Raw genomic sequence first — 55,734 nt, forward strand, 5'->3', positions numbered from 1 at the left:
AAACGGCGGTCACCAGTGATCCCAACACCACATAGATCAATACGATGGAGATACCATAAAAAACAGCGTTTTTGACCCCCTGCGCACGGTTCTTGCTCTGTTTGGTAAAGAAACTGACCGTCATGGGTATCATCGGGAACACACAGGGCGTCAGCAAGGCCGCAAAGCCGGAAATAAAGGCTATAAAAAAAATGGACCACAGCCCTTTCAGGTCTTCAGTCCCTTTATTGACCACCGTCTCGTCATCGGTATCGGGTAAAGCGTTGCCCGGCACTTGATCACTGGCCGTGGTTCCGCTGGTCTGCTGTCCATTCAAATCAAATACCAATTCCTCCTCCGCAGGTGGCAGACAACGCGTATCATCACATACCATATATTCAACAATGGCGTTGATGGTAGACAGATCCCCTTCAGTGGTCACCTGCTGCCTGAACACGGCCTTATCCTCGAAGAACTTGATTTCCATTTCAAATACGGGGTCATACACCGTATGGCCATCATCTTCGGAGGTATCTCCAATAATGTTGAAAGATTCATCCGTGGTATCAAATGCAAAGGATGTGGCAACGGGCCCCTCCTTGGGGACAGTCTGTGAGTATAAATGCCAGCCAGCATCGATGCTCGCCTTGGCGACCAGTTCATATTCGGTCTCCGATATTTTGTTTACGGAGGTTGTCCATTTGACAGGTTCAAGAATTTGCGCATTCCCCATCCATGCACAAAACAGGAACAATGCAAGGCCAATGTATTTTTTCATTATAGCATACGTTTATTGTAGGACAATGGTCCAAAAAGGGTTGTTTGGGTAAAACAACCCCTTTTGCCATTTTCCAATTGTAGTTTTTGGCTAATTCAAATAACTAGTAAATAGGAAGGTGTGGGCAAATATTAACAAGAGGTCATTGGTATTTGCCCATGCTTTTTATGGTTCAATTCAGCAGCTCGGCCAATTTTTCATCAAGCGCACTGCCCCGAAGGTTCTCTGCGATAACGACACCATTTTCGTCCACCAAAAATGTGGCCGGAATTGTTTTGACATTGAATTCCTTGCTCAGGTCCCCGTTGTCCAAAAGGTTGGGCCAACTCATATTTTCTTGGTCCAAAGCCTTGATCCAAGCATCATGTTTCTTGTCAATGGAGACGCTCAAGATTTCAAAGCCCTTGCCTGAGAATTCAGTATAAGCCTTTTTTAGATTGGGGATTTCCTTTCGACAAGGTGCGCACCAAGATGCCCAAAAATCAATCAGGACATACTTTTTACCGGAAATAATGTTCTTGGTTTCATAGGATTGTCCGTCCTTGTCCTCAAGACTGTGGTTGGATACCTTTTCCCCGATGAATCCTTTGGGATATACGGATTCATGGACCAATTTCCCATAGTAACTATTTTTGGCCTCTTCGGAGAACGCATCATAGGTGGGTGCTTCCTCGGGGGTCAAAAAAGTGTACTGGTGCATCATAAAAAAGGGGCCCCACCACGAATCTTTATGGTCGGAAATAAGTTTCTTGTTGGTTGATTTCACTTTATCGAAAAAAGCATTTTCAGTCTTTTCCATCTCCTTATATGCTGACGTCCCCATCAGCGAGTCCAGGACTTTCTTATCACCATTTTTCCTAGCGTTCCCCAGTAAGTTGCTCATGTTTTCCGTGGCTTTTCTCATGGCAGTATACTCAACATCCAGTTCCTCTCTGAAAGCCGTTCTTTCTTTATAGTAATCATGGGCCTCTGAGCCTTCGATATGTTCATTGGAGAAAGTGATTGTTTTATTCTCGGTATCTCCCATTTTTGCAGAGGCTGTCATCAAAATCTCTGAATTTTCCAGCATCACCGGGACAAATCCTTGGTTATCTCCGAACACCACGTAAAAAAACCGGGGTTGCTCCAAGCTCCCTGTAAAATGGAATTTGCCATCCTCAACTGTGGTCTCCGCAATTGGATCTTCGTTGGAATGGGTTGCCCCGGGCACCAACTTCACAGCTGTTCCATTGGTTAGTCCGGATATTTCCCCTTCCAACTCAAAGGAATCTTCAAGCTTTGCCCCTTCCTGCTTACAGGAAACAAGCAGGAATATCAGACACAATCCCAGTATTCTATGTATATTATGAATCATTTTTAACATGTTTTAAATTATTTTTCAACGTTTTGGGTTATGGTCCCATTACCAGGATTGTCGACTGCACCTTGTGGAAAGGGCATGGTCCACAAATGGGAATCCGGGGCCAAGCTATAGGTTTGCCCATTGTACTCTTTTGAGAATCCAATCGTATAGGTGCCTTCAGCATTCAACCGTCGGGCATCACAAAAAGGAACCAAAGTCAAAATAAGTTCGTTCATTTTGGTTTTAATGATGGCTTCCATGGCCTGAGCTTCGTTGCTTGCGGTCAGCTCCATATAGGACTCGGGCAATATCCTAGTCTGTCTGACTTGGTTCAGGATATCCATGGCCGCTCCCCATTGATTGTCACGGGCCAGACATTCCGCCTTGATCAGATAAACTTCCACTGTGGTGATGCCTCCATAATTGAAATAACCGGACAGTGTGGCGTTGTAAAAGGTCTCCGCCCCAACTGTCCTTATCTTCCAACGGGAAAGAAAACGGGCATCCCCTGCTTCAAACCTTTCAGCACGGTGAACCGGAATGTTGTTTTCCGTTGTAATGCGTGAAAGGGCACCGTGTCTAAAATTATAATTCTCGACATAATCAAAACCCATGGGTGAAGGTTTGCCCACGTAGGATTCGGAATCCTCGATGACCATTGCATTGGCTTGATAATAGGCTGTCCAGTCGTATAAGCTGTTATTCTCTTCCAAAGCTCGATTGGCATTGGCGAGCGCTTCATCATAATTCCCCATTTGAAGGTGGAGCCGTGCCAAAAACGCATAGCCCGTCCCCAAATTGGGGTGTAGTACGGTCACAGATTCAATTGGCAAATAAGGCAGGGCCTCTTCCATATCGGACAACATAAAATCGTACATTTCTTGTATGCTCACCTGTTCACTGGGTGCATTGATATCAGCACTTGTAATCAGGGGGACGGATAATTTCTCGGATGCGTTGGACGCTTCATAGGTGTCCGCATAGAAATTGACCAGATTAAAATAGCTCATGGCCCGCAACACTTTGGCCTGTGACCAAAGCACACGTTGCTCCCCTTCTGAGGCTTCGGTAGTGGTCAGCGCATTTTCAATAATCAAGTTGAAGGTCGAAATACTCGCATAACTATTATAATAGGTGGATTCGTCCGAACGGTTCAGAGCAATGCGGTCTGCGGATTCGTCCCATAGGTAATTGGCCTTGTCCAAAGGGCTGAAAGACAGGGTGGACTCACTTATAAACCTATCGTTCAACAAGTTCAGCGCTTGGTCGACATTAACCCTATGATTGCCATATTCATTACGGACAAAAGCTTCATAATCGGCCAATGTCAAGGGGGTCTTGGATCCTTTTGGAATATCGTCCAAATACTCTTCACAGGAAGAGAGCCCAACAAGTATAGCCAAAGAACATATGATGTATGTATATATATTTTTCATGATCTTACTTTTTGATTAAAGGTTTACATTGAATCCAAGTACAAAATTGGGGGTCTGGTATCCGCCCAGTAGATACTTGGCATCCCTACTTTTTGCCAGGGTAAACACATTCTCTACATTAAAGTTCATCCGTAGACCCTTCATCCCAAGTTTGGAAACGAGCTCGGATGGCATTCTGTAGGCCAGAGACACATTGCTTAACCTCACATGGGAGGCATCCAAAATGTTGATGTCCGCATAGGAATAAATAGATCTTAGGTCGTAGCTATACTCTGGATCATATTCATACACCACCCTGGGCACATCGGTACGGGCCTCATCACCTGGATTCCTCCAACTATCCTCAATACGATTGTTCACCGGTCTTATATTGGTAATATATCCACCGGCTGCACCCGAATAACTGTTGTCAAACATGGGCAGGAATGTATTTCGGATCTTATGTCCCATCCCATAAATGAAGAGTGCGGAAAGTGAAAAATCCTTATAATTTATGGAGGTATTGAAGGATCCACTCTGGATTGGAACCGTGGTGCCATAATCCTCAATGGCTTCAAGATCTCCCGGATTGTAGGATACAGGGGTCTGTTCCGCATCATACACTTGGGGCAAACCGGTACTGCTCAACCCTGCCCATTTATAGGCATATATGGAGTTATAGTTTGTTCCGACCCTAGGAAACTCGGACGGATAGTCCAATTGGAGAAAGTACACTGGCGCTTCTACATTGACATAGGTCACCTCATTTTTATTATGGGCGAACATGACCCCTATGTCCCAGGAAAAATCTTCGGTCCTTAAAATACTTCCGTTTAAGGTAATCTCCACTCCTCGGTTGATCATTTCTCCATTGTTCAGGGTATACGTGGAATAGCCCCAACCTTCCGTTGGCACACCATTGCTGTTGGCCAAAAGATCTTCACCTTTCTTATGGTAATAATCCACGGTTCCGTTCAACCTGTTTTTAAAGAAGGAAAAATCGACACCCACATTGGTCGTGGTGGTCTTCTCCCACGATAACTGGGGATTGGGCCTAGAACTCACATACCCTTGTATTCCACCAACATTATTGTTAGAGGAGTAACCCGCCGTTAGATAGGGAGCGGAATTTTTGGCTACATTACCTCCAATCCCATAAGAAAATCGCAATTTTAACCTGTTGATCCAATCCTTGTCCAAAAACGATTCATTGTGAAGGTTCCATCCTGCTCCGGCCGACCAGGTCGGTTTGTTCTGGTATTTATTATCGGTACCCCATAAGTTGGAACGGTCCCAACGCAGGCTTCCGGTCACCGAATACCTTGAATCATAGGTATAACCAGCGTTGCCGTATACAGAAACATAGCGGTTGAGCAGTTCCCTTTCCGCTGAAAAATCATTTTGGCTCAGATATCCTCCAAACACGGAACCATAAACTTGCAGCAAATCTGCTTGATTGATGGGCGTATAGGACAATGTTTGGGAATCGTACCCATAACGGATATGCTCACTGTATTCCAATTTGGAGTGCCTTACTTCCGTACCGGCAATGGCACTCACATGATGGCCGCCATTGAACAGTTTGTCAAAGTTCAGTTGTTGGCGGAAATTGTATGCGTTGGAATATTGGTTACTCCTATCGGAAATATCACCATAAGGCAAATTAAATATAGCTTGGTTTGTCGGTGAGATGGTCACCAAACCATTGACCAAAGACCGTACTGCATAGGAATCGGAACTTCTCAATTGTTCCGAACGGTCAACCCCGTATTCATATTGGAACATGGCGTTATAGGAAAACGCATCACTGATTTGAACGTCCAATTTGGCAAAACTTCTGTTCAAAAAGTTTTTTCGTTCCCTGATGTTCCTCCCCAATTCTTCCATGGGCGTTATATCCATACTGTAAAGACCATAGGTATCCATGGACTGCAAGGTAAAGGCACTGTAACGAGATTCTGCTGTTGACACAAAGGGCGAGCCATCGGCATTGACCAATCCATTGTATGGCTGATAAACGAATTGTGGATTCAAAGCGTTGTACGTTTGTTCTTTCCCATTGTTAAAGAACATATACGTGCCCACATCCAATGTTAACCAATCGGTAATCTGTGCAGTGTTGTTCAGATTGATACCCAATGACTGTTCATCCGAGTAAATATCTTCGAACTTATTGTCCTTATAGGTAGCTGAAGCATTGAAGCTGTTCTTTTCAGAGGCCTTTCCGAACCGGATATTGAATTGTTGGAAGTATTGATCCCGCTTGGCGTATTTATCGAGGTCATCATAATATCGGAAACCAGATGCCGCTAAACGATTGAGCGTATTGTTCATTTGAGATTCCGAACTATTGCCTGCGTAAAAATTCAACAGGGTTTGCATTCCCTGGCTGGTATATACGGCATTGTCCAATAAGGATGAAGCGTAAGATGCCGCGCCCCCACCTTCAAGATTGGGGTTGCCATTGGCCCAATCCCTTTCGAAACCCACAATGGCCTCGGAACCGGTCAGGTTCCCGGTATAATATTTGTAAGGGGAAAGGGTCAAATTACTTGAGAACGATACGTTTGTTTCACCGGCATGGGCCTTTTTGGTCAGTATGACCACAACCCCGTTGGCGGCACGGGCGCCATATATGGATGTGGCCGCGGCATCCTTAAGAACGGTGATACTTTCTATATCTTCAATGTTGATGTTGGGTAGGTTCTCTTCCAAACCGTAGTTGGCATTATACCTGGTCTGTTCCACAGGGAAACCATCAATAACGAACAAAGGGGTCGTTAAACCGTTCATGGAAGTCACACCCCGTACAACGCCGTCACGAAGCCCGACGACCCTACCCTCCAGCACGGCGTCAAGACTGTTCAACCGTTGTGTCTGAAAATCTTCCGAGTCCAAGGTAGAATAGGAGCCCGTGACCCGTTCGCTTGAAATGGCCTGATAACCGGATTGGATGACCACCTCTCCAAGTTCTGTGGCACTTTCCTCCAAGGTCACGTTGATCTCATTTTCAACACCCACCGCAATCTCTTTGGTCTTGAATCCAATGTAGCTGAAGACCAAAACATCGCCTTGGTCTGCTCCTATCCGGTATTCTCCATTCTCATCGGTGGTGGTACCCTTTCGGGTTCCTTGGACAATTATGGTCACCCCCAACAAAGGAATACCGTTCTTATCGGACACCGTTCCCGAAATTTGGGTTTCCTGGTCTTCCTTTTCTTTATCCTGATGGGTTGGAAGGGGATTATTTTTCCTTTGTGTGAGCACGATGTGCCTGTCTATGATCTTAAAGTTGGTATTGGAGCCGGTAAAAACTTTTTGAAGCACACTTTCAATCCGTTCTTTGTCAACCTGAATGTCGACCTTTCTGTCCACATTGAGTTCTTCACTGCGGTAAAAGAACCTAAACTCCGTGGTTGCCTCTATCTCTTCAATAATCTCAAAAACGCTGGCAGATTTCATGTCCAGACTGATCTTGGTGGTCTGGGCATAACCGGTTTCCGCCTGCATCTGAAAAAATACGATCAGAAAAAATGTGAGTGTCAGTTTCATCTTTAAATCGAACAATGGGGCAAGGGTGCACCAATGATTCGACACGGATTTAATTTTTTTCATAATTTTAATTTGGTTTTTGTTATTCAGACTTAAATCATTTTTTCATCGGGGGGTGTTGCCGCACCCTCCGATTCTTTTATGCCCTTCCCATTACTATATTTCATCAAGAAATGGTCGGACACTGATCAAACCTAATGGTGTCCCTAGGTTCAATGTCATTTTTTTTGGTTCATAGGCTATTGATTTTTTGTTAGTTAGTTGTTTGTTATGGTTATGGTATCCCCGTTTCTGGTATAGGCGAACGGGGTATGTTCCCTACAGATTCTCAAAATTTTCTCTAAAGGTTCGCCATAGGCAAAGCTTCCCGTAAACTCCATGTCGTTCAAGGCCTCGTATTGATTTTCAAAGCGAACATCAAAATTTCGTTCCAGCTCCTTCAGAATAAGTTCAAAACGATCATCCACAAACACCAGCTTGCCTTGTTTCCACCCAATATACTTGTCGATGTTGGCCATCTCCACATCTATGGCGCCATTTTCGTAAACCGCCCTTTGTCCGGGAACAATGGCAATGGGTTTGGAGCCCTGGACATTATTGGAGTGGTAAACACCGACACTTCCTTCTACCAGTACCGTAAAGGTGTTTTTTTCATTTTTGTAGCTCGACACATTGAACTCGGTGCCGTACACTTGGGTGTTCATATCATCGGTCACGACCGTAAAGGGCCTTGCTTGATCCTTGGAAACCGAAAAATAGGCCTCACCATCCAAGAAAACATCCCTGGCCTGGTCTTTCAAAAATGTGACGGGGTAGCGAAGTTTTGATCCCGAATTCAAAAAGATATGGGAACCATCGGACAGAATCAGCTCAAACTTTTTTCCATAGGGCACGGTAAGTTGGTTATACTCCAAGGTTTTCCCATCATCATCATCGCCTTCATCACTATTATTATAGACCAGTACATTGTATTGTTGGTTTACGACCTTGTCGCCTTCCGATGTGTGGATGGCCCCCGATTGGTTTTCATTTATCGTTTTTATTGTTCCATCCTGCAGTTCCAATGTGATTTGAGATCCGGCTGGAAGGGAAACATCGTTGACCGAAGTGAAAGAACCATATTGATAAATGGCAATGGACAATGCCATCAATCCCACAAAAACGGCAGCTATCCTTAAGATTGCCCTTGGTCCAAACTTCGTCGTTTTGCTTTCGTGGGAATCGTAGGTACTTGATTTCGTCCGTTGCTCAACAATATTTTGCCACATAGAGTCAAAATCTTCCTTGGCAAGCCTATCCTCATCACTGGCCAATAGGCGTACCATCTCTTTGGCCTTTTCGACAACATCCTTCTTATCGGGATTTCGGGCCAACCAATTGTCCCAAAAATTATCGGTCATGGTATCGCTGTGCAGCACCCATTTTTGGAAATATTCATCTTGGATAAAATCATCCACTTTAAAATTGTTGTACTTCATCTTGCCGATAATTTGAACTTGGGACAGCCCTAGTTTATTAACAAGAGAGAAAAAATGACTTTTTACTTCAATTTTATTTAAGTTTTTTCAAAAAAAATAAAAGACCCCAGTATTAATGGGCTTTTAGAGAATAAAAATATTGTGGGCAATTTAAAGCGAGGACAATAATATCCCCATAAAAAGAAAGGTAACGAGTATGGAACGAAGCTGATGGATTGCTCTTGCCATAAGGTTATATACCGCTTTTTTGTCCAAGTCCAGTGTCTCGGCAATCTCCTGATAGCTCAGACCCCCGTTATATTTTAAATGGACGATTTCTTGTTGGTTCTTGTTCAGGGATGAAAGGGCTTTCTTTATTTTTTTTCGTTGCAAATCGAAATGTTGCTTTTCAATAAGGCTACGCTCTGGAGAAGGCTCACCTTCGGGGTAAAAATCCCCATCGATAAATTCTGCCGTAACGGCCCTCAATTTAACGGCCTTGGCTATCAACTTTCTCCGAAGGGATTTATAGAGGTAGGATTTGATGGACCTTACTTTCCCAAGGCGCTCCTTGGTATCCCATAATTCCACAAAAAGGTCCTGGATGGCATCCATGACCAGTTCCTTATCCCTGACCAATTTGAGCCCATAAGCATATAACCGATCGACATTGTTCTTATAAATGGTCGCAAAGGCTGCTTCACTCCCAGATTGAAATTCGCTCCAAAGCTGTACATCGGATGGACCTGGCACATTACCTGTCCCTGCCTTAGATGCCTTACCTGTATCACTGGCATCTGGATTCCGATTATTTGCAAATTTCAATATCAATTAACAATAAGGTTTGTTGAATTCCAACCGATTATATGTTGTTAAAGGTAAAATAAAAATTACAAAACCTTAATCATACCTTAATGTCGGAATCAAAAAAAATGAAGGTTAAAAGATTTTCATAACACCCAGCCGAAGGTGGAACGGTTGCCATTGTTATGTGGATGATCTCAATAGCGTTGTGGGATAAGGTTAACTGATGTTTATCTCCATCTTCCATATGTTATCAAATCTTTAAATGCAAATATTCGCTTACGTGTGGATGGAATTTATGGTGTCAAGTTAATAGAAACTATAAATGTCATTCTATTGAAAACTGAAGCGTTCATAAAAATACTGGAGCGGTACTCCAAAAATGAGGCCTCAAGGGAAGAAATCGTCCTGATCGACACATATTTGGAGGGGAAGGCAGGAAAAAATAAAGGGAAAGCATCCAATATTGAGAAAGTCCATGATAGGCTCTATGGCCAAATAGAAGCTTCACTCAACAAAAATCAAAAAGTTGTTCCGTTTAAAACCGTGTATCGAAAATGGGCCATAGCTGCCAGTATTTTGGTGGTTTTCGGCACCTTCTTTTTCGCTTTTATGGATTTTTCAGTTAAGGTAGTGGAAGTGACCACAGCGTATGGTGAAAGAAAGGAGATCCAACTTCCCGATGGAACCATGGTGACCCTCAATGCAGGGAGCAGGCTGAGATATCCAGAAAAATTTAAGGGAGACCGACGGGAAGTGGCCTTGAATGGTGAGGCATTTTTTGATGTTTTTCGAGATACCCTAAAGCCATTTACCATTGAGACGGGAAAGTTAAGGACGCAGGTTTTGGGAACCTCTTTTAATATCAATGCTTTTCAAGAAAGTGATAGTATAAGGGTAAGTGTTGTTGAGGGAAAGGTCGTGGTCTATGACTCCATGGCAGTAAAGGAAATCTTGCTTCCCAATGAACAGCTCAAGTACAATAAAGTGGACAAAGGGTACCGTACTTCCAAATATGATTCATCCATCGATAGGGCATGGTCTAGCAATATCATTTATTTCAACGGTACCTCTTTGGAAGAAGCGACCCATATACTGGAAAGGTGGTATAACGTTACCATTGAGATTACAGATGCCGATCTGGGCGATAAAGTGATTACCGGAAAATACAACGACCCAAAATTGAAAGAAACCATGGAAAGCTTGGGCTTTTTGATGAATATCGAGTTCAAACAGCTCTCCCCAACCCTATATGAAGTAACCCCAATAAAAAAAGCGCCTATGTAACAACCAAAAAAATGGCCTCCTCTACGGTAATAGAAAAGGCCTGTGATTTCACTAAAAGTCTAGAATACTAATAGAAAACCATAAAATGAAGACAAAAATACTAAAAATAAGTACGAAGGTAAAAGTACTGGGACTTTTGCTTTTATTGACCTCTTTCAAGGCATTGGCCTTGAACAGTGATAGTTCATTTTCAGATGACATCAAGATTACCCTTTCCCAAAAGAACAGTAAACTCATTGAATTGTTCGCGTATATTGAATCAGTTTCCGAGGTTTCTTTTGTATATAGCGAGGATATTGAGAACCTGGAAAGTAGGGCCACTGTTTCGTTCAGCAACGCCACTTTACCTACTGTCATGCACCGTTTGGCAGAAACCTTTCCCATCAATTACAAGATCATTTCATCCACGGTCACCGTAAAGTTGGCTCCACGAACGCAAGAGGAGATAAAGGTTTTGGGAAAAGTACTTGACGATGAGGGAAATCCAATGATGGGTGCAAATGTTATGGAAGCAGGTACCTCAAATGGTACCATAACCGATTTTGACGGTAATTTTTCCATCACCATAAAGGCCGGGGCAACCCTGGAATTTTCCTATTTGGGAATGGTCACCAAGTCCATCCAAGTCGATCAAAACCAATCCAGTTTGAATGTCACGCTTCAGCCCAACCAACAAATGTTGGATGAAGTGGTGGTAGTTGGATATGGTGAAAAAAGCAGGGAGAAGTTGATCGATGCGGTAAGTACCGTGGATGTGGCCTCCATAGAGAACCGGCCCGTGCCCAATGCGGTGAATGCCCTACAGGGCGTGAGTCCCGGTTTGAACATTACCCAAAGCAGTGGGAGTCCCAGTGACCCCCCTAGGATCAATATCCGTGGTTTTACCTCCATTAATGGTGGCTCTCCTTTGATTATAGTCGATGGAGTGGAAGGCGATATCAACAACTTGAACCCTAGTGATATTGAGTCCATAAGTGTGTTGAAAGATGCCGGTGCCTCGGCCATTTATGGGGCCAGAGGCGCCTTTGGAGTTGTCTTGGTGCAGACCAAGCGGGCCAAGGAGGGTAATATTGTTGTTGATGTAAACCATACCACGGCATTCAGTTCACCTACAATGAACACCGATTTTGTGACCGACCCTTACCTATCGACCATGTTGGTCGATGAGGCTTTCAGGACGGCTGTGGGCAGGTCCTATACTGGCTATACAGAGCAGGATTATGCAGCCTTGTTGGAAGTATCCCAAGACCCATCAAAGGCCAGGGTAGTAATCGACAACCGCAACGGTAGGGACCAGTATATCCACTATGGGGCCACGGACTGGTGGAACACCTTTTTTAGAAAAAGTTCCCCCTCCCATATCACCAATGTCTCCCTTTCAGGGGGATCTGAAAAAGTCAGGACTTTCTTCTCCTATAGAAATTATCAATCCACAGGGATATTGAAGGTCCAGGATGATATTTATAAGCAGTACAACCTTAGGGGCAAACTGGAAGTGGATGTCAATGACATGTTGACCTTTACCAATAATATGCAATATAACAGGTCCAGTGACCTTCAACATGGCGGTAGCCAATATGGTGACTATGCCAGTCCCTGGGGCAGTTTGATCTGGGTGCACGCCTTGCCGGCCTATATGCCCACAAACCCGGATGGTAATGCTTTATGGAGAACGGAACTGAACAACTATACCGTTGGGGATGGGGTCTATGCCGCCCTGTTGCATGGAAAGTCCAAGCAGGGAACGGACAATCAAGAGTTTTCCAATATCGCCAGTGCCGTGTTCTCACCCTTGGAAGGATTGGATGTGACGGCCAGTTACTCGCTTCGAAAAAGGACGTTTAACCGGTATCAAAGGTCCACCCGGATCCCGTATTCCATTTTTGTCGGGGAAGTTGGAACGATGGGCAGTGATAGACTTCGGGAGTACAACACCCAATCCAGTTACAATGCCTTCAACCTGTACGGGGAATACAAAAAGCAATTGGGGAACCACTTTTTCAGTGCCATGGCCGGTTTTAATCAAGAGTCCTTTGATACAAAAAGTATTGAGGCCAGTAAGCTGAACAGTATATCGGATGACTTGAATTCCTTGGGCTTGGCAACCTCCAATGCCGAGGCGACCGGGAGTGCGTCCGCATGGGCCCTGCAAGGGGTGTTTTACCGATTATCTTATGACTTTAAGCAAAAGTACTTGTTGGAACTCAATGGCAGATATGATGGGTCTTCAAGGTTTCCCGCGGACTATAGATGGGGTTTCTTCCCATCGGTTTCCGCCGGGTGGGCCGTTTCCAACGAAGATTTTTTAAAGGAATCCAATACGATCAGCCAGTTAAAGCTTAGGGCATCCTATGGGTCATTGGGTAACCAGAACATTGCGGATTATGCCTATATCCCCACTTTGAACAAGGACATAGATGAAGGTTATGCCCTTGATGGAGGTACTTTGGATTATATAGAATCACCCAACCTCAATCCAAGGTCCATAACCTGGGAAGAAGTAAAGACCCTGAATATGGGGACGGACATTTCTTTGTTCAAGAATCGACTGAATGCCAGCTTTGATTGGTACCAGCGCAATACCGAAGGGATGCTCACCCAAGGTGCCACATTGCCCAGTGTATTGGGTGCGCCCTCTCCACAGGAAAATGCCGCGGACCTGAGAACACGGGGCTTTGAACTGTCCTTGGGGTACAATGATTCATTTGGTCAGGGCAAAGATCGTTTCGATTTCTCTATTGTGGGAACCCTATCGAATTCCATTACCAAGATCACCAGGTTCAACAACCCGAGCAATAGTTTGCTGGATTATTATGAAGGAATGACCATCGGTGAGCTATGGGGTTACCATGTGGAAGGATTGTTCCAGTCCGAGGCCGAGGTGGCGGCCCATGCCGATCAGACACGGGTGTCCAATAGGATTGTTGCCGCTGGAGGTCTCCAGCCCGGGGATGTCAAATATATAGATCTCAATAATGATGGGGTGATCAGTGAGGGGGAGAACACAGCAGATAATCCGGGTGACCGAAGGATAATCGGAAATACAGCGCCACAATATTTATATAGCTTCCGAATCAATGCGGCCTATAAAGGATTTGATTTTTCAGCGTTTTTCCAAGGTGTTGGTAAGCAAGACTGGTATCCGCACAGGGACTCAAGGATTTTCTGGGCCATGTACAACCGTCCCTATGATTCCTTTATCAGAAAGGATATGGTCGATAATATTTGGTCACCGGAGAACCCGGATGCCTATTTCCCAAGATTGTTCGGGTACATTGCCCTTTCGGATAGTGATGCCTTGGGGGCCGTCAACAATAGGTACCTCCAAGATGTTTCGTATTTAAGGCTCAAAAACCTCACGTTCGGTTACACCTTGCCACAAAAGGTGACCCAACGATTGCCGTTCCAGAAGCTGAGGTTCTATTTCAGTGGTGAAAACCTTTTGACCTTTAGTAAGTTGACCGATTATATCGATCCGGAGGCGGCGAGCAACTCAGTGAACCTTAACGCACCGTCCACCTCGACCAACAGAAGTACCGCACAGACAACTCCATTTTCCAAAATATATTCATTAGGTGTTTCATTGCAATTCTAAAATATCAAGTATCATGAAATTCAAATATTCAATAATGATCTGCATTCTGCTAATGGTCGGATGTAGCGATGACTTTCTGGACAAGCAGCCCTTGTCCGATGTGACAGCGGATAATTTTTTCCTTAAGGCAAGTGATCTGCAACTCTATACCAACGGGTTTTATAGAATGTTCCCCAGTACCGCCATCTACGATGGTGATGCCAGGGCGGACAATATTGTATCCACGACCCTCAGTGAGGAAATGCGTGGGGCAAGAACCATCCCAACCACTGGTGGTGGTTGGGACTGGGAAGATTTGAGGGATATCAACTATTTCCTTGAAAATTATGAAAAGTGCGAGGATGAGGCGGCCAAGAGGCATTATGGAGGCGTTGCTTACTTTTTTAGGGCCTACTTCTATTTTCAGAAGTTGAAGCGCTTTGGCGGTGTACCCTATTATGATGAAACCATAGACCCGGATGATATGGAGAAACTTCAGGCACCCAGAGAGAGCAGACAATTCATTGTTGACAGGATCCTTGAGGATCTGGACAGGGCCATCGATGGGCTGAACGAGGAGGTACAGGCCTATCGTATCACCAAGTACAGTGCATTGGCCCTGAAATCAAGGGTTGGGCTCTATGAGGGGACTTATGAAAAATATAGGGGTATCAGTGGATATGAAACCTATTTGAACGCTTCGGTTGATGCTGCTATGGAGCTTATGGACAAATCACCTTATGAAGTATATGCAACGGGCAATCCTGACACAGACTATATGGAACTCTTCAATTCCCATGATGCACAGACCAGTGAGATGATATTGAGCCGTCAATTTTCACAGACCGTGGCAGTTGATCACAATGTGAACTATTATACCACAACCTCCTCTTATGGTAGACCGGGAATGCCCAAGGATTTGGTGAACAGTTATTTGATGCAGGACGGAACACGGTTTACGGACAATCCCAATTATGACCAATTGTTCTTTACCGCGGAAGTTGCCAATAGGGATCCCAGACTTTCCCAGACCATTCGGACCCCGGGCTATACCCGAAAAGGGGAATCCATGGAACTTGCTCCCAATCTTGGTGCGACCATGACCGGATACCAATTGACCAAATATGTTACCGAACCCGTCTATGATACCAATGATGAGTCTATCACAGATCTTCCCATTTTACGGTTTGGAGAGGTATTGTTGAACTATGCGGAGGCCAAAGCCGAGTTGGGTACCTTGACACAATCCGATTTGGATATCTCAATCCAATTGTTGAGAGACCGTGTGGGCATGCCGGCAATGGATATGGCACAGGCCAATGCAAACCCAGATCCATTTATGCAAGATCAATATCCAACAGTTAGTGGCGCCAATAGTGGGATCATTTTGGAGATACGGAGAGAGCGCAGGATCGAGCTCTATATGGAGAACCACAGATGGGACGATATTGTGAGATGGAAGTCAGGACAAACACTGACGCAGCCCTTGAGGGGACTTTATTTTCCAGGGGTAGGGGATTACGATATGGACAATGATGGTGAATTTGACGTGGTTTTGTACGAAGGGGAGGAACCTTCCGGACAGGTACAAGGTGTTCAATATATCCGTATTGATTCCGACATATTTTTTGATGGCAATGGCTTGGTTGATCCCCAACCTGATTTCAATACCAGGACTTTTAATGAAGAGCGAGATTACCTGTATCCAATCCCACGTGTCGAGTTACAATTAAATCCAAATCTAACCCAAAATCCCGGCTGGGAATAGAACTTAAAATGATCATCGAATGAAACTAAGAATAATAAGCACGATAGTTTTGGCCCTGTGCCAATTTTCCTTTGCCCAAAAAGCCGGTTCCTTGAATGTGGCAACCTTCAACATCAGGTATGCCAATCCAAATGATGGGATCAATATTTGGGAAAACAGAAAGGACTGGGTATGCCAAAGTATGGACTTTTTTGATGTGGATGTTTTCGGGGCACAAGAAGTCATTGCGTCCTAATTGGCAGATATGGTCCAAAGACTTCCGGGATACGATCATATTGGGATAGGTAGAAATGGAGGGAACGAAGGTGAATATTGCCCGGTGTTCTTCAAAAAAGATGTATTCGAACTATTGGATAATGATACCTTTTGGTTATCGGAAACCCCTGAAGTAGCAAATTCCAAGGGATGGGATGCTGCACTGCCGAGGATTGTGACCTGGGTCAAGCTCAAGGTCAAAAGTTCCGGTAAAGAATTCTATTTTTTCAATACCCATTTTGACCACAAGGGCAGAACGGCGCAATTGGAGAGCGCAAAGCTCCTGAAGGAACGGGTCAATCAAATTGTAGGCGACCTTCCATTTGTGATTACAGGGGATTTTAATTTTTCACCGTCGTTCGAGGCGTATTCCATTCTTACAAAAACTGGATTGGACAGCGATTTTTATATAACGGATGCCAAGGAAAGCGCCGAGCGAAAGTACGGTCCAATTTATACGTTTAATGGCTTTGCCTTGGAGCCCGAACAAAGCCGGGAACGAATCGATTATATCTTTTGTGATCCTAAAGTGTCCGTGCACAAACACCATACGTTGGATGGCCAACGTGGTAAAAATTACGTGTCGGACCATTTTCCAATAATAGTTTGTTTGAGTTTTTAATAGTTAGTTTGTTGAAAAAGGCTCGTGCCCGTATAGGGTTCGGGCCTTTTGTTTTAAACCGTTTAACCGTTTTTTAACCTATTTATAAAGCTTAGGTCTCCTAAATATTTGTTGGGGACCTGTAATTTAGGAGTACAAACCCCACATCTAAATGTATTACGAATCAAGTGATCAGGAATTGTTGGAAAATTTGAAAAAGGAATGTCGGGATTCCTTTCAGATTCTTTACAGCCGTTATTTTCGAAAATTATTTACCTACACCATGGCACTCGTGAAGGATCAACAGATAGCGGAGGACCTTCTTCAGGAATTGTTTGTCGGTCTTTGGGAAAAAAGAGAGGTTCTCGTAATAGAAAATTTGGGTGCTTACCTTAAAACAGCACTTAAGAACAAAATCATCAATATTTACAAAAGGAACAAATATGTGGATTTGGATGAGGATATCATCGCTTCTTTTTCAAGTCTTGACAGTATTGAGGACAAATTGCAAGAGAATGACTTGGAAAAGGAATTCCAGTCCACTTTGAACAGATTGCCCCAGCGCTGTCGCAATGTATTCTACCTGAGTCGGATCAAAATGTACCAGAACAAGGAGATTGCTGAAGAACTCAATATATCCGTTAGAACGGTGGAAACCCACATCAGTAATGCATTGCAGCACTTTAAAACCATATAAATGGCAAACTTGTTTATCATTGTTTGTAAGGTGCTGAATTTCTAAAGGCACTGCTGAACTTTTGATGCAATGTGTGCTTGAGCTAATAAACCTTATTTCTTAGTCGTGAACATGTCTTAAATATGTAGGGGTCCGTTAATCATCTCCACAACATGGTCAAATTTTCCTTACGGGAAAGAATGGGGGTCATCATCATTTTTGGGAAATGGAAATACCCAAAAACTAGAATAATTTCCATAAAATTAAATTAAAAGGATTCAGGTAGACTTCCCAGGTTCTAGTAACGCAGGTTCTTTTTTTATCTTTTCATTTCATCAATTGTTTTGGTGCTCAACTCTTAGTTTGTAGCCTTCCAAAGATTTTCAGGTGGTCGGCAGTGTTGTCTTTGAGATGTATTTGATTGCTTATTGACCGATTTATAGTGCATCTTATGAGTGTAATAGGGTCACGTTTCAAAAAACAATTATACATTTTACTGAATGCTTATCAATATTACGGTTCGGTGTTCATCGGTGCCGATATTGCCCTAACTTTGAGTAATCAAAAAGCGAAAAATACCATGGAAGAGATAATAAAGTTCAACAGTATTTGCGAATATAACGAGTACTATGGTATCAATACCGAGCATCCCTTGGTAACGGTCATCGATTTTTCAAAGGCACAGCCTGCAATACCGGGCAAAATGAATTATGGGTTTTATTTGGTCGTGCTCAAGGATGTGAAATGTGGTGATATGCATTATGGCAAACACTACTATGACTATCAAGAAGGTACTTTGGTATTCCTGGGACCTGGACAGGTGGCCGGAAGGGCGCTGACCAAAGAGGAAAAAGCGAATTGCGAAGCGGAGAACGGCAAGAGAAAACCAAAGGGGTATGCCCTGGCTTTTCATCCAGACCTTATCAAGGGTACGGCATTGGGCAGTAAAATCAGTAATTATACGTTTTTCTCCTACCAGGTGAACGAGGCCTTGCATATTTCGGATCAGGAGCGGGAAATCGTCCTGGACAGTTTCTCCAAAATTGCTTTTGAGCTGAAGCAGGCCATTGATAAGCATAGCAAAACACTCATCGTGTCAACTATAGAATTGTTCCTCAACTATTGTCTGCGGTTCTACGACCGACAGTTCATCACAAGGGACAATCAGAACCAAGGGATTTTGAACCGATTTGAAAGTTTGCTCAATGATTATTTTGTGTCTGGGGACCCAAAGACCAACGGATTGCCCTCGGTGGGGTATTTTGCCACTGAATTCAATCTTTCTTCCAATTATTTTGGGGATTTGGTCAAAAAGGAAACCGGAAAGACAGCTCAAGAGTACATTCAGACCAAAGTGATTGATGTGGCCAAGGAACGGATCTATGATACCACCAAGTCAGTGAGCCAAGTTGCCTATGAGCTGGGGTTCAAATACCCATCACACTTTACACGCTTGTTCAAACAGCATGTGGGCCATTCGCCCAATGACTATCGCATGCTCAATTAATGGATTGCCACTGTTGGGGAAAACAGTGTTTTGAACTATGATTCCGTGGTCGATTCTTAACCGCGGAAATGAGATTTTTTTCAAAATTTTAGGGATGTATGGAAGACTAACCCGTTATCGGGCTTGGGTTTCTGACCCATTATTACAATTAATCAAAAACAACAACACCATGAAAAAAGAAAATTTGCAAACAATGACGGCCATTATTTTGATGGCAATACTTGGAACAGGTTTGGTTTCTTGTCTGGATTCCAATGCTGCAGAGCAGACCACAGCAGCCCTGCCAACACCCTACATACTTCCTTCCGAGGAAAATATCACGGATTGGGACGAGTATATTGGACGTTTTGAGGCTTCCGAACGGGTGGAGGTCAGATCCAGGGTGAATGGATATATCGAATCCGTGAACTTTCAGGATGGCGATTTTGTGGAAAAGGGTCAAGTACTTTTTGTAATCGATCAGCGTCCTTTCCATGCAGCACTGAAACAGGCAGAAGCTGAGAAGCTTCAAGCGGAAGCCGATTTGCAGCGGACCAAGAGCGATTATGAGCGTGTGGCTGCGGTGCAGGATTCCAGAGCGGTATCCATGGAAGAAGTGGAGCAGCGTAAACAATTGGCCCGTTCCTCGGAAGCCAGATTGATGGCGGCCAATGCCCGATTGACACAGGCTCGTTTGGATTTGGGCTATACCAAGATCAAAGCACCCATTAGTGGGAAGGTCAGTGAGAAATTTGTCGACCCCGGTAATTATATTTCGGGTGGGGCTGCCAATGCTACCTTGTTGACTACGGTACTTCAGGTAAATCCCATGCATTTTTATTTTGATGCCAGTGAATCCGATTTTTTCAATGATGGATCAGGTTCAGGGGAAAACCTCTCCAATGCCCAAAAAAAGGTTTTGGTGAAATTGACCAATGAGAACTCGTTCAGTCGTGAGGGCCAAATGGATTTTGTGGACAATGAAATCCAACAGACCACTGGGACCATCCGAGGAAGGGCCGTTTTCAACAATGATGACATGGAACTTGAATCGGGGATGTTTGGAAGGGCCAGGCTCTTGGGCAATAAATTCAAGGTTATATTGATTCCCGAGGAAGTTGTCACCACAAACCAGTCCCAAAAAATTGTGTACACCATTGGTGATGACAATACGGTGCAGATCAGGCCCATTCAAGTCGGGAAGCTCTACAACCATAAGTATAGGATTGTTTTGAACGGCTTGTATCCTGAAGATAAGGTCATCAGTGGCAATTTGCTCAAGGTTCGTCCCGGTATTCCGGTCCATCCAAAACAAACTGCATTTAAAGTGGAACGTGACACAGCGGTCACCTCATTGGCATCCTTATGAGAATACCCCGATTATAATTTGAAGTGTTAGGCCAGGCCCACTGCGGAATCGGTCAGTGGGCCCGGCATTTCATCAATAGGCTTTTCCATGCATGCGCACGGACTGGCCAGGGAACTTAATTTTAAAATTGAAGTAAAAACGAACGTGGTTCGTAACACATTAACCCATAGTAAATCATGAAATTCACACATAATTTTATCAAGAGGCCCATACTCTCCATTGTGATTTCCATCATTTTGATGATCCTGGGAGGACTGGCCTATTTTACGCTACCGGTATCCCAGTATCCCGAAGTGGCGCCGCCAACGGTTGTAGTGACGGCCTCCTATCCCGGAGCAAGCGCCGAGACCATTTCAAAGACCGTGGCAACCCCCTTGGAACAAGAAATCAACGGGGTGGAAGGGATGATATATATGCTGTCCCAAGCTACCAACGACGGTCTGTTGAACTTGACCATCTCCTTTAAACAGGGCGTGGATGTCGACCAGGCCCAGGTCTTGGTACAAAACCGGGTGGCCATTGCAGAGGCAAGGCTGCCGGAACAGGTAAGACGATTGGGGATAACCACCCAAAAAAGTTCTCCCGATCTTATGATGGTCATCCATATGATCTCTCCAGATGAAACCTATGATCAGACCTATTTGGCCAATTATGCCAATTTTCAGATTATAGATAAGATTTCAAGGATAGAGGGAATCGGGGACGTCCAAATGTTTGGGGGCGATCAATACTCCATGCGCATTTGGCTCAATCCCGATAGAATGGCCAGCATGGATATGACCCCAAACGAAGTGCTCAACGCATTACGGGCCCAAAATGTACAGGTGGCTGGGGGTACCCTCAACCAACAGCCCCTTATGGATCAAAATGCCTTTGAGGTCAATATCCAGACCCAGGGAAGACTCCACACCAAGGAAGAGTTTGAGGATATTATCGTCAGAAATGGCGATAGGGGGCAGTTGGTGCGTGTCCGTGACATTGGTCGCGTCGAGCTTGGCTCGGCCAGTTATGCGACCAAAGGTTATTTGGACGAGTACCCAGCGGTGGCCCTGCCCGTTTTTCAACGGCCCGGGAGCAACGCCTTGGAAACTGCGGACTCCGTTATGAAGACCATGGAGGAGGTGTCCAAGGATTTTCCCAAAGGGGTGGAATACCGCATCGTGTACAACCCAACGGAATTTATAGCCCAATCCATTGATGAGGTGGGCGTTACTATTTATGAGGCAATCATTCTTGTGGTTTTGGTGATCATATTGTTTTTACAGACCTGGAGGGCGGCCATCATACCTATTTTGGCAATTCCGGTATCACTGATCGGAACTTTTGCCGTAATGCAGGCCCTTGGGTATTCCCTCAATAATTTGACACTTTTCGGGTTGGTCCTGGCCATTGGTATTGTGGTGGACGATGCCATTGTGGTGGTGGAAAATATGGAACGGAACTTAAGAACTGGCATGGGCGTTAAAAAGGCGGCCCAGAAGACCATGGATGAGGTCGGCGGGGCCTTGATCGCTATGGGGCTGGTCCTGGTGGCCGTATTTCTGCCCACCATTTTCCTAAAGGGGATCAGTGGTGCCTTTTACAGCCAGTTTGGTGTCACAGTGGCCGTGGCCACGATGATATCCGTGTTCGTTTCCCTTACCCTGAGTCCGGCCATGGCAGCCATTGTAATGAAAAAACATAAAGAAGAGCCTACTAACACAGCGGTAACGACAAAATTCGGCTTTGTGCCCAAGTTTTTTGACCGGTTCAATACCCTTATGGATTGGGTATCCATGAAGTACGGCAAAATAACGGAAAGGTTCATTGGAAAAAGAAAATGGGTCCTGTTGGCCTACTTAGGACTTATTTTGCTCACTGTGGTTGCCTTCTATCGGGTGCCCACCGGTTTTATTCCCGAACAAGATCAGGGCTATTTCATCAACATTATCCAATTGCCCCCAGGGTCTTCCTTGGAGCGGACGGATAAAGTGATCCAAAAGGCCATTGATAGTGTTTTGACCATAGATGGGGTGAAAAATGCTGTGGCCTTTACCGGATTTGATGCCGCAACCTTTACCAACTCCTCCAATGCGGGCGTGATCTTTACGGCCTTGGAAGATTTTGAGGTACGAAATAGAAAGGATATCACCTTTAAGGGACTCCAACAACAGTTGACCCAAAAGTTGGCCCCATTTGAGGATGCCTTTACTGTGGTCGTGGCCCCACCCCCGGTTCGGGGGATTGGTAATGCCGGCGGTTTTAAAATGATGTTGCAAGATCGGACCGGATTGGGTACGGAACAGTTATTACAGGCAGGTCAGCAATTGATGGGGGCGGCGAACCAAGACCCGGCGCTCAACAGTGTCTTTACCTTTTTCAATACCAGCTCGCCCCAGTTGTTCTTCGATTTGGACAAGGAAAAGGCACAGACCTTGGGCATACCCATCCAGGAAATCTCAAGTGCCATGGAAGTCTATATGGGCTCTGCCTTTGTGAATGATTTCAACATGCAGGGGAAAACTTTCCGGGTGACCGCACAGGCGGACGGAGCGTATCGATACACCCCGCAGGACCTTACCCGGATCAGGGTGCGCAATAAAAATGGCGAGATGGTTCCCTTGAGCGCCGTGGGAAAACTGAAGGATGTTTCGGGGCCTGCCCGTGTACCGAGGTACAATCTGTATCCAGCTTTGGCACTCAGTGGAAACGTTAATCCAGGGTATAGCTCAGGAGAGGCTTTGGAGGCCATGGAACGTTTGGCGGACCAAATACTACCAGAAGGTATCGACTATGAGTGGACGGAATTGGCCTATCAACAAAAGGCCACTGGAAATACCGCTGGAATCGCCTTTGGATTGGCTGTTCTGTTTGTATTCCTGTTATTGGCCGCCCAGTATGAAAGTTGGGTGTTGCCCTTGGCCGTGATTCTGATCGTACCGATGTGTTTGTTGTCTTCAATGACAGGAATTGGCATCATGGGCATGGACAACAACATCCTTACCCAGATAGGGTTGGTGGTTCTGGTGGGACTGGCCAGTAAGAATGCCATCCTGATTGTTGAATTTGCCAAGCAATTGGAAGATCAGGGGTACAGTTTGGAGGAGGCTGCCAAAGAAGCCGCTAGATTGAGACTTCGGCCCATTTTAATGACCGCGTTTGCCTTCATCTTAGGGGTGGTGCCCTTGGTGTTGGCCACGGGTGCAGGAGCTGAAATGAGACGTTCCTTGGGTACTGCGGTCTTCAGTGGCATGTTAGGGGTAACCCTCTTTGGTTTACTGTTCACCCCGGTTTTCTATGTACTGTGCAGAAACTTGGGAAAAAAACAAAAGCAATTGAACTAAAATATTATTGAAAATGAATTATATCATCAAAACAATATGCTATTCTTTGGCCTTTATAGGTTTTTTGACCGTTTATGGACAAGAGGATGGGCTTGATTCGGGTTGGCGATGGCACGTCGCTCCCCAAGAACATGTGGAACTTTATATTGGCAATGATACCATCACCCGAACGGCATTGCCCATAACGGACGAAAAGCATTGGTGGGAGGCCTTTGGCTATCAAACCTTGGACACCTTGGTGGAAAAGGCCATGGCGAGCAATGTGGATATCAAAATAGCGGTCGCCCAATTGGAACAGGCCAAGGCTCGAAAAAATGTGGCCATGGCCAAATTGTTCCCTACTTTGCGTTTGGAGCCTTCCTTTTCAAGGCAGGAATTCTCCGCCAATCGGCCCAACCCGTTTGGTGGGCAACTGGGACCGGTAACCTTGAGTACCTATGAAGCACCGGTGACCCTGTCCTATGAGTTGGACATATTTGGTAAGAACATCAATGATCTCGAAGCCACCAATCTAATTTCTAAGGCAAATGATGAAAATAGGAAACAAGTTATGTTGGAAGTGATCACCGAGGTGGCCAACAACTTTTTTTTGATGCTGCGCTTGGATGCTGAAATAGATTTATTGAAACATACCGAGAAAACCCGATTGGACAATCTGGATATTGCATCGACACGATATAATGCCGGTTTGGTCAGCCAAATTGATGTGCTCAGGGCCAAGACGGAACTGGCTTCCGTACAGGTGCAAATGAAAAACACCCAAAAATTGCGCTCCGAAATCGAGTTGGTATTAGCGGAACTCATTGGGGAGGACGCGTCCACTTTTGAGGTGTCGCACACCCAGATCAAATATTTGCCTCCGGATGTCGCATTTTTGAGAAAAGACTCCATTTTGGTTACAAGACCGGATCTTAGAGCTTCAAAATTGATGATTGCATCCGCAGAAAAAAAGTTGGCCCATCAGCGGAAACAATTACTGCCCGCACTTCATCTTAGCGGTGCCTATGGATATTTGTCCGGAGATTCAGACAATCTCATAGAAAGGAACAGTAGGACTTGGTTTGCCGGGGTCTCTGCCTCGCTGCCGCTCTTTGAAGGAGGAAAAAAACGAGCGGAGATCAAATTGCGTAAAAGCGAATTGGAAGAGCAACAACGGAATTATGACCGGGCAGTGCTCCAATCCTTTCGACAAGTCGAGAATACCTTTTCCAATTTGAATTGGATCCACGAACAGCTTTTGGCCCAGCAAGAGTTTGTAATGGCTGCCAGGGATGCATCGGAGCTGACCAATGAACGATATCGAAAGGGACTCGTGAATTATATTGATGTGGTGGATGCGCAGCGCCAAGTGCTGGAGGCCGAACGTCTCAGTGTACAGCTTTTTGGTCAAGAACTTTCCGAGCGGGTCCGTCTGATCAGGGAGCTGGCCCTTGCTCCAGAATGGGAAGGGAATTAAATACAATGTTTAAGGCAGGGGGTATTGACGATTCATTTTATGTAAAGTGGATTTGGGAACATTATTTTCTTGGGAAATAATTTTTGTCCAAGAACAGTTTAGGATAACTATGTCCCAAGTAGCCCCTGCCTAACTATTGTTGGGTTTCGCTGAGAACGCCCTTGTTTTTTTTTAAGAATGGTGAACCGGCATACATCACCAAACGTTTTGATATTGGCGAGGACGGTTGTAAACTCGCCCAGGAGGATTTTGCGACCTTGGCGGGAAAAACACCCCAAACGGATGGTGAGGACTATAAGTGCCAAGGCAGCTATCTTGATCTTTTCGAGTTGATGCAACACTTTTTACCAGCCTATAAATTGGAAATGCCCAAAATGTTCAAGCTGTTGGTTTTCAACTATCTGTTTTTCCAATGGTGATGCTCATTTAAAGAACTTCTCCATACTGCAAACCCTCTTTGGAGACCATCGATTGAGTCCCGCATATGACCTTTTTAATACTGCTATCCACGTCAATGATGACACCTTTGCCCTAGATGAAGGTCTTTTGCCTAGAAGCATGGCACAGACGAATATTCCATCCCAGTTCAAGATATTCTCAGATACCATAGAATTGCATAAAAAGCAATTTGAGACCATTATGGAAGATATGTTGACCCAATCCAAAAAGGTTCAATGGTTCACAGATGCTTCTTTTCTGGATAAAAGGACCAAAAGAAGTTTCTTTCAAGCGTATCAGACACGCTTGGCACAGTTCAGGAAATTAGATCAATAGTTATTGCTATTTGCTCTCTCTACGGTCAATATATTTTTTCAAGCAATACGTTTCCATACATCTTCAAATGGGTTAAATCTCTCCAGACCTTCACCGGATATGAAGGGGAATCCTTACGTGGCCTTCCTCCGTTGATTGCCGATTCATTGTAGGATATGTTCGGTAACATTATTTTCAAGGAATGGCTGGAATCCACCAATAGAGAACTTCAAATCATACTGTAATCGAAAGGATTGGACTCGTGGATATCGCTTCTTTGGTCAGTAATCTTCTGTCTGGTCATACTGGATCAGCTGGATGGTTGATACCACTAAAAACGGTAAATTGAGCCACCCAATAAACGACTTTAGTGATCTAAAATCAGCTTTTTGCCTTATATCCAAAGGTGTTCAATGCTATCCAGCGAGTGTGGTATACGATGTCCAGCGTTTCCAGGATGATTGCAAAAGAACATGTAGAGACATTTAAATGATATGAAAGTCGTTAAAATTTAGTAAACGTTGTTAAACCCTTACTTCTTGGCATTTTTTTGATATTCTTGAAAGCATATTGAAATTAACATATCAAGAAATCATGTCATTATCACCGTCCGCTAATTTTTTAACTTCTATTAAAAGATTAAACCTTAAAACCGACAACATCCATTATCAATTGTCCCCGGAGGAGCTCCAGGACATCACTACCGGCAAGGGCATGGGCCGTGAGGCCTCCTCCGGAGCCTTGGCGGTCAATACCGGGGAGTTCACGGGCCGTTCGCCGAAGGACCGCTTCATCGTGAAGGACGAGATCACCAGGGACAAGGTCTGGTGGGGGGCCATCAATATCCCCTTTGATGGTGAAAAGTTCGATGCGCTCTACGACAAGGTGATCGCCTACCTGAACACCAAAGAACTTTATGTTCGGGATGCCTACGCCTGTGCCGATACGGACTACCGTTTGAACATCCGTGTGATCAACCAGTACCCATGGTCCAATATGTTCGCCTACAATATGTTCCTTAGGCCGACTGAGGAGGAACTGGGGGACTTTGACCCGGAGTGGACGGTGGTCAACGCGCCCGGTTTTATGGCCGACCCAAAGGTTGACGGTACCAGACAGCACAATTTTGCGATACTGAACTTTGGCAGGAAGATCGCCCTTATCGGCGGCACGGGCTATACGGGGGAGATCAAGAAAGGGATATTCTCCGCGCTGAACTTCATCCTTCCCGTGTACAAGGAGACATTGCCCATGCACTGCTCGGCCAATGTGGGGGGATCGGGGGACACGGCGATATTCTTTGGTCTATCGGGAACGGGGAAGACGACCCTTTCCACGGACCCAGACAGAAAACTGATAGGGGACGACGAGCACGGATGGACACCGGACAATACGGTGTTCAATTTTGAGGGCGGATGTTATGCCAAGGTGATCGATTTATCAAAGGAGAAGGAACCGGAGATCTATGGAGCCATCAAAAAGGGCGCTATTTTGGAGAACGTGGTGATGGACGACAAAGGCGAGGTCGATTTCACCGATACCTCGATCACCCAGAACACCAGGGTAAGCTATCCCATCCACCACATCGATAACATACAATGGCCATCGATAGGGAAGAATGTAAGGAACATCTTTTTCCTTACGGCCGACGCCTTCGGGGTACTGCCCCCCATCTCCAAACTGACCCCAGCCCAGGCGGCCTATCACTTTATATCGGGCTATACGGCCAAGGTGGCGGGCACGGAAGCTGGCGTTGTGGAACCACAGCCATCGTTCTCGGCCTGTTTCGGGGCGCCCTTCATGCCCTTGCACCCTGCGAAATATGCCGAGATGTTGAGCAAAAAGATGAAGGAATCGGGCGTGGACGTTTGGTTGGTGAACACCGGATGGACTGGGGGGCCTTATGGAGTAGGCACTAGGATGAAGCTGAAATACACACGGGCCATGATCAGTGCTGCACTCAGTGGTGAACTTGGACTGTACAATTATGAGAAGTACCACATCCATTCCGTATTCGGAGTGGCACAACCGAGGGAATGCCCAGGAGTGCCCACCAAAGTATTGAGCCCAAGGGCCACATGGAACGATGACGAGGCCTATTACAAAACGGCCTTCAAACTTACGAACGCCTTTAGGGAGAACTTCAAGAAGTTCGAGGGATATGCCAGCGAGGAAATCCGAAGGGGAGGTCCGCAGCGGTACGCATTCTAAACCATTGGTTTATCTACAGAAGGTACTGATGTATTGATCGGTGAAAATGTAGGATTTGTTATAGTCAACAAGAAATCTCCCAGTGCTGAACTGGCAGTCAAAACTTAGGACATCCCCCTCTTTGATTTGGTTAAAATCCACATTGGGCGCCATCGTCGGATTACACGTAATGGGCTTTGAAAAGTCATCCAATAGATTTTTGGCTATGGAATTGGTCTCGCTTTTTAGTTCGTTCAATAACTTTGTTGATACGGCCTCTTTTTCCAGAACTTCTTGGGGAACAAACTCAATGTCGCGCCCAATGGCCTTACCTGAACGCTGTATCTGTTCACCATCAATACTGAACTCCGTTTTGAAAAAGGTATGCACATAGGCAATTTTTACATAATTGGGGTCATCTTCAAAGTTAGAGTTCAGATAGGATGAAATCAACTTGGGATTGGCGTCCTTGGTTAGAAATGAATCGATGGGAACCTCACGTTTATCATACCAAATCTCATGTTTTTGGTATTCGTATCCTTCGAAAGATTCTCCGCGATCATCCCGTTCATCCATGCACCTGGCATACATGACCACTTCTTTTGCTACGTAGTGAAATCCGTTTCTTTCCCTAAAAAAAGGAATTTTATATTCCTCTTTGAGTCTCCATTTACCTTGGTATTTGTAACAGGGGTAATAACAATCTTCAGGCAGTTCCTTCAGTCGAACATAGGGTTTTACGTAGTTATTTTCAAAACCCCACCGTAACATTTCGTATCGGGTCTCCTCGGATAGTTCATCGGTTTGGTCAATTGTTTCGTTGGAGCGTGCTATCATGTAGGTGGTCAGGATACAGCCTAATAGTAAAAGCCCGGTGCCCAAGAGATACTTTTTATTGCTGAAGAAGGAAACGTTAGGCTTTTCACCTAACTTCTTCACCTTACCGCGAAGCTCATTTACGTCCAAGAGACGCTGAACATTTCGTAGGGCCCGGGTAAGCTCACCTTCCGATGCTGTATTGTTTATTAATCTAGAGAATTGTGAATCACTATAAAATAGGTCACGTGCAATCTTTGAATTGCTTGTGGATTCGAATTTGTTCGTGTTCGGATCGTATTTGCCATAATGGCGTTCTAGTTTTGAGATAAATTCCGCATGAATTTTATTTATCTCGTCTTCTGTATGCATGTAAGTCGGTTAAAAATTGATAAAAATTGATAAAAGTTATTAAAGTGACAATATAAATGATGATTATTTATATAATTGTCAATCACATAAGCACAATAATATCAAAACAACAACTTTTGTTTTTTTGGTAGTTTTTACTCTAAACTAATCAAACTTAAAACATTTAAAATGAAATTCAGACTTAAGCATGCATTTTTGCTTCTTGGGGTCCTTTCCTTTCAAATTGTATCTTCTCAAAAACAAATTTCCGGAAAAGTAACTGACGAAAATGGGCAGCCATTGCCCGGGGTTTCCATACTTGAGCGAGAGACAACCAATGGAACCACTTCAGACTTTGATGGTAATTACGCCATTACGGTACGCGATGAATCCTCACAAGTTCTATTCAGTTATATTGGGTTTACCACGGTAACCAAAACGGTGGGGAGCGGTGCTACCTTAAATATTGTAATGGAAGAGAGTGCAGAGGCCCTTGATGAGGTTGTCGTAACTTCTTTGGGATTTAAGGAACAGAAAGACGATTTGGGTTATGCCAGTTCCACGGTTTCTGGGAACAAGGTGGCCGAGGCAGGGGAGACCAATGTACTCAATAGTTTATCGGGTAAATCCTCCGGGGTACGTATTTCACGGAACTCGAGCGATCCGGGGGCAGGTTCCTACATTCAGATCAGGGGTGTGTCTTCCATCACCCGAAACAGTCAACCGCTTATTATTGTGGACGGCGTTCCCATTAGTAACGATGTGCGAGGAAACAGCGATAGCGGTGGAGTGAACCAAGAATCAAGGCTGAACGATATCAATCCGAACGATATCGAGAGCATTACCGTACTCAAAGGAGCATCGGCAGCGGCTCTATGGGGTACCCAGGCCTTAGGCGGTGTCATCAATATTACGACCAAAACCGGTAAATTCAACAGCCGACTTTCCGTAAGCTTAAAGAGTACCTATTCCTACGATGAAATTAACCGTAGATATCCGCAACAGGATGAATACGGCCAGGGCGATAATGGGGTATATGATCAAAGGGCCAGGGATTCCTGGGGCGATAAGCTGTCCGAAAGGTCCGGTGGCCTGGATGAACTGGATACCTCGGGCGAATTTTATTTAGATCAAAACGGAAATGTCTATTACCCTATTTTGAACAAAAACTCAAGGCAGACCTTCCATGATTCCAATTTTGATAAGATTTTCAATAATGGGCATTTTTTGGAAAACAACTTGAGCGTTAGTGGAGGTAATCAAAAAGGTTCCATGTTCTTTAGTTTGGGAAACCTGGACCAACAAGGCATCATCAGGAACAATTCCGATTATAATAGAACGACCATGCGCTTTAATGCCAGACAAAACTTTACCGATGCAATTAGTTTGAAGATAAGCTCATCCTATTCACGGACCAAGTCCAATAGAATTTTAAAAGGGGCGAACAGTTCAGGATTATATCTTGGATTGCTGAGGAACCCAGTGGATTTTGATATATCGGGTTATCGGGGTGACTATTATGCAAATGGTAATGCGACTCCGGTATCTGACAGACATCGATCATACAGGGAACCCTTGGGGGCGGACGGTACACCTACATACAATAACCCGCTTTGGACCATAAACGAGCAAGAAAATTTGGCCAAGGTAGATCGTTTTATCACCAATGTGGAGTTGACCGCTACGCCCAACTCTTGGTTGACCTTGATTGGTAGAGTGGGGCTTGATCATTATAGTGAGAAAAGAAATCAATTTTTTACACCAGGATCAGCGTCAGGATCCTACAGATCTGGTTTTATAAGTCAGGAGTTGGCGACCAATACCATTTTTAATATGGATTACATCGCCAAGACCAATTTTGACCTAACGGACGATGTCAGTGGTGATTTTTTGTTGGGATTCAATTATAACGATAAATCAAGAGCGGTAAATGGATATGTCGGGACCAACTTTGTTCAGTTCCTCGATGTGGATAGTGGCATAAGGGATTCGGATAATATCCTGCCCGAAAATATAGTGACCAATAGTTTCCAAGGACAGGAACGTACCGTGGGGGTATATTCATCGGCATCTTTTGCATTGTATGAGATGTTGTATGTAAATGCTACGGTTAGGGGCGAGACCGCATCAACTTTTGGGGATATGGACAACAAGGCCTTTATTTTCCCATCTACTTCCGTGGCTTGGCAGTTTTCCGAGTTGGAACCTTTTAAGGAAAGTACCTTCTTTTCTTTTGGGAAATTGAGGGCTTCCTATGGTGAAGTTGGTGTGCAGCCCGCACGATACAACACCTCAAATGTATATGTTTCTCCCACATTCGGGGATTCCTATGGAGGAGGACTGAATCTTGGGTTGTTCGGTAATGGAGCTTTTGTACCGAGTGCCAGTCGTGGAAATACCAATTTGAAACCGGAAAGGAAAAAGGAAATGGAGTTAGGTTTGGACCTACGCTTTTTTAGAAACAAGCTTTCCATCAGCGGTACTTACTTTTCCAATGTTACGGAAGATGTGTTGTTGGAGTTTCCACAGGCCAATTCAACGGGCTACACATCCGTATATACCAATGGTGCGGAAATCGAAAATAAAGGGTACGAACTGGATTTGGGCTATCGTATCATAGATACGGGAGATTTTAGCTGGTCGATGGATGCGAATTTCACACAGGTTCGTAATAAAGTGACCGATTTGGCAGGAATCGAATCCTTGAACCTAGGAGGCCTTTCAGCGGTTAGCTCCCGTGCGGTAGAAGGAGAGCCTTTGGGTGTTCTGTGGGGCTCTAGGACCCTCCGGAATGAGGATGGTTCCATTGTTTATGATGAATACGGATTCCCCGAGCAAGACCAAGTGGAAGGTGTGATCGGTGACCCCAACCCAGATTGGCAAGGGTCATTGGCCACCAGTATTTCCTATAAAAATTTTAGATTGACGGCCCTGTTAGAGACCTATCAAGGTGCCGATATTTATGCTGGAACCAAATCCGTGATGCGGGATTTGGGAACCTGGTACGATACGGCCAACGAGGTTACGGCTACACGAAATTACTTTACTTCGGACGGTAACATTATCAATATCGGAGAAACCTTTAGGGGCAATGTGCAGGATTTTGGCGCAGGTCCGGTCGCTCTTACCGAAGCATGGTACAATGGCGACGGAGGTTTTTTCAGTAATGGAAACGACGAGCTGTATATTGAAGATGGTTCATGGACCCGTTTAAGGGAACTGAGCCTTTCCTATCGTTTAAAAAATGCATGGATGGCGGATTCCATGGGGATTCAATCCGCTGAATTTTCAGTGACCGGAAGAAACCTGTTCTTATGGGCCCCATTTGAAGGAAACGACCCCGATACCAATCTTTCGGGGGTAAGTGCAGCTAGGGGGATAGATTATTTCAACAACCCAAGCACTAAATCCTACTTGTTTAGCCTAACACTTAACTTCTAATCAAAAAAACTATTATAATGAAACGCTATATATCAATCGTAATACTTTGCGCACTACTGATATCCTGTAGTGACCTGGTCGATGATTTGAACAACGACCCCAATAATCTTACGGAGAGTTCTTTTGGTTCGGTTCTTACAGGTGCCGAAGTCGGAAACCTATTGTTCCAGAGCGGGGAATCCGCCCGTAGGGCCGCTATTTTTGCAGGCCAGTATAGAGGAATTGATAGACAGCATGAAGGCTTCTATAATTATTCGGTGACCACCAGTGATTTTGATGCCCTTTGGAATGATGCCTTTGTGAATGGTTATAGAAACGCTTTGATTGCAGAAGAGACCGCTCTCAATGATGAAATTGGCCCAATCGCTCAGGGAATAGCCCTGGTTTTACAGGCACAGGTTGCAGGTTCTATTGCATCCTTGTATGGTGACATCCCTTTTGATGAAGCCGGGAATGTTGGTATCACAGACCCTGTGTTTGAAAGCCAAACCTCGGTTTATGGAAAAATACAGAACAGCTTGGATGCCGCAATTTCATTGTTGGGCCAAGGAACGGGAAGACCAAGTGCCGGTTCCGATATTTATTTTGATGGAGACGCCAATGCATGGATAGAGGCAGCTTATACGCTTAAGGCACGTTTTTACATGCATACCAAGAACTATCAAGCTGCATTGAATGCCGCGGGCAACGGAATTAGCTCCATGGCGAACAGTATGTACGGACCGCATGGAACTGCGGCGGAAAACTCCAATCTCAATTATCAGTTTTTTGCCATAGAAGTACGCCAGTCCGATCTCATAGTATCCGATTTTATGGCAAGCCTTGTGGATCCAAGCGCAGGCAATCCGATACCTTCCAATTATAGGGGAAGTGCCAAGACGGATGAAACAGGACGATTTGGTTTTCTTTTTACCATAAATAGTACAGGGATACAACCCAATATAGAGGACGGTTTTGCTGCACAAGATGCTCCCGCACCTTTGGTGACTTATGAGGAAAACCTACTTATTTTGGCTGAGGCAGGCTTACGAGTCAATGGTTTTGGGACAGGTCTATCCAACCTGAACGAGTATAGGGCATTTATGGATACCGGAGGGTACCTGAGAAATGTAGACCCATCCCAAGTAAATTATGAACCTTATGTGCCTGCTGACTTTGAAGCGGGAGGTATGGAAAACACGGATGGTATCAGTCCAGAAAATGCGCTACTTCGCGAAATCCTGGAAGAACGTTACATTACCTTGTTCGGACAAATAGAGACATTCAACGATACCCGAAGAACTGAGGGAGAAACAGTGGTCAGGGTGCCTATTACCCCGAACACGGGCAATCAGTTACCGCAACGTTTTTTGTATCCACAATCCGAAATAGACAGGAACGATAATGTTCCCAACCCTATCCCCGACTTCTTTGATGAAACCAAGGTCAATCAATAAATAATAAAGAATTGCATTATCAAATTATGAGAAATAAGCATATCAAGAATCTGAGTATATGGATTGTTGCACTGGTGCTGACCATTCCGGTTCAGTTAAGTGCCCAAGAAAAGGAGGATCCTATCAAAATATTGTTTGTCGGAAATAGCTTCACCTATTTTTGGAACATGCCCCAATTGGTGGACGCCATGGCCGAAACACAGGGAGTTGATATTTCTGCACATCAATCCACTGTGGGAGGCAGTAATTTGGAACAGCATTGGAAAAGTGAAAAAGGAACGGTTACCCGCCATCTTCTTGAAGAAAAGCAATGGGATTATGTGGTGTTTGGTGACCATAGTCTTAGTACCATAGATACCCCGGCACGATTTAAGGAATACGGGACCAAGTTCGCCGAACTGGTCCGTTCCAAAGGGGCGGAGCCCATTTTTTATATGACTTGGGCCTATAAATCCAATCCATTGATGCAAGAGACCATTACCAAAGGGTACATGGATCTGGCCACATCGCTAAATGCAAAGGTGTTGCCCGTAGGCCCAGTATATATGAAGGCTAGAACTGCGAGGCCTGATTTGGAATTCTATTTTGATGACAAACATCCTTCTTCAGATGGGACGTATTTGATTGCTTTGACCATTACCAAATTGCTTACGGGTAAATCCATCATTGAAGTTCCCAACCGTTTGATCACCAAGGATGCGAACGACGAAAAATTATATCTATCGTTTGTTTTGCCTACCACAGGTGACTTTTTGAGACAATTGGTGGAAGAAATGAATTTTGAACCTTACAAGACCCAAAAATGAGTTTGGTAAAAAGAAATATATTTTTGGTACTGGGGCCATTGGTCTTTTTGATACTACAAACCTTTGACCCTCCTTCCGGTATGCCAGAGAGTGCTTTTAGCATGTTGGGAATTACCCTCTGGATGGCCATATGGTGGGTAACCGAGGCTATCCCAATTGGGGTGACCGCACTTTTGCCCATTATTTTATTTCCATTGACGGGAGCTGTAGACCTTTCTAGCACCACTGCATCATACGGACACAAATACATTTTTTTGTACATGGGCGGCTTTATGTTGGCCATTGCCATTGAAAAATGGAATTTGCACAAGCGAATCGCCTTGCATGTTATTCGCATCATAGGAACCAATGTGTCCAAGATCATTTTGGGGTTTATGGTGGCAACGGCTTTTCTGTCGATGTGGATTTCAAACACGGCCACTTCTGTAATGATGTTGCCCATAGCCATGTCCATTGTAACACAACTAAAAGACAATCCAGCAACCAGGGAAGACGAAAACTTGATTTTTGGAAAGGCGCTTATGCTCGGAATAGCCTACAGTGCTTCCATTGGAGGGGTGGCTACCTTGATCGGGACTCCTCCCAACTTGGTCTTTGCTGGTTATGTGGAAGAGGTTTACGGAATCGAGATTACTTTTTGGCAATGGGCCAAGTGGGGCTTGCCCATTGCCATTCCGCTTTTAGTCATAGCTTGGATTTACCTGACCAGATTTGCCTTTACCTTCAAACAAAAGGAATTTCCAGGGGGTAGGCAGGAAATCAATCAATTGATACGACAGTTGGGGCCCATGAAGAAGGAAGAAAAAATAATCCTTGGCATTTTTATTTTTACGGCCTTTGCTTGGATTACACGGTCTTTCGTACTTCAGCCCTTGCTGCCCGCCATTGACGATACCATCATAGCCATGTGCGCTGGTATTTTGTTGTTCACCATTAAAAGCGATAACAAAAAGGAACCCTTGATTAATTGGGAAGATGCTGTAAAGCTTCCTTGGGGAATCATATTGCTGTTTGGAGGGGGAATGGCCTTGGCCTCTGGTTTTGAAACGACCGGATTGGCAGAATGGCTGGGCAGTCAAATGAGTCTGTTGCAAGGATTGGCACTTATGGTATTGGTTGTAGTAATCGTTGCCTCCGTAAACTTTATTACCGAGGTAACCTCAAACTTGGCTACAACCGCCATGTTACTTCCCATTTTGGCACCAATCGCCGTTGGGCTCAATATTAATCCCTACATATTGATGGTGGCAACCACCGTGGCAGCGTCCTGTGCTTTTATGCTTCCCGTGGCAACACCGCCCAATGCCGTTGTTTTTGGGTCGGGATATTTAAAAATATCCGATATGGCAAAGAGTGGGATATGGATGAACATTGTTTCCATAGTGTTCCTTTCACTTATGGTGTACTACTTACTGCCTCTTATTTGGGATTTTCATCCAAGGGAGTTCAGTGCATTTATTTCAGAAAAGATTACCAAATGACAAACTAAAAATTAACTAAACATGAAAACGTATAAAAACCCAATATTGCACATAGCCTTTTTTATGGTGTTTTTATTTATTGGTTGTAACGATGACGATGAAGGAACTATTTTAGATGACGGCTCGTTGCGAGTATTGACCACCAATATAACCGAAACAAATTTTGGGACCAGTGTCGAAAATGTTCCGGTGAACACCTCGGTCGATTTGATTTTTTCCCATAGTTTAAATACCGAAGCTATAGTATCGGCCCTGGAATTTACTTCAGGTTCCGCAAACGTAGATTACGAAATTGAATTTTCAAACACCGACTCAAATGTTAGTTTGATTCCAAGTGAATTGGACTATGAAACGAGTTATACGGTGACATTGCCAGAGGGAACGTATGGTGTTGAAGGTGAATCTTTGGACAAGCCTTTTGCCATTAATTTCACTACGGCAGCTTTTGTACCACCAATACTGTCTTTGTCGAGCGATGTTTCCGAATTAAAGGAAGATGGCGAAACGGCAACAATCACGGCAACCTTGAATAAAATGGCGAACGATGATGTAACCGCTACCATCATTTTTGATGGAAGTGCCACCAAGGATGTGGACTATACTGTTTCCGGGGAGGAAACCATTACTATTCCTCAAGGTTCCCTATCCGTTTCTTTTGAGATTACCACAGTATTGGATGGCGAAAATGAAGGCAATGAGGTAATTGATATTTCATTGGGAGAAGTAACCAATGCCTCAAGTAGCTCAGAAGGGATAACGGTAGCCATTATTGAGCAATTACCTGCCTTATCATTAAAGGGGATTATGGCCCTAACATGGGATGGTTCCGGAACCAATGACGGTAAGGCCATCCATCTAGTGGCCAATCAGGATATTGCCGACCTGAGCCTCTATGGTTTAGGAACAGCAAACAATGGTTTAGGAACGGACGGAAATGAGTTTACCTTGCCTGCGATTTCTGTTGCCGCAGGGGATGACATCCTAGTGGCAAGGGAAACAGCTTTGTTGTCCACATATCTTGGAGGATGTACCGATGAGTTTGAACATGTACTTCAAGCTGAATCCGCCATTAACCAAAACGGGGATGATGCCATTGAACTGTTCCAAGGAGATACCGTCATCGAAACCTATGGGGACGCTAACGTAGATGGTACAGGTGAAACCTGGGAATATTCCGGTTCTTGGGCCTATAAATTTGATGGGTTCTGGACCACTGGCGGGCTTGATTGCTCCGTTGGCTCCACTACTTCTGCCGATTCCAACTGCCCTTACCCCATTTGTAACGAAGCACTTTCCTTAAAAGGAGTACTAGCCCTATCATGGGACGGTAGCGGGACCAATGGAGGAAAGGCCGTTCACTTAAAGGTTAATAAAAATATCCCCGATTTGAGTATTTACAGTATAGGTGTTGCCAACAATGGAGGCGGTACCGACGGTATCGAATTTACATTGCCTGCTATTGCCGTTGAGGAAGGGGACGATATTCTTCTGGCTCGCGAGCAAGCAACCATAGCGGCTTATTTTGGTGGCTGTATCGATTCATTTGAACACATTATAGAGACCGAGTCCATGAACCAAAACGGTGATGATGCCATAGAACTGTTCAATGGGAATGCCGTGGTTGAAACCTATGGTGATGTGGATGTGGATGGAACAGGGGCAGCCTGGGAATATTCGGGATCTTGGGCCTATAAAGAAGGTGCAACTTGGATGACAGGTGGTGTGGATTGCGCTGCTGGTTCCACCACAACACAAGAATCGGCTTGTACCTATCCGGCATGTAATTAATTTATAAAAGAATAAGATGGTGAAAAATATAGTAAAGAATGTTCAATTTGTGCTTATGGGCGTAGTTGTGCTTTGGTGTATCGGTTGCAGTGAAGATGATGATGCATTGGCAGGCTCGTTAAGCGTGATTTCTGTTAAATTGAACGATGTGGTATTTACAAATGATATGCAGGGTGTTCCCTTGAACAGTACTTTTGAAATTGTTTTTTCGTCTACGGTAGAACCCGAGATATTTGAAAATGCTTTGTATATCAGTGCAGGACAGGAGCAAGTGCCCTTTACGACGGAGTACCTTAACCAATCCACAAAGGTATTGATCGGTTTGGATGATATGACACCCAACACGGCCTACACTATTAATGTTGATTCTGGCCGAATTGGTGTCGAGGGAAAAATACTCCAACAAGCAATTTCCTATTCTTTTACAACGGAAAATGCTGACACAAATGCAAAGGCCCCATGTCTATCGGCATCGGAAGATTGCATGCAACGATTGGAGTTTTTGGACGATTCCGAACAATCCTTATCCTTTGATGTTTATTCAAATTATGATTTTATAGAGGACAGCGGGTTTGTATGGGGTTTTATAGATAAGGTCGTTGTGGTGGTACACGGCGCCAATCGAGATGCAGATAATTATTACAATTATATGGTCAATTCGTTGCAAAGTATGGGGATGGAAAGGAACACACTTATTATTGCACCATACTTTCAAGATAATGGAACAGCTCCAACAAATGGATTGGTATGGAACGATTCTAGATGGAGAGAAGGGGCAAATGCCGGAAACAATAACTCGGGAATAAGCTCCTTTACCGTAATGGATAGCTTGGTCAATCGCTTTTCGAACCAAGAGAAGTTCCCCAATGTAGAGACCATTTTTATTACGGGACATTCATCTGGAGCCACTTTTACACAGCATTACGCCTTGTCCAATAAAGTGCAGGCTACGATAGAAAACATTGATTTTCAGTACGTAGTGGCAAACAATCAATATTTTTATTATCCAGATGGCCAACGATACAACGAGGATACTTTGAGCTTTTATGAACCTATGGATTGTGCGGGATACGATTATTGGCCGTATGGATATGAGTTTGCGGTGCCTTATTTGGATGGGGTCGATGCAATTACCTTGACCCAACAGCAGGTTTCCCGAAATACGGTTTACTTTTTGGGAAGTGATGACACATCAACAGAAGGAACTCTTAACACTACGGACTGTCAAGCAACTTTGTTGGGATCCAATCGCTTCAATCGAGGGGAGCATATGTTTCAATACATGGAAACATTTTATCCTACCGAACATCATCATAGAAAAATAATTGTGCCCAATGTGGCCCATGATGGGAACGGGATGTTCAATTCACCTGAGTTCAAGGATTACCTTTTGGAATTTGAATAAGGTAATCGTGAGTTAGAGTAAAATTCTAGAATAGTTGATTTTTGATTTAGTTAATTCAAGATGGCCCACAATGGGCCATCTTTTTATATGACTAATTTTTGAATCCTATACTTGAGGTATTAATCGCTAGAAATTTAGAGATGTTTATTTTAATGTGAAAAAATATTTTTACAAAGGATGTTATAGAAGTAGGAAAATAGTTGGTTCAGCATTGTTATGCACACGAAATGTTATTATTTATACTACGGATTGAACACATAAGATATGTATTCAAAAGTTGTTTTTTGCTTTCCGTGTTCTTAACGAGAATACCTTCAAGATTACAGGGTTAAAATAATGATTTTCAAAACGATAAAATTTCGTCGATGATTCAGTTATCCCGAATTGGATAAATTGGAAAAACTGATGCTTCTTATTGGAGATTAGCATTCATCAATTCACTAATTTATATCCAAAACCCGGACCATCACATGGAAGGTAACCTCCATTGAATATTTCCATGTTGTTCAAAATAGAAATATGTTCTTTAAGCGAGCTTCCACAGTTTTGAATTAAGTAACTGTCTTCTTCATGCTCAAATTCATAGTACTTCGAGTCTTCTGATTGAATCAAAGTATAACGGCCTGTGGAACTACTGGTACTGTCAGGATATACTCTTCTTTTGACAAAGTGATTGTCAGATGAAAATTCAATGAACTCGTTAAATTCCATATCTTTCTTCTCGATGATTTTTCCCGACATACCTGCATTGATATACTGAAGTTCAAAAAGCTTGTTACCTTGAAGGTCGATTTCTTCATCTGTGCTATCACAAGACTGATTAATCATTAAAAAAGTAAAGGAAATCAATATGACAAGCTTTTTCATGGTATAAGGGAGTTGATTTATCTATAAGATACATTGAAACACAAATCGTTGCTTATCAAAAAAAACGCCTAAACTAGTGGGATTTTTATGGTGTCTTCATCTCTCATTTCTATGATTTCCTTGATACTGGCCATTTGGTCCAGTAGGTTTGGGGTGGCCTTACAATGGTTTTTATTTTAAAATATGCTATTGCCAAACGGGTTGCTGGACAAAAGCTTTACTCTCGGTTAGTCTGGGTTAAGTTTACTATGTCATTTGGATATATATCGAACGTTAAGAATGCATTGGAGACATCCAGTTTATATTCATCATTGGCCAATCCGTCCATGCTCCAGCTATTATCACCTCCTACACCTGTCTGACCATAATCGATATGAAGATACACAGCTTTTTTGGGTTGAATGTCCGTAGTGTGCCGTTGTGCTTTTTTGTTGGATCCCGAATCAAAATCCGACATAGGGTTGTGGTGTGCCGAAAAGGAGAAGGGTGTGTTTTCCGAAACAAAATTTAGGCCACTGCCCAATTCGTTGGTGAACAACGCAAAGCGCACATCTGTTCTATTGCCATTTTCCTGGGGCCTGATGTAGGGTACATAAAAATCAGCTACTTTGGATTTGTACAAACCTATAAAGGATGCTGTTTTTCGGTCTATATAGTTTTCATGCGGGCCTCTACCGTAGTATTCTGCATTTTGGTATTGATTATCCAACACGAAAACCATTCCATAACGTGGCATGTATTTCAACTTCTCGGGGTGTTCGGGCAAGAACTTGCAAGATACATTCAATCCTCCATTTTTGTCCACTGTGTAGGTGATGGTATTCGTTGCCTGTAAATCTTTGTAATCGAATTTATAATGGAACGAGTGGGTTCCATCCTTATTCTTTTTATGGTCGAAATCAATCAATACTTTTTTGTCCGCAGCATTTCTATAGCCAAAGTAATCCACATCTTTTGGAGCGTTCCAAGAATTCCATGCACCAAAATCATTATCAATGGGCGCTCTCCAAAATGTCAGTTTCACTGGTTCAAGTAACAGATTTTTATCGCCTTTTTTTATGGCATTCAATCCAAAACCGTCCTTGCCGAACACATAGGTGTATTCACCCACCGATACGGTGTAAGATTGTTCGTCCTTAGACGTTTTGGTTTTGATTTTATTTGGCTCGTTTAAGATATTTAGGGATATGTTGCCATCCTGTAACTTAAATTGTTCCGAAACCAAAACCTCGCCTTTGGGCAATAAGGGAGTATCCTTTTTTAAGGTGCCAAACACATTGATATAATATTCTTTGGATGCATCCAGGTCATAATTAAAATTGATGGTGATCTTGTGCTTTTGTTGTGGTTCAATAGCTGGAATAGTAAGGGGCTGTGATGCTACTTCAATGCCATTTTCCAATAAAATGGCCTTAAATGCGTACTGCTCGGTTGTGGTGAAGAAATTCTCGTTGAAAATCTCGTATGTGGTATTGTCCAATTTGGAGAACAGCACATTTTGATAGACTTTTTTCACTTCGAAGAGACCGGGATGCGGCCTTAGATCCGATCCCATCAGTCCATTGGCACAAAAGTTTTCATCGGAATGCACGCCTTCCGGTTCAAAATCCCCTCCATAGGCAAAGTATTTTTCCCCCGTGGAAGTGGTTTGCTCCAGACCTTGGTCCATCCAGTCCCAAATAAATCCTCCTTGGGCTCTGGGGTGACTTCTTACCCAATCCCAATAATCTTTAAAGTTTCCACTGCTGTTTCCCATGGCGTGACTGTACTCGCACCAGATAAATGGACGTTGTTCACTTAGGGGCTTTTTGCTATCTGCCTCAAAATACTGCTTGTCCACATCGTTTTGTCCATGGTACATCCAACTTATAATATCGGTAATCCTTCCTTTATAGTGTATACTGTCATTTGCCCTTCCTGCCCGTTCATAGTGTACCGGACGATCGGGATCATATTCGTGGATCCAGTTGTAAGGGATTACAAAATTGTTGCCGCTACCCGCTTCGTTGCCCATGGACCAAATAATAACCGAGGGGTGGTTAATATCTCTTTTCACCATTCTTTGAATACGGTTTAGGTGCATTTCTTGGAATTGTGGATCCTGTGCCAAAGTTTCTCCTTTGTTGTAACCATAACCGTGGGACTCTATGTTAGCCTCATCGATTACATAAATGCCGTACTGGTCACAAAGTTGATACCATAGGGGGTCATTGGGGTAATGCGAGGTTCGAACGGCATTGATGTTATATTTTTTGAAGTTTTTGATATCTGCTAGCATTGACTCCTTGCTCACGACATGTCCATTGACGGGATCATGCTCGTGCCTGTTTACGCCTTTAAGAAGAATGGGCTGTCCGTTGACCCACAACTGACCATTTTTTATTTCACTGGTTCGGAAACCGATCTTAAATGTTGTCGCATCGAGTTGATTGCCATTGGAATCCGTTAGTACGATTTGAAGATCGTACAATTTTGGATTTTCAGCCGACCAAGGGGAAATGGTCAGTCCGCTCTTTTCCAAGGTCAATTTACCTGTACCATCTTCTCCGGTGCCAAGGGAACCATTTAAGGATGCAATTTCCTTTGCTCCGTCAAGCACTTTGGCCTCTATTTGCAAGTTCGTTGCCTTTTGTTCTGCATTTACCCATACTTCAAGTTCAAGTTGACCATTTTTGTAATGTTCCCTATCTAGGGATGCCCTTGAGATAATGTTTTGAAATCTGATGGGATTGGTGGCGTACAGAATTACATCTCGTTCAATTCCGCTTAAACGCCAGAAATCCTGGTCCTCCAAATAGGAACCATCACACCAACGGTATACCTCCACGGCAATGTCGTTTTCTCCTTGTTTGATGTATGGGGTGATATTGAACTCGGCCGGAGTTTTGGAACCTTCGCTGTAACCAACTTTTTGTCCGTTTACCCATAGATAAAATGCTGAATTGACTCCACCAAAATGGATGTATACCTGCTTGGAGGCCCAATCTTTGTCCAGATTGAATTTTCGTTTATAGCTGCCCACCGGATTATTGTCATGTGGAATAAGAGGAGCATTTTTGGGGAAAGGATATTCGATATTGGTGTAAATGGGGTAACCATATCCCCTCATTTGCCAGTCGGAAGGCACATCGATATTGTTCCAATGGGATACATCGTAATTTTCGGTATAAAAATCTTCTGGTCTATCGGCAGGTTTGGGTGACCAGTGAAACTTCCAGGTCCCATTTAGGGATAGGTAATTGGAAAGCGTTTCCTGCGGTGTATCCAAAGCATGGCCATTATAATGATAAAAGGAGGCATGTGGCTCCTCTGTATTGATCGTAATAATTTTTGGATTTTCCCAATCGGGCAAGCTATCTTGTGCGTTTATGATCAAATTGGGAAGCAAAACCAGCAGTATTGTAAATTGCCATTTGTTTGTCATTTTAGTATTGAGATTAGAGGTTGTTGATTTTTATCTTTAAAGTGAACTACGGCTAATAAGGTTTGTAGGGATAATGGTCCTTATTTCGTTTCCATCCATAACATATCTTGCTGCTATTTTGGCCATTTCCTTAAAATTTGTGGATATAGTGGTTATGCCTCCCATAACAATTTCTTTGAGCACATTATCATCATAGGAAAGGATGCCCAGATCTTTACCAAGCACATAATGTTCTTGGTTGCAATCCTTAAGGAAAGTCCATAGAATGGAATCATTTTTTATAAAATACAGTGTATCCTTTTTAATAGTTCCCGAGATATAATTCTCTTCGATGGTACCTTTAATATCATGGTCTTTTAAAAACCTTTCATAAGCACTTCGGATTCCTGCTGGTGAATAATCTGTTTTGGAATTGAAGAACAGTACCATGCTCTTGTATTTCTTTATATCGGGCAGTAATTTTACCAAGGTGCCGTATGTAGCGTTTTCAAACTCTTGGGCTATAAATGAATATTCCGGGCCTAGGTCCAAATATCTATCTACCAATATCAATTTGTTCGGAGCTATGGTCTGCAGCATGGGTTTTACCGCATCGTCTTGTATGGGAGCGATTACATACATGCCATATTTCCCTTTTATATTCGTAATCATTGTTTCAAATATGGAGATGTTGTTATGGTGAAAAAACACATCTACTTGAAATTTTTTTCCAAGCTCCTCTCTTAGGGTGTTGTAAAAATCTTCTTGAAAACTCTGGAAGGCAAATAGTAATAACGCCACCCTAAGTACAACTCCTGTTTCTTGACTGATGACAAAATAACCTTGCTTGTTTTTTGATTCCACAAGTCCTCTGTCCTTTAACTCCTCGTATGCCTTTACAATGGTTTTTCTGGCATATCCTACATCGCGAACCATAATATTTATTGAGGGTAGTTTGTCACCAACCTGGAATTCATTGTCTCCTATGGCATCCACCATACTTTGAACCAGTATTTCATGCTTTGATAATAAATGGCTGTTTTGTAAGTCCAATATTCTATCTAGTAATGGCATGTTTCAACATTATTCGGTTAATCTGTTCAATCTCAAAAGTACTTTCAAATTGCGAGGATGTACATCCATGTTGCTGTTTTGTGAATTACCTCTTCTAACTATGGTGCTGAATAGTCAATATTATTAAGGCTAAATTGGTTATTTGTCAAAAAAACACTTCTAAAGTTTTGATATTACAAATTTAACACTAATTTAGCAACAGTAGCACAGAGTATCATAGATTTTTTAAATTTTCGCGATTTATGATTAGATGTTGCTGCTCACACGAACACATAACTAATTAACTAACACTCATTTTATGAACAACCATTTGTCATTAAAAGAAGGATACATAGGTAAGACCAGTATCCTCTTGGCCTTTGTCCTGTTTTTGGGAGGTGTATTGTTTTCCACCGCGCAGGCACAAGGTACCACTGTTACAGGAACGGTAACGGCCTCCTCAGATGGGCAACCTTTACCAGGTGTCACTATTATTGACATAAACGATTCCTCAAAGGGGACCATTACAGATTTTGACGGAAACTATTCCATTTCTGGAATTCAAGGCACAACAACCTTGCGGTTTAGCTCCATAGGATTCAAGACCGTAGAGGTTCCTGTTAATAGTCAAACAACTGTAAATCTAGCAATGGACGAAGACCTTTCCTCCCTGGATGAAGTAGTTGTGGTTGGGTATGGTACCCAGAAAAAGGCAACGGTCACAGGTGCAGTGGCGGCCGTTAAGGGAGATATATTGGAAACTTCACCAACAATTAGCGTATCCAATTCATTATCGGGTCGTTTGCCCGGTTTGGTGGTGATTCAGACCAGCGGCGAACCTGGGAGCGATGCCGCCAGTATTAGCATACGTGGTACCAATACTTTGGGAAACAGTAGCCCTTTGATAGTTATCGATGGTATTCCCGATCGTGATGGAGGTATAGGAAGACTAAACGGAAGTGACATTGAAAACATTTCTGTGTTAAAAGATGCCTCGGCCGCCATTTATGGTGCCAGGGCAGCCAATGGAGCTATTATTGTAACCACAAAACAGGGTAGGGTCGGCAAGCCCGAGGTGACCTATACTGCCGATTTTGGCCTGGCCCAGCCTACCAAGGTGCCAGATATGGCCAATGCCGTGGAATATGCCAACATAATGAACGAGATAGGTATTTTTAACAGCAATGTTCCCGTTGGGGAATGGGGCGCGGCCTGGTCTGCATTCAACAACTCGGGAAGTTATACCGTTCCTTCAACAAGTGAGACGGTTAATGCAGCTTTTTCGCCTACGGCCCTACAAGGTTATGCACAGGGCTCAGACCCATGGCTCTATCCAAATACAGATTGGTTTGACTCTACTTTTAAAGAGTTGTCACCACAAAGCAGACATAACCTTTCTATAAGAGGGGGGAGTGAAAATGTAAAATACTACTCCTCAATAGGATACTTTGATCAAGATGCGTATTACAAAAACTCATCTACCCGTTACCAACAGTATAATTTTAGAATCAACACGGACATCAAGGTAAATGATTATATCCAAACAAAACTTGGTTTCGCCTACCGTAAGGAAGACAGGCGCTACCCAACCGAAGGTTCCGGTGCCATTTTCCGTATGCTGATGCGTGGACGACCTACCGATCCGGCCATTTGGCCTACCGGTGAACCCGGCCCGGATATTGAAAACGGACAACAGCCAGTAGTTATTACGACCAATGCAACAGGATACGACAGCCAACCTACGGACTACCTTCAATTTACGGGTTCGGTGGATATTACCCAGCCTTGGGTCGAAGGGTTGAAATTGACCTTGTTGGCCGGAATAGACCAAAGCCAGATTAGAAGGAAACTGTGGCAGGTTCCATGGGAATTGTATTCTTTGGACAGAGAAACATACATAAATACAGGAGAACCTGTTCTTATATCCAATATACGTTCCAGTTTTACAGACCCAAGATTGACCCAGTCCGCTGCGAACAACCTTAACACCAATCTTACGGCAATGCTCAATTACGACCGCACTTTTGCCGATGATCATACTGTGGGCATTATGGCGGGAGTAACACGTGAGCGATTCCAAAATGAGTTCTTTTCCGCCTACAGTAGAAACTTTATTTCTTCTTCAATTGATCAGCTGTTCTTTGGAGGTGCCGATGGGCAGGAAGTGGACGGCCGGGCATTTGATAGGGCCCGTTTAGGGTACTATGGTCGTGTTCAGTATGATTACAAACAAAAATATTTGGCAGAATTTATCTGGAGATATGATGGTTCCTATATTTTTCCTGCAGATGATAGATTTGGTTTTTTCCCCGGTTTTTTGGTGGGTTGGAACGTTTCCAATGAAGACTGGTTCAATGTAGAGGCAATCAACCATCTTAAGCTGAGGGGCTCTTATGGACAAATGGGCAATGACCAAGTGTTTTTTGATGGCTCCTTGCAAGAATATGCCTATTTATCTACATACTCTCCAAACCAATTTCCAATAAACGGTGCGGTGGTGAACACTTTGGAAGAGGCCCTTTTGGCCAATCCAAACTTTACCTGGGAGCGAGCAAATAACTTCAATGCCGGTTTGGATGCCTATCTTTTTGATAATGCCGTAGGTTTGAGCTTGGAATATTTCTATAACAAAAGAGATCAAATTTTGATTCGTGAAACGGGGTCAACCCCCGGTTCTTCAGGTATTTCGGACAAACTCCCTCCGGTAAATGCAGGCGAAGTTGCCAACAAAGGTTTTGAGTTTGCCGTAAATTATTATGGAGGCAACCAGGATGGCATTAAGTGGGACGTTGGAATCAATGGAGGTTATGCCAAGAACGAGGTGGTTTTTATGGATGAAATTCCGGGAGCTCCCGAATACCAACGTCAAGAAGGAAAACCTATTGGAGCCTATTTTGTTTATCAATACGATGGAGTATTCAGGGATGAGGCAGATATAGCATCCAATACCTTGGACTATAGTGAAGTGACACCTAATCTTAGACCTGGTGACATGAAGTTCAAGGATGTGGATGGAAATGGTGTTATCAATGGAGATGACCAAGTTAGGCTGGAGGAAAGTATTGTCCCTAAATTTAATTTTGGCGCAACCTTTAATGCTGAGTACAGAAATTTTAAACTGGCCGTACTCTTTCAAGGAGCTACAGGTGCTTCTCTACCCATCCAAACGGAATCCGGGGATATCGGAAACTATTTAAAATATTCCTATGACAATCGTTGGAGTATAGACAACCCGAGCAGTGTGCACCCTAGATTGGCTACCAGGGGAGATACCTATTATACGGGCGGAAATTATGGTAACAACACTTACTATCTTTTTAGTAAGGATTATATCAGGCTCAAGAACATCCAATTGGCCTATAACTTTCCAGAAAAGCTTTTGGAGCCCTTTGGTCTATCCGGTTTTAGTTTGTACGTGAGTGCCAACAACTTGTTTACGTGGGCCAAAAATGACATATACGATCCGGAATCTACAGTGAACAGCGGACAGTTTTATCCACAAGCTAGAGTTTTTAATACTGGATTTACAGTAAAATTTTAATTTGATTGTTATGAAAAATATAAAGTTCTATACGATATTGACATTGATTGCTGTGATGGGTGCCATACCAATATCCTGTTCGGAAGATTATTTGGAAACAGAACCCTTGGACAAGGTGTCCTCCGATGCAACATGGGGAGATGGGGCACTTTCAGAAGGCTTTGTGTTCGGTGTGTATTCACATTTAAATTATGGAGGCTTTGAAGAAGAAGGATTGGCTTCCCTAACCGATGAAGCCATGTTTACGCACTCAGGTAGGGGAATCAATGTGATTACAGAGGGTACGTTATCACCTTCGGGAACTGGAAACACAAATATAATTCCACAATGGGATGAGCTTTTTTCTGCTATTAGACAGGCCAATATAGCCATAGCAGAATTGCCAGAGGCCACATTTGACGATAATGAGCTACGAGATAGGTTGTTGGGGGAATCTTATTTTCTAAGGGCCTATTATTATCACCAATTGGTCAGATACTATGGAAGTGCACCGATAATTGACAAACCTTATGGATTGGACGATGATTATTCTGCTCCCCGAGGTACTTATGAAGAGTGCATCAATTTTATTGTAAGTGACCTGGAGCAAGCCACTACCTTGCTTAAGGATAAAGGACAAACCCCAGGAAGAGCATCCGATTTAAGTGCAATGGGGTTAAAATCAAGGGTGTTGTTATATGCAGCGAGTGATTTAAGGCATGGCCCAACAGTATCCTCCCAATCTTCTGCCCATGGTAGTTATTCCAATTTGGAATTGGTGGCCTACACTTCCGGCGATAGAGCAACAAGATGGAATGCGGCCAAGGCAGCGGCAAAAGCACTGTTGGATGCTACATCTGGTTACAAGTTGGACCTGTCGTCCCCAGTTAGCCCCGAAGAAGGAGAAGCAAATTATATTGCCCTGTCTATGGGCGGAGGCAGTGGAGCCGCCGACGCTGCTGCACACTCGGATATACTTTTTGAAAGGACCCACAGTGCATTATATACTGTAGAAGACGATTGGCCTCTTGGAGGAATACACTATGGAATCAACAATGGGCCCAATGGCTACCACAACTGGGCCGGTAATACACCGATCCAGCAGTTAGTGGACGATTATGAAATGATGGACGGTTCAAAGTTTGATTGGAACAATCCTGACCATGCTGCAGCACCTTACACAGACCGGGACCCAAGATTTTATGCTACCATACTTTATGATGGGGCTGATTGGAAACCCCGTCCAAGCGATGTAGCTTCTATCGACCCTTACGACCAGATACAGACCGGAACGTACGATGATGGATCTGGCGGAACAATTCCAGGTGTGGATACTAGAAATTCATCTATTGAAAACTGGAACGGTTCAAGAACAGGCTATTATGTCCGTAAATTTATTGATCCAGACCCCTCGGTTGAGGATAACATATCAAATGCACAGCTGGTTCCATGGCCATTTATACGATATACGGAAATCGCATTGAACTATGTAGAAGCCTGCTTGGAAACAGGAGACGAGGCCGAAGCTATTTTATGGCTCAATAGAATTAGGTATAGGGCAGGTATGCCGGCCATTTCAGCCACAGGAAATGAACTGGTGGAACTGTACCGTAACGAACGAAGAATAGAACTTGCTTATGAAGAGCAACGCTATTTCGATGCACGAAGATGGTTGATAGCTCCAGAAACTCTGGGTAGGGGTATAAAGGTTATAAGGGTAGAGGCAACTTTAAAAGCAGGGGCAACACCACATGTACCTTATAGATATGATCCGGACGTTTATGATTACACCTATACCGTGGTTGATAATACGGAAAATGAAACCCGGACCTGGGAAGATAAAATGTACTTTATGCCCATAAGCAGGGACGAGATGAACCGTAATGACTTATTGGTTCAAAACCCTGGTTATTAATCTATGAATTTTGATTTATTTCATTTAGTTTGAGTTTTTTAGTTTTAATACCTTTGAGTCCTACCCCTAACAGTCGGGGGTAGGGCTCTTTTTTTATTGCCTTTCACCAAAAACAGTATAATGAGGTACACGCTATGTTTACTATTGTTCTTCTTTTTTTTTAGTTGCGACAAAACAGATAAAAAAACAATTGATGCTGAAAAAACTAATAGTGAACCTGCTGTTTTTCAATCTATTTCCCCTGATTTTTCTGGAGTCCATTTTCAAAATACGTTACAGGAAGGGCCTAACCTGAATGTTTTGATGTACGAATACCTATACAATGGCGGGGGAGTGGCGACAGCTGATTTTAACGATGACGGCTTGATCGATCTGTATTTTACATCCAATACAGGTGAGAACAAATGCTACCTTAATATGGGAGGAATGAAATTCAAGGACATTACCGCCATCGCAAAGGTTGGGGGAAGAATTGGGCCATGGAAGACAGGAATCACCGCTGCCGATGTAAACGGAGATGGCCGTATGGACCTATACCTCTGTTATTCTGGGGCACTGCCTCCCGAAAAAAGAACCAATCAATTGTTTGTCAATATGGGGAACGACTCCAATGGAATACCCGTATTTGAGGAACAGGCAGAACAATATGGATTGGCTAGCAATGCATTCAGTAACCAAGGCTATTTTTTGGATTACGACCGTGATGGTGACCTTGATATGATCCTACTGAACCATAATCCAAAATCCCTTCCCATACTCAATGTGGCTAACACAAAACGATTTTTGGAAATGGACGACCCACTGCAAGGAATCAGGCTTTACCGGCAAGAGAACAATTATTTTAAGGATGTGACAGTTGAGGCCGGCATAAGTGGTTCGGCCCTTACTTATGGTTTGGGCATTGGTGTTGGGGATTTTAATAATGACGGTTGGTCCGATTTTTATGTCTCCAATGATTATGCCGTGCCAGACTACCTATATATTAACCAAAAAGACGGAACTTTTATTAATGAATTGGGACAACAACTAGGGCATACAAGCCATTTTTCCATGGGTAATGACGTAGCGGACATCAATAATGATGGCCTGCAGGATATATTCACCTTGGATATGTTGCCCGAAGATAACCGTAGACAAAAGTTATTGCTTTCCCCCGATAATTATGACAAATTTGATTTGAATGTACGCAGCGGTTTTCATTACCAATACATGCGTAATATGTTACAGATAAACAATGGTAATGGTAGTTTTAGTGAAATCGGACAATTGGCGGGAATATCCAATACCGATTGGAGTTGGGCCGCTCTTTGGGCCGACTATGATAATGATGGTTGGAAAGATCTTTTTGTGACCAATGGATATTTGAGGGATTACACCAATCTGGATTTTATCGATTACATGGACAACCAAATAAAATCCAAGGGGCGCTTTAAACGGAAGGATGTACTCGAACTTATCGAAAAAATGCCGTCTTCAAAGCTCAGTAATTATCTTTTTACGCACAGTGGTGCTAACAGTTATACCAATAGCACCAAAAAATTTGGATTGGACGAGCCTGCCAACAGTAATGGAGCGGCCTATGCCGATTTGGATAATGACGGTGACTTGGATTTGGTCATTAACAATATCAATAAGCCAGCTTCCATTTATCAAAACAATACTAATTCCGGTGATTCCCATTTTATTCAGTTAAAATTGGAAGGCGAAGGGGGCAATACACAGGGAATCGGAACCCAAGTAACGGTTTACCAAGATTCCTTAAAACAGACCCTGGTTCAAATGCCCACCAGAGGATATTTGTCCACGGTGTCCCCGATCCTGCACTTTGGATTGGGTCAAAACAGCACTATTGATTCCATAGTTGTACGATGGAACAGGGGAGGATCGGAAACGATTGCCCAAGTTCCAGTAGATGGATTAGTAGTGCTTAAGGAAACTGATGCCGATAAAGGGAAGAAAGAATTTTCAAGCACTTCTACCTTGTTCAGTGAAGTGGACTCTCCAGTGAAGTATACCGACAAACCATCAGAGGTCAATGATTTTAAACGCCAATCATTGCTTATATCCCAATATTCCCATAACACGCCAAGCATCGTCAAAGGGGATTATAACAACGATGGTCTTAATGACCTTTTTATAGGAGGTTCCAAAGGAAAACCTGCACATATATTCTTGCAGGAAAGAAATGGTGCATTTGCCGAACATAAAGTGGGTATTTTTTCCCAATATAAAGAATACCATGACAGTGACGCTGCCGTATTCGATGCCAATGGTGACGGATTTCTAGATATTTATGTGGCCAGTGGTGGATATCATGATTTTAATGCTAAAGATCCTTTGCTGCAGGATAGGTTATACCTAGGCAATGGAAAGGGAGAATTTACCAATGGCACAGACCGTCTTCCGGAAATGCCTACGAATAGCGAAACCGTAAGAGCTGCGGATATCGATGGAGATGGAGATCTGGATATTTTTGTGGGCGGTAGGGTAATACCTGGAAGATATCCAGAAAGTCCAAGAAGCTATATGTTGGAAAACAAGGGTAATGGCCGTTTTGTGGACGCTACACAAAGATTGGCTCCTGAATTGGAAGAAGCTGGTATGATAACCGATGCAGTTTGGTTAGATCTGGACGATGATGGCGGTAAGGATTTGGTGGTTGTCGGTGAATGGATGCCCATCACCTTTTTTATGAACAGATCAGGGGTGCTCAAAAACGAAACCAGTAACTTTTTGGACAAGGAATACCTTGGGCTTTGGAACTCCATTGACGTTGGCGACTTTAATGGGGATGGTCGCCCCGATTTTGTTATGGGCAACCTTGGGACAAATTCACAGTTCAAGGCATCCCAAGAAGAACCCGCAGCATTGTACTATACTGATTTTGATCAAAATGGTTCGGTAGATCCCATTCTCAATTTTTACATTCAGGGAAAAGCATATCCTTATGTAACCCGTAATGAACTTTTGGGGCAACTGGCCTATCTACGTTCAAAGTTTACAACTTACGAGAGTTTTGCCGATGCTACACTAGAAAATATCTTCACATCAAAGGAATTGGAAAAGGCAAAGAAATTAACTGCAGATCAGATGCAAACGTCCCTTTTGTTGAGTGGTCCAAATGGTAAGTACATATGGAATGAGCTGCCTAAACAATCACAATATTCGTGTGTTTATGGAACCGTGGTAGAAGACTTTGACCATGATGGTAATATGGATATATTACTTTTGGGCAACAATCAGTTTTTTAAACTCCGACTTGGAAAATTTGATGCCAACTATGGAACACTTCTCTTAGGGGATGGCAAAGGGTTTTTCAAATATATTCCACAAACAGAATCTGGATTGCAGATAATGGGCGATGTACGAAGTTCGGTGGTTATGGACGATAAATTATTACTAGGTATATCTGGAAAGGATATAAAAATGTATAAATTCAACAACTAAAATTGTTGCAATGGGCGAGCGGTATATTCCATAATTTATGGCCATATACTGTTAAAGTTATCAAGCGAAGTATTAATGCACATTCTCTCTTGAGATGGTGGTTCCTTGGCTTGGAACAGTTTGGAAAAAAGTCAATGTATTGGAAAAACGCTCGTGGTAAACTGAGCTCGCCTTTTTTATAAAATCATCGATAGCTTCTTTATGTATAATGTTAAGGGTGCAGCCCCCGAATCCGCCTCCCATCATTCGGGCGCCAAGTACATCGGTTTTGTCTTTTGCAAAATCGACAAGGAAATCCAGCTCAGGACAACTTACTTGGTATTTATGGCGCAATCCCTCATGGGTCTGGTACAATAATTGGCCAAATTTTGTAAGGTTCTTTTCTTTTAGGGCCTTAACGGCCTCAAAAACTCTTAAATTTTCTTCAATCACATAACTGCACCTATTAAAAATGGTTTCGCCCAGTTCCTCTTTGCATTGATCGAGCAATGTTGAGGTAATATGCCTATAGGTAATATCTTCACCAAAGTTTTTCCGAAGTATGGCCAAACCTTTTTCACATTGGCTTCTTCGAATATTATATGCGCTGGATGCTAAATTATGGGCAACATTGGTGTTCAACAATAGAATACGGTAAGGTTCTATATCCATGGGGATGTATTCAAAATCCAATGTCATGCAATCCAAAAACATTACATGGTCCTTTTTGCCCATCACTGAGGCAAACTGATCCATGATACCACATTTAGTGCCCACAAATTCGTGTTCCGCTGTTTGGGATAATGCTATAATTTCCCATTTTGTAAGACCAAGGTCAAAAAGAGCATTTAATCCAATGGCAAGACCACATTCCAGTGCGGCGGAGGAACTTACTCCCGAACCAACGGGTAGGTGGCTCTCAATGGTGCAGTCAAAACCTTTTAATTTATGGGTTCGTTGTAAAATTTCATGGAGTACCCCAAGCACATAATTTTCCCACCCTTTGGGTTTCTTGGTAATCGAATCCAAGTCAAATTCAAGTATATCGCCAAAACCCTTGCTATAGATTCTACAACATTTTTCAGTGTCGTTCTTCCCTAATTTAAAAGTTATGGTTTTATCAATTGCACCAGGCAATACATAACCGTCATTGTAATCTGTATGCTCACCAATTATATTGATTCTTCCTGGGGATATGACCGTCAAATCTGTTTTAAGACGACCCAATTTTTTTTGTTTTTTTATCAAAATGTATAAAAAAAATCATTTTTGCCCTCTTTTTACTTTCATATATTGATAAAAAGTATTCAGCTAAAGTGGCATTTAAAATCTTCCTGTGATAGGATTGAATCCAAATTTCCAGAGACGAACAAGATACGGGTTTTAACCAAAAAAAAGTAGAAATCTTATTTTATATCTTGAAGTTCCCACACATTCGAGATATGAATAAAAGTAGAAACTTTAGGGGACACCTCGATAATCAAACAAATTTTCAAGTGTGACCACCCGCGACCACGGCTTTTTAAAAGGAACTTGAACTGAAAAAGGTTCCTATGTGGAGTTCGACAAGGGGTATTTAGATTATAGGCAATGCCGAAAATGGACATGGAGTGGATTGACCCATTCGCTATTAGGATATTGAGCCATGGTACACCTATGTGGAAAAGTTTGCAGGGATTAGCGGGGAAGCATTGGGGCTTTCCCAATACAATATCCGGAAGCATCAATTTCTTTCCTTTTTTTACAAAATACGCAACTGCTTTGGATTTATCTATTTTAATAGGAGGGAAGGTATCATAATGACATCCGATGATTTGATTGCACTGGATAAAATCACTGGCATTGGCAGCATCTTCGTATCCCATGGTAAAATTGTCCCCAATAGGTAAAATTGCAATATCCAATTTTGGACAGGTTTTAGGAATCAGCTCCATATCCTTGGTCAAGGCAGTGTCCCCGGC

At 43.5% G+C, this 55,734-nt stretch carries 33 protein-coding genes and 1 pseudogene; 22 read left to right on the top strand and 12 right to left on the bottom strand.

What is annotated here, in order from left to right; translation table 11 throughout:
- The 6 genes from GO009_RS15810 to GO009_RS15835 form a co-directional block, all read right to left on the bottom strand.
- Window positions 1-757, bottom strand: a 757-nt coding sequence (locus tag GO009_RS15810; protein WP_262887026.1) for a protein-disulfide reductase DsbD domain-containing protein, incomplete at its 3' end; no start/stop codon positions are given.
- A 172-nt stretch (window positions 758-929) separates the two neighbouring features.
- On the bottom strand, window positions 930-2,111 hold the full coding sequence (locus tag GO009_RS15815) for a TlpA disulfide reductase family protein (RefSeq protein ID WP_163627625.1): 1,182 nt from the start codon (window positions 2,109-2,111) through the stop codon (window positions 930-932).
- A 17-nt stretch (window positions 2,112-2,128) separates the two neighbouring features.
- Window positions 2,129-3,535, bottom strand: a complete 1,407-nt coding sequence (locus tag GO009_RS15820; RefSeq protein ID WP_163627627.1) for a RagB/SusD family nutrient uptake outer membrane protein — start codon at window positions 3,533-3,535, stop codon at window positions 2,129-2,131.
- 15 nt (window positions 3,536-3,550) lie between these two features.
- Window positions 3,551-7,129, bottom strand: coding sequence for a SusC/RagA family TonB-linked outer membrane protein (locus GO009_RS15825; RefSeq protein WP_163627629.1), 3,579 nt, complete (start codon window positions 7,127-7,129; stop codon window positions 3,551-3,553).
- 194 nt (window positions 7,130-7,323) lie between these two features.
- Window positions 7,324-8,544, bottom strand: a complete 1,221-nt coding sequence (locus GO009_RS15830) for a FecR family protein (protein WP_163627631.1) — start codon at window positions 8,542-8,544, stop codon at window positions 7,324-7,326.
- A gap of 150 nt (window positions 8,545-8,694) precedes the next feature.
- Window positions 8,695-9,354 (bottom strand): RNA polymerase sigma factor, encoded by a 660-nt coding sequence (locus GO009_RS15835; RefSeq protein ID WP_163627633.1) that lies wholly within the window; start codon window positions 9,352-9,354, stop codon window positions 8,695-8,697.
- 309 nt (window positions 9,355-9,663) lie between these two features.
- Here GO009_RS15835 and GO009_RS15840 point away from each other — a divergent pair, with 309 nt between their 5' ends.
- The 13 genes from GO009_RS15840 to pckA all read left to right on the top strand — a co-directional run bounded on the left by GO009_RS15840 (window position 9,664) and on the right by pckA (window position 28,086).
- Window positions 9,664-10,614 carry a FecR family protein gene (locus GO009_RS15840; RefSeq protein WP_163627635.1) on the top strand — a complete coding sequence of 317 codons (951 nt, stop codon included), beginning with the start codon at window positions 9,664-9,666 and terminating at the stop codon, window positions 10,612-10,614.
- An 85-nt stretch (window positions 10,615-10,699) separates the two neighbouring features.
- On the top strand, window positions 10,700-14,209 hold the full coding sequence (locus GO009_RS15845; RefSeq protein ID WP_163627636.1) for a TonB-dependent receptor: 3,510 nt from the start codon (window positions 10,700-10,702) through the stop codon (window positions 14,207-14,209).
- Between the two features lie 13 nt (window positions 14,210-14,222).
- Window positions 14,223-15,956, top strand: a complete 1,734-nt coding sequence (locus GO009_RS15850; RefSeq protein ID WP_163627638.1) for a RagB/SusD family nutrient uptake outer membrane protein — start codon at window positions 14,223-14,225, stop codon at window positions 15,954-15,956.
- A 19-nt stretch (window positions 15,957-15,975) separates the two neighbouring features.
- Window positions 15,976-16,191 carry a hypothetical protein gene (locus GO009_RS15855; RefSeq protein WP_163627641.1) on the top strand — a complete coding sequence of 72 codons (216 nt, stop codon included), beginning with the start codon at window positions 15,976-15,978 and terminating at the stop codon, window positions 16,189-16,191.
- Between the two features lie 9 nt (window positions 16,192-16,200).
- Window positions 16,201-16,833 (top strand): endonuclease/exonuclease/phosphatase family protein, encoded by a 633-nt coding sequence (locus GO009_RS15860; protein WP_163627643.1) that lies wholly within the window; start codon window positions 16,201-16,203, stop codon window positions 16,831-16,833.
- 151 nt (window positions 16,834-16,984) lie between these two features.
- A complete protein-coding gene (locus GO009_RS15865) occupies window positions 16,985-17,509 on the top strand; it encodes an RNA polymerase sigma-70 factor (RefSeq protein ID WP_163627645.1) in 525 nt (174 codons plus the stop codon).
- Between the two features lie 559 nt (window positions 17,510-18,068).
- On the top strand, window positions 18,069-18,995 hold the full coding sequence (locus tag GO009_RS15870; protein WP_163627680.1) for an AraC family transcriptional regulator: 927 nt from the start codon (window positions 18,069-18,071) through the stop codon (window positions 18,993-18,995).
- Between the two features lie 169 nt (window positions 18,996-19,164).
- Window positions 19,165-20,343, top strand: coding sequence for an efflux RND transporter periplasmic adaptor subunit (locus tag GO009_RS15875; RefSeq protein ID WP_163627647.1), 1,179 nt, complete (start codon window positions 19,165-19,167; stop codon window positions 20,341-20,343).
- Between the two features lie 176 nt (window positions 20,344-20,519).
- Complete coding sequence (locus GO009_RS15880) at window positions 20,520-23,666, top strand: efflux RND transporter permease subunit (RefSeq protein WP_163627649.1); 3,147 nt, start codon at window positions 20,520-20,522, stop codon at window positions 23,664-23,666.
- Window positions 23,667-23,679: 13 nt separating this feature from the next.
- Window positions 23,680-25,122, top strand: coding sequence for a TolC family protein (locus GO009_RS15885; protein ID WP_163627651.1), 1,443 nt, complete (start codon window positions 23,680-23,682; stop codon window positions 25,120-25,122).
- A gap of 161 nt (window positions 25,123-25,283) precedes the next feature.
- Entirely contained in the window at window positions 25,284-25,541 is a 258-nt protein-coding gene (locus GO009_RS17780) for a HipA domain-containing protein (RefSeq protein WP_203532474.1), read from the top strand.
- A 25-nt stretch (window positions 25,542-25,566) separates the two neighbouring features.
- Window positions 25,567-25,896 carry a hypothetical protein gene (locus GO009_RS17785; RefSeq protein WP_203532477.1) on the top strand — a complete coding sequence of 110 codons (330 nt, stop codon included), beginning with the start codon at window positions 25,567-25,569 and terminating at the stop codon, window positions 25,894-25,896.
- Window positions 25,897-26,469: 573 nt separating this feature from the next.
- On the top strand, window positions 26,470-28,086 hold the full coding sequence (gene pckA / locus GO009_RS15895; protein ID WP_163627653.1) for a phosphoenolpyruvate carboxykinase (ATP): 1,617 nt from the start codon (window positions 26,470-26,472) through the stop codon (window positions 28,084-28,086).
- A gap of 9 nt (window positions 28,087-28,095) precedes the next feature.
- On the opposite strand, the gene GO009_RS15900 is transcribed toward pckA, so the two are convergent.
- Window positions 28,096-29,253, bottom strand: coding sequence for a hypothetical protein (locus GO009_RS15900; RefSeq protein ID WP_203532475.1), 1,158 nt, complete (start codon window positions 29,251-29,253; stop codon window positions 28,096-28,098).
- Window positions 29,254-29,421: 168 nt separating this feature from the next.
- Here GO009_RS15900 and GO009_RS15905 point away from each other — a divergent pair, with 168 nt between their 5' ends.
- From GO009_RS15905 to GO009_RS15930, 6 genes are read left to right on the top strand one after another with little or no spacing between them, the layout of a single operon-like run.
- The gene (locus GO009_RS15905; RefSeq protein WP_163627655.1) at window positions 29,422-32,673 is read left to right on the top strand and encodes a SusC/RagA family TonB-linked outer membrane protein; all 3,252 of its coding nucleotides are present in this window, start codon (window positions 29,422-29,424) and stop codon (window positions 32,671-32,673) included.
- Window positions 32,674-32,690: 17 nt separating this feature from the next.
- Entirely contained in the window at window positions 32,691-34,109 is a 1,419-nt protein-coding gene (locus tag GO009_RS15910; protein ID WP_163627657.1) for a SusD/RagB family nutrient-binding outer membrane lipoprotein, read from the top strand.
- A gap of 26 nt (window positions 34,110-34,135) precedes the next feature.
- Window positions 34,136-34,915, top strand: a complete 780-nt coding sequence (locus GO009_RS15915) for a hypothetical protein (protein WP_203532476.1) — start codon at window positions 34,136-34,138, stop codon at window positions 34,913-34,915.
- Window positions 34,912-36,396 (top strand): DASS family sodium-coupled anion symporter, encoded by a 1,485-nt coding sequence (locus GO009_RS15920; RefSeq protein WP_163627659.1) that lies wholly within the window; start codon window positions 34,912-34,914, stop codon window positions 36,394-36,396. Before GO009_RS15915 ends, GO009_RS15920 begins: the two co-directional genes overlap by 4 nt.
- Before the next feature lie 21 nt (window positions 36,397-36,417).
- Window positions 36,418-38,184: an Ig-like domain-containing protein gene (locus GO009_RS15925; RefSeq protein ID WP_163627661.1), complete on the top strand. Its 1,767-nt coding sequence runs from the start codon at window positions 36,418-36,420 to the stop codon at window positions 38,182-38,184.
- A 16-nt stretch (window positions 38,185-38,200) separates the two neighbouring features.
- The gene (locus GO009_RS15930; protein ID WP_163627663.1) at window positions 38,201-39,589 is read left to right on the top strand and encodes an Ig-like domain-containing protein; all 1,389 of its coding nucleotides are present in this window, start codon (window positions 38,201-38,203) and stop codon (window positions 39,587-39,589) included.
- Between the two features lie 432 nt (window positions 39,590-40,021).
- Here the strand turns inward: GO009_RS15930 and GO009_RS15935 are convergent, their stop codons facing one another.
- The 3 genes from GO009_RS15935 to GO009_RS15945 all read right to left on the bottom strand — a co-directional run bounded on the left by GO009_RS15935 (window position 40,022) and on the right by GO009_RS15945 (window position 44,933).
- A complete protein-coding gene (locus GO009_RS15935; protein WP_163627665.1) occupies window positions 40,022-40,456 on the bottom strand; it encodes a hypothetical protein in 435 nt (144 codons plus the stop codon).
- Between the two features lie 217 nt (window positions 40,457-40,673).
- Entirely contained in the window at window positions 40,674-43,880 is a 3,207-nt protein-coding gene (locus GO009_RS15940) for a glycoside hydrolase family 2 TIM barrel-domain containing protein (RefSeq protein WP_163627667.1), read from the bottom strand.
- Between the two features lie 36 nt (window positions 43,881-43,916).
- The gene (locus GO009_RS15945; protein ID WP_163627669.1) at window positions 43,917-44,933 is read right to left on the bottom strand and encodes a GntR family transcriptional regulator; all 1,017 of its coding nucleotides are present in this window, start codon (window positions 44,931-44,933) and stop codon (window positions 43,917-43,919) included.
- 298 nt (window positions 44,934-45,231) lie between these two features.
- On the opposite strand from GO009_RS15945, the gene GO009_RS15950 reads away from it, so the two are divergent.
- The 3 genes from GO009_RS15950 (at window position 45,232) to GO009_RS15960 (ending at window position 53,794) form a co-directional block, all read left to right on the top strand.
- Window positions 45,232-48,453, top strand: a complete 3,222-nt coding sequence (locus tag GO009_RS15950; protein ID WP_163627671.1) for a TonB-dependent receptor — start codon at window positions 45,232-45,234, stop codon at window positions 48,451-48,453.
- Between the two features lie 10 nt (window positions 48,454-48,463).
- On the top strand, window positions 48,464-50,347 hold the full coding sequence (locus GO009_RS15955) for a RagB/SusD family nutrient uptake outer membrane protein (protein ID WP_163627674.1): 1,884 nt from the start codon (window positions 48,464-48,466) through the stop codon (window positions 50,345-50,347).
- Window positions 50,348-50,467: 120 nt separating this feature from the next.
- Window positions 50,468-53,794 carry an FG-GAP-like repeat-containing protein gene (locus tag GO009_RS15960; protein WP_163627676.1) on the top strand — a complete coding sequence of 1,109 codons (3,327 nt, stop codon included), beginning with the start codon at window positions 50,468-50,470 and terminating at the stop codon, window positions 53,792-53,794.
- Window positions 53,795-53,866: 72 nt separating this feature from the next.
- On the opposite strand, the gene galK is transcribed toward GO009_RS15960, so the two are convergent.
- Window positions 53,867-55,000 (bottom strand): galactokinase, encoded by a 1,134-nt coding sequence (gene galK / locus GO009_RS15965; RefSeq protein WP_239057496.1) that lies wholly within the window; start codon window positions 54,998-55,000, stop codon window positions 53,867-53,869.
- Window positions 55,001-55,482: 482 nt separating this feature from the next.
- Window positions 55,483-55,734 (bottom strand): annotated as a pseudogene (locus GO009_RS15970) (hydrolase); the annotation flags it as partial.

Source organism: Allomuricauda sp. TY007, from assembly GCF_010468565.1.
Lineage (GTDB): Bacteria > Bacteroidota > Bacteroidia > Flavobacteriales > Flavobacteriaceae > Flagellimonas.

Excerpts from the sequence above, each read along its gene's own strand:
- GO009_RS15815 (WP_163627625.1), bottom strand. The coding sequence starts at position 2,111 with ATGATTCATAATATACATAGAATACTGGGATTGTGTCTGATATTCCTG.
- GO009_RS15820 (WP_163627627.1), bottom strand. The coding sequence starts at position 3,535 with ATGAAAAATATATATACATACATCATATGTTCTTTGGCTATACTTGTT.
- GO009_RS15825 (WP_163627629.1), bottom strand. The coding sequence starts at position 7,129 with ATGAAAAAAATTAAATCCGTGTCGAATCATTGGTGCACCCTTGCCCCA.
- GO009_RS15830 (WP_163627631.1), bottom strand. The coding sequence starts at position 8,544 with ATGAAGTACAACAATTTTAAAGTGGATGATTTTATCCAAGATGAATAT.
- GO009_RS15845 (WP_163627636.1), top strand. The coding sequence starts at position 10,700 with ATGAAGACAAAAATACTAAAAATAAGTACGAAGGTAAAAGTACTGGGA.
- GO009_RS15850 (WP_163627638.1), top strand. The coding sequence starts at position 14,223 with ATGAAATTCAAATATTCAATAATGATCTGCATTCTGCTAATGGTCGGA.
- GO009_RS15855 (WP_163627641.1), top strand. The coding sequence starts at position 15,976 with ATGAAACTAAGAATAATAAGCACGATAGTTTTGGCCCTGTGCCAATTT.
- GO009_RS15860 (WP_163627643.1), top strand. The coding sequence starts at position 16,201 with ATGGTCCAAAGACTTCCGGGATACGATCATATTGGGATAGGTAGAAAT.
- GO009_RS15865 (WP_163627645.1), top strand. The coding sequence starts at position 16,985 with ATGTATTACGAATCAAGTGATCAGGAATTGTTGGAAAATTTGAAAAAG.
- GO009_RS15870 (WP_163627680.1), top strand. The coding sequence starts at position 18,069 with ATGGAAGAGATAATAAAGTTCAACAGTATTTGCGAATATAACGAGTAC.
- GO009_RS15875 (WP_163627647.1), top strand. The coding sequence starts at position 19,165 with ATGAAAAAAGAAAATTTGCAAACAATGACGGCCATTATTTTGATGGCA.
- GO009_RS15880 (WP_163627649.1), top strand. The coding sequence starts at position 20,520 with ATGAAATTCACACATAATTTTATCAAGAGGCCCATACTCTCCATTGTG.
- GO009_RS15885 (WP_163627651.1), top strand. The coding sequence starts at position 23,680 with ATGAATTATATCATCAAAACAATATGCTATTCTTTGGCCTTTATAGGT.
- pckA (WP_163627653.1), top strand. The coding sequence starts at position 26,470 with ATGTCATTATCACCGTCCGCTAATTTTTTAACTTCTATTAAAAGATTA.
- GO009_RS15900 (WP_203532475.1), bottom strand. The coding sequence starts at position 29,253 with ATGCATACAGAAGACGAGATAAATAAAATTCATGCGGAATTTATCTCA.
- GO009_RS15905 (WP_163627655.1), top strand. The coding sequence starts at position 29,422 with ATGAAATTCAGACTTAAGCATGCATTTTTGCTTCTTGGGGTCCTTTCC.
- GO009_RS15910 (WP_163627657.1), top strand. The coding sequence starts at position 32,691 with ATGAAACGCTATATATCAATCGTAATACTTTGCGCACTACTGATATCC.
- GO009_RS15915 (WP_203532476.1), top strand. The coding sequence starts at position 34,136 with ATGAGAAATAAGCATATCAAGAATCTGAGTATATGGATTGTTGCACTG.
- GO009_RS15920 (WP_163627659.1), top strand. The coding sequence starts at position 34,912 with ATGAGTTTGGTAAAAAGAAATATATTTTTGGTACTGGGGCCATTGGTC.
- GO009_RS15925 (WP_163627661.1), top strand. The coding sequence starts at position 36,418 with ATGAAAACGTATAAAAACCCAATATTGCACATAGCCTTTTTTATGGTG.
- GO009_RS15930 (WP_163627663.1), top strand. The coding sequence starts at position 38,201 with ATGGTGAAAAATATAGTAAAGAATGTTCAATTTGTGCTTATGGGCGTA.
- GO009_RS15935 (WP_163627665.1), bottom strand. The coding sequence starts at position 40,456 with ATGAAAAAGCTTGTCATATTGATTTCCTTTACTTTTTTAATGATTAAT.
- GO009_RS15940 (WP_163627667.1), bottom strand. The coding sequence starts at position 43,880 with ATGACAAACAAATGGCAATTTACAATACTGCTGGTTTTGCTTCCCAAT.
- GO009_RS15945 (WP_163627669.1), bottom strand. The coding sequence starts at position 44,933 with ATGCCATTACTAGATAGAATATTGGACTTACAAAACAGCCATTTATTA.
- GO009_RS15950 (WP_163627671.1), top strand. The coding sequence starts at position 45,232 with ATGAACAACCATTTGTCATTAAAAGAAGGATACATAGGTAAGACCAGT.
- GO009_RS15955 (WP_163627674.1), top strand. The coding sequence starts at position 48,464 with ATGAAAAATATAAAGTTCTATACGATATTGACATTGATTGCTGTGATG.
- GO009_RS15960 (WP_163627676.1), top strand. The coding sequence starts at position 50,468 with ATGAGGTACACGCTATGTTTACTATTGTTCTTCTTTTTTTTTAGTTGC.